Genomic DNA, 46,172 nt, shown 5'->3' with positions numbered 1-46,172 from the left:
TTCTAAAAATGTGTCTCTTCGTGCCTTGGTGTCTTCGTGGTTCAATTGAATTTATTTATCTCAGCAGCACATTCAGCACAAACGCCAGCACCATTAAAACCGCAATCCCGAGCCGGATCAGGCTGGCGGCAACAATCCCGATCCCCACCCCCGCGGCAACCTTTGTGGAAGCCTTGAGCCCGCGTCTGGAAAAGATCAGCTCTCCGAGCAGGGCGCCAATCAACGGCCCAACCAGTAATCCCGGCAGGCCGAAAAACAAGCCTATCAGACCGCCCAAAAACGCGCCGATCAATCCGTAACGCGTGGAACCCAGCCACCTTGCCGCCAACAATCCGCTCATCCAATCCACCAAGAACCCGGCAATCACACCCAGAAACAGCAGGCCCACGATCCACCAGGACAACACTTGCGGCAGCATCAGCTTGTGAAAAAGCGCCGCCAGCCAGATCAAACCGAGCCCGGGCAGCACGGGCAGGAACGTTCCCGCCACTCCACAGAGCATGAGCACTATTGTTATGGTCCAAACCAGCCATTCCATAGGGAACACTTCCATTTAGACGGGTTTCGCGGCTTTTTGGGCTTCTGTAAACCAGATTATCGAAAAACCTCGCGATTCCCGAATGACAGCTTCTGAAATATAGTGTATGTTTCCTATTCTGACTATGGGACAAAAAAGCAGATTATTGGGTTTCTTTTTGTGCTTTGCACTGTTGACGCCGGTGGCTTATGGCTTTGGCGCCCGCCCCGGGCAACAATCGCCGCCAGCCCCGCAGCAGGGGCAAGGCCAATCTCCCGCCACCAACACTTCCGGTCAAACCCCTGCCGTGGACAAGGCAGCCGAATATCAGGACGAGGTGTTCGGCCGGGCGGCCGCGCTTGTTTCCCGGTTTTTGCAGGAACAACATTTCGCGCGCCATCCCATTGATGCCGTGGTCAGCGCGGAGTGGATCAAGGCTTACATGAAAGCCCTGGATTACAACCGCCTCTTTTTCCTGAAAGGGGAACAGGACGATTTCGAGGCTAAATACGCGCCGGATGCAGGCTCGGAAATTCGCAGCGGCCAGCTCTCACCGGCGTTTGCGATTTTCAAAGTCTTCCAACAGCATGTGAACAGCCGCCTGGCCTGGGTCAACAAACGGCTCAGCCAACCGTTTGATTTTACAACCCAGGATTACTATGAGCCCGACCGTTCTAAAGCGGACTGGCCGCAGACAGCCGCGGAGGAAGACGCCCTCTGGGAGCGCCGGCTCAAATACGAGATTCTGCAGGATCGCTTGGCTGAAAAAAGAAAACCGCAGGACTCCATCCAGCACCTTCAAAAGCGCTACGGCGTGCTTCAGAAAAACCTGAACGAAACCGACCACGAAGACATTGTCACGACCTACCTTTCTGCCCTGACAACCCTTTATGATCCGCACAGCGTTTACCTCGGACCGAAGGAGGAGGAAGACTTCGACATCAGCATGAAGCTCCAACTGGTCGGCATCGGCGCCGTCCTGTCGTCGGAGGACGGATATTGCATCATCAAGGAAATCATCCCTGGCGGCCCGGCCGACCTTGACAAGCGGCTGACCCCCAACGACAAGATTGTCGGGGTCGCGCAGGGTGACAAGGAATATATCGATATCGTCGATATGAAGCTGCGCAATGCGGTGCATCTGATCCGCGGGGATAAAGGTACCGTTGTCCGGCTCAAGGTCATCCCCGGTGGCTCGGACCATTCCGCCGTGCGGGAAGAGGTCCGCCTTGTCCGCGACCAGGTCAAGATTGCGTCGCAAAAAGCCAAAGCCAAGGTGATCAGCCAGATCGGGCCTGACGGCCAGGAATACAAGATAGGCGTGATCGAGCTTCCTTCCTTTTACGGAAACATCGGGGATTACGCTGGAGAGGATCCCAGTGGCGGCAGCAGCACAACGGACGACGTGGCCCTGCTCATCAAAAAGCTGAAGGAAAAAAATATCGACGGCCTTGTTCTGGATCTTCGCAACAACGGGGGCGGGCTCCTGAGTGAAGCCGTGCGGCTGGTGGGGCTGTTTATCGGCAAGGGCCCCGTGGTGCAGGTGAAGGATTCCCAGGGAAAGAAACAAGTGCTCCAGAATTTCGATTCCAACATGGCCTATGACGGGCCGCTCATGGTGCTCACAAACAAATTGAGCGCTTCGGCCTCGGAAATTGCGGCCGGGGCGCTTCAAAATTACGGGCGCGCCTTGATCGTTGGCGACAAGAGCACCCATGGCAAAGGCACGGTGCAAACCGTGGCCGAGTTGAACCACTTTATTCCCCCGATCAATGGAATCACCCCCGTTGCCGGGGCCATGAAGATCACCATCCAGAAATTTTATCTTCCCAACGGACATTCCACACAGCAGCGTGGCGTTATTCCGGATATCATCCTGCCCTCGCCCAACGATTATCTGGAACTTGGGGAATCGAACCTCCCACATTCCCTGCCCTGGGATGAAATTGAACCGGCGCCTTTCACAAAACTGGACATCGACAATCCGACCGGCTTTATTCCCCAACTCAACGCCGATTCCCAGCAGCGGATTGCCAAAGACGGCGATTTCAAGCTGTTGCTGGATGACATCGCGCGCCTCCGCAAGCACATGGAAGACCGCCGGGTTTCGCTGAACATCACCCAGCGTGAGACCGAAGCCGCCGAGGACAAACAACGGAAGGACGAACGCGAAAAAATTCTCAAAGCCATGTCCGCCAAACTACCTGACATCCTGTCCATTTCCTTCGACAATAAAAAGGGCCTGGTGGAGCAACTCGCTTCCCAGGAAAAACCCAAGCCCAAGCCTGCCCCGGACACGTCAGGTGACGATGAAGGTACGGATATTCCAAAACTGACAACCTCGGAATCCTATGCGGCTGACTTGCATCTCCGCGAAAGCCTCAGGATTTTTGGCGACTGGCTTAAGTTATTGGATAAAAAAGGCACCATGACGGCCTTGGGTGACACCAAACCGAAATCGTAACTAGTGGTCTATGCGCCTGTACCGGTTGAATTCCCGCAACCTTCCATCCCCATGTCGTGCCTGATACTTGCCTCGCAGTCGCCACGGCGCCAGGAACTCCTAGAAGAAGCCGGGATTTCCTTTCGTGTGCAGGCGCCGGATGCGGACGAATGGGATTTTTCAACGCACCCCGAGTTGACCCCGGTTGAAATTGTACGCTCCAATGCCCGTCGCAAGGCGGAAAGCGTCGCGCATTCCCACCCGCAGGACATCATTCTCGCCGCCGATACCCTCGTCTATTGCGAGGGTCGTCTGCTGGGAAAACCCCTGGATGCCGGTGATGCGGTTGCCATGCTGAAATGGTTGAGTGCCAGGACGCACGAAGTGCTTACCGCAGTCGCCTGGAGAGATCCCGCGCAGTGCACCATCCGCGAGCATGTGGCCAGAACCCGTGTCACGTTTCGCTCCCTGGATGAAAACATCATTCATGGGTACATGGAGAAGGTGAATGTCATGGACAAGGCGGGGGCCTACGGCATCCAGGAACATGGCAGCGATTTGATCGAACGCATTGAGGGCTCAAAAACCAACGTGATCGGCCTGCCGATGGAAATTGTCTCTGTCTGGTGGGCGGAACGGGCCTGAACCCAAACGCCCGCTCGGCAACCAAACAAACCTTCGTTTCCACCGTCAATTTTGTTATTCTGGTTTTGTGATCGCTCCACTCATTCCACAGGGACGCCCGCTCCTGCTCCTGGCCCCGATGCAGGATGTGACCGATCTGTCGTTCTGGCGCGTGCTGCACCGCTATGGCGGCCCTGATGTGTATTTCACGGAATATTTCCGGGTTCACTCCGCTTCAACCCCCGAATCCTGGATTCTGGACGCCATCCGCAACAATCCCTCCGGCCGGCCCGTGATAGCGCAAATGATAGGGCAGGACATCGAACACCTGGTCCGTACCGCAGCCCTCCTGCAAAAGGAAAACATCGCCGCACTGGATCTGAACATCGGCTGCCCCGCCCCCATCGTTTGCAGGAAATCCTCGGGCGGAGGAATGCTCCGCAACCTTGCTCATCTCGACAAGGTCATTGCCGCCCTCCGCCCTGCCATCCATGTGAATTTTACATTAAAAACCCGGATCGGTTTTGATTCACCGGAAGAATTTGACGCTCTTCTGGATCTTTACGCCCAACACCCCATCGATGCCTTGACCGTGCATGGCAGGACGGTGAAGGAAATGTACCGGGTGAATGTGCATTACGACCGGATCGCACAGGCGGTGCAAAAAATGAAATGCCCGGTCTTTGCCAACGGCAATATTCTGAGCGCCGGCAATGCGCGGGCGGTTGTTGAACAAACCGGGGCGCAGGGCCTGATGATCGGCCGCGGAGCCATCCGCAACCCCTGGATCTTCAACCAAATCCGGGAATCCCATGCCGGTGAAATTAAAACCCGCCCGACATTGTCGGATGTCCGGGAATACGTGGAGATACTTTATCGCGGAACACGGCCCGAGGGTTTTTCCGAAACGCTCCAGGTCGCCCGGATGAAAAAATTCATGAACTTCATCGCGCAAAAAATCGATCCGGAAGACCAGTTCCTACACCAGATCCGCCGCGCCGCCAGCGAAATGGATTTTTTCAAGATATGCGATCAGTTTTTGTGCGGAGACGCCCTGTTTAATCCGGAAACGCCGGAAAAGGCGCTGGCAAATGCCGGGAATCCCCGAACAGACTGCTATCTCTAAATTTCAAGCCTGGCGGGCATATGCGGCTTCGGATAAGTAAAAGCGGCGACCTGATGTTCCGCATCTGAAGCCGCTTTGCGTTAGTGCTGTTCCAGCTTGTCCAGCTTGCCATATTTGAGGATGGAGGGTACTATCTACACATGACGCCGACCCTCCCCTTCAATCAGTTTGACGCCATCGAGATTCCCGCACCCGACATCGAATCCGCAAAGGTTTTTTACAGTACGGTTTTTGGGTGGAAGCTCGAACCCTATGGCAAACAATATTGCTGTTTCAACGACGGGCGCCTGACTGGCGGCCTGTCAGCGGAACGCCGCGTGTCCGAAGGGGGCCCGCTGCTCGTGATTTGCGTTGAAGACATCGACACCGCCATGGACCGGATTATCAAATTTGGCGGACGTTTGTCCGTCCCCAAATTTGCCTTCCCCGGTGGCAAGCGCGCGCACTTCATCGATCCCAACGGCAATGAGCTGGCCGTCTGGCAGGAACAGCCGAAAAAAGCATCTGTTTAGCCCCAATACCTTCAACCAATTCAAGCAACCGTTTGGCCACAAAAGAACACAAAAAACGCAAAGTACAGGGAAGTTTCGGCAGTTTTGAGTTCTTTGCGCTCTTTTGCGGCGATATCGCCGTGCTCGGATTGAGGGTTGCAACCAATTAGCACAAAGGAACTTATTCCCCAATTAGTTGAAGGCATTGAGGTTAGCAGCGTCCGGATGATTTTGGAGCGTATTTGCGCTTGGCCGGTTCGGGATGGATGGTGACTGAGGCGTTGGGAAACAAAGCCAGGATGCCCGACTCCACTTTTTCGCAGGTATCCTTGGCCCTTGCCAGGGTGATGCCGGGCCACAGCTCCAGATGCAGGTCAATGAAACGGTTGGGGCCCGATTTGCGGGTGCGCAGTTTGTGATAGCCAAGCACCGGCTCATGCCCCGCCTGGAACCGCGTGGCACGATCTCGTATGAGGCCATCCAAATAGGCATGAATTTTTTCGAGTTCATTAGCGGTTAAGCTGACATCCAAAAGGTCCCTGCCTGCCGAGAGTGTCAGGTCATATGAGGTCTTGAGAATCAGCAGGGCGACACCGATGGCGCAAACCGGATCCAGCCATTGAAGATTTGCCGAGGGAAATAATTTTCCGCCCAACCAGGCGAGCACGAGAGCGCCAAACACACCCAGGGAGGTGTACACATCGGTTTTTAAGTGCCAGGCGTCGGCGCGCAATGCTTCGGAGTCGTATTCGCGCGCCACTCGGAACAACCTGCGGCTGACCAGGATATTCACTCCGGCGGAAACCGCCATGACCATGATGCCGATCCTGGCATGCGCCAGTACTGCGGGATGCATGAGTTTGTGAAGCGATTCCCAGATGATCCAGACAGCGGCGACGAAGATCAGCAACGCCTCAATGACTCCGGAAAGATTCTCGAATTTCCCATGGCCATAGTGGTGGTCTTCATCACGGGGCTTGGTGGCAATCCGGATGGCACAGTAGGCAACGACGGCCGCAGCCAGATCAAGCCCGGAGTGTATGGCCTCGGCCAGGATGGAAACGGAACCGGTAAGGATTCCCGCAAGAATCTTAGCGCCGGTCAGGGCTGTATTGGAAAAAATGGACAGCCTTGCCGCAGAAACTCTGGGATCGCTCACTGTAAGCGTCATACTGCAAACATTCACAGGCCCTGCAAGCGCAAGTAAGTGCGAATGCACGACATGTTGCTTCAGTAGCGCGGGCCGTCCCGGCTGCGGGTTCAAGGGGCGTCTCGCCCCTTGCTTCAGGCGTTGAGGCTATTCAGCAACTCGCAGAAGTGGAATTTTAAATGCAATTGGCCTGATTTTTGAATCTATACAAGTTGAACGGTTCGTATAAACGTAAGCCATGCCCATAAAACCCACATTTCTCTTATTGAGTTTGCTGTTCCTCTCTTTTTTGCAGGTTGAAGCCCCGGCCCAGGACAGCCCGGCAGCCAAAATTACGCCTCTGTTGAAAACCACCACGAGTTGGGACGGGCAGCCCATCGTGTATCCAAAAGGCCAGGCCGAAATCACCGGCGTGATGATCGAGATCGCCCCGGGCGGCGAGACCGGCTGGCATCTGCATCCTGTTCCATGCTTCGGCTGTATCATGGAAGGGGAACTCGACGTCACCCTGAAAGACGGCCGCGTGAAGCACTTGAAGGCAGGCGAGGCGCTGGCGGAAGTTGTCAACACGCTGCACAACGGGCGGAATACCGGAAAAACACCTGTCAAGTTGCTTGTCTTCTATGCCGGATCGGTTGGAAGCAGCCTGACCGTCAGGAAATCCATCAAGAAATGACGCCTGAACCCCTTTCTAAAATGCGCGTGCTTCCCCTGCTGCTGTTTTTGATGGCCCATGCCCTGACAAGCGAAGGCAAGGACAAGGACGCGGTGGACTATGTCAACACTAACATTGGTGGCGTTGCCCGGCTCCTTCAGGCGATAGGGCCCGATGTTCAGATGCCTCACGGCATGATGAGCATTGTTCCGCGGACGAGGCCGAAGGTTGTGGACCGCTACCTGTCGGATAAAATATTCGGTTTTCCCGCCGGCGCCGCAGTGTTTATGCCCACAACCGGCGCCGTGGATACCGTCCTGGAAAACATTGCCTCAGATTTTGACCATGACCTTGAGACAGCGACACCCTATTTTTATTCCGTCCTTCTGGAAAAGTATGATATTCAGGTGGAATATACGGTCAGCGATCACGCCGTTTTCTATCGCTTCCATTTTCCCGAAAAGCAGCCCGCACACCTGCTTTGGTGGGAAGGGAAAGGCAGCAAAGGTTTCAATAGAACAGGCCCGGCTTCCCTGCAGGGTGAAGGTCCCAACCATCTGTACTGGGTGGCGGAGTGTTCCGCGCCCATTGCAGCAATGGACAGCAGCATCGTGATTTCGGGCAAAACGGCCGCAGCCATGACACTAACAACAAGTGGCGGGGAATGGGCCGGAGTGCGGATAGGCATTTCCCGCCTCAGCGCGGAGCAAGCCCGCATCAATCTCAAAAGCGAAATGCCCGACTGGGACTTTGCGACAGCGCGGAACAGGGCGCGGGATGTCTGGAATAAGGCGCTCACCCAGATCGTCATCAAAGGCGGTACTGAAAGGGAGCGCACTATTTTTTATACCGCGCTGTATCACTCCAAGCTGTGCATGGTTAACTTCACCGAAAACGGCCAGTATGTCGGCTTTGACGAAAAGGTACATGAGGCTGGTAACCATCCCTATTATACCATTGACTCACTGTGGGACACTTATCGCACCGCGCACCCGTTGCAGCTTCTGCTCGAGCCGCATCGTCAGGAAGATATGGTTCAGTCGTATGTGCGGATGTATGAACAGAGCGGTTGGATGCCCTCGGTTCCGGATATTACAAGCGAACATAGGGCAATGATCGGATACCATGCGGATGCACTTATCGCCGACACCTTCTTTAAGGGTTACCGCAATTTTGATGTGGAAAAGGCCTACGAAGGCATGAGGAAGAACGCCATGGAGGCCACGCTTTTGCCATATCGCAACGGCCCGGCCACGAAGCTCGACTCGATATATCGCGAGAAAGGCTTCTTTCCGGCCCTTGGCAAACCGAAAAGGGAAACAAATGAATTTATCCTGGATCCATCAGGACCGAAAATGCAAACCGTCTGGATGCGTGGTGAAAGAGAGACGGAAAAGAGTGTACACCCCTTTGAATCCCGCCAGGCGGTTTCGGTCACTCTGGAGGCCGCCTACGACGATTGGTGTTGCGCGCAGATGGCCAGGGCACTGAACAAACAGGACGATTACGAATACTTCATGAAGCGGGCGTACAATTACAAAAATGTTTTTGACAGCCGTATTGGCTTTATGGCGCCCAAGACAGCGGACGGAAATTGGGCACCCGATTTCGATCCTCTATGGAGCAGTGGTCCGGGAGGCAGGGACTATTTCACAGAGAGCAATTCCTGGACCTATACCTTCCACGTTCAGCATGACTTCGCCGGGCTTATCAACCTGATGGGTGGCCGTGACAAGTTTATTGCACGCCTCGATGCGCTTTATGTTGAACAGTACGGCAACAACATGGCCAAACACCACTTCTTGTATAATTTCCCGGACATGACCGGCCTGATAGGCCAGTATGCTCAAGGCAACGAGCCGGCGTTCCATATTCCGTATTTGTATTGTTACGCGGGCCAGCCTTGGAAAACCCAGCGCAGAATCAGGGAAACTCTGCGTCTTTGGTTTAACGACGGTCCGGAAGGCATACCTGGAGACGAAGACTATGGGGCAATGTCCTCGTATTATGTCCTAAGTGCCATGGGCTTTTATCCCGTGTGCCCCGGCTCACCGACCTATGTGATCGGAAGTCCGTCTTTTGAAGAAGTGAAAATCACACGTGACGATGGTGCGGTGTTTACGATTACTGCCAGGAATGTTTCGCCGGTGAATAAATATATTCAATCCGCCAAGCTGAACAAAGCACCGCTTGATAAGCCGTGGTTCAACCACAGTGACCTGATTCCCGGCGGTTCTCTCGTCTTTGAAATGGGTCCACGGCCAAACAAGTCGTGGGGCAGTGCGCCGGATGCTGTACCACCTTCCATGTCACATTGAATGGGTTGATGGCTGTAAAGAGGACCGGAAAAAAGCGGCATTAAGGCCCGGCCTGAATGGCTTACACGATGGATGTGATGGCATTGCTCGCACCAACACCCGTGCCTGTAAAAAATATCATATTGAATAAACCCATTTCTTGGGCACGATTTTCAATTTACGCCTTATGAACACCATTCGCTTTGACGCCGAACAGCGCCTGTTTCAGATCCAAATGCGCGCTTCTTATTATGCCTTTCGCATCCTGGATAACGGCCAGATTGTCCACACGGGTTCGGGTTCCCTCCCTGAAAATGAGAATGTGGAGCCGGTACTGGGCCGACTTGACGATTATGCGGAAACCAGTTACGGATTGGATTCCCAGGTGCGCCGCTACGAGCTGCCCACGTTTGGCGATATCAGCTATCACGACGTGGCCCTGAAAGCATCTTTCCCGCAGCCCGCCGCCAAGCCCGCAACCCATGAGTCTCCGAATCTGCCTGTGCGCGATGTGCGGTTGCGTTATGTGTCGCATGAAATTCGGACGGATGAAAACCCCGGCCTGGCGCCTGTCCACGGAGTTCCGACACGGAAAACCCAGCCGCGGGAAACCCTTTGCGTAAAGCTTAAAGACATTGCGTACGATTTCCGGGCCACCTTGTTTTACCGCATCACACCCGAGCACGATATCATTGAGCGCTGGATTGAATTGGAGAACGCCACATCCATGGAAGTTGCCATCGAATCCCTGGCGTTTGGAACGCTGAACCTGCCCAACGGTGAGTATGAAGTGACGCGGCCCACGGGCTGCTGGAACCGTGAATTCACCGCGGTGCGGCAGAATCTCGAACAGGGAAAACTGCTCATCGACCAGCAAGGGCTCAACACCGGACACGCCGGCAATCCCTTTTTCCTTTTGAACGAGCGCGGTGGCGTGACGGAGTCCGCCGGTGATGTCTGGTTTGGTGCGCTTGCCTACAGCGGAAATTGGTGCTTGCGATTTGAGGTGCTTCCGAGCAACACGGTGCGGGTGCATGGTGGCTATGAATTGTCCGACTTTTCAATTTCGCTGGCTCCAGGCGGAAAGCACCGTACGCCCGCGATGGTCCACGGTTGTGCCGGTGATGGCCGGGGAGGCGCGAGCCGCCGACTGCACCGGTTTATCCGCGAATATGTGTTGCCGGACAGTGCCGCACTGCGGCCCGTCCTCTACAACAGTTGGGATGCCACATATTTCGACATCAATCTCGAAAAACAAATGGAGTTGGTGCGACTCGCGGCTTCCATCGGAGTTGAGCTTTTCTGCATCGACGACGGTTGGTTCGGCAGCCGCAGAAACGACCGCGCAGGTCTTGGCGACTGGGTGGTGAGCGAGGAAATTTTTCCGGGCGGTTTGAAACCTTTGACCCAGGAGATCAGACGCCTGGGCATGAAGTTCGGACTATGGGTCGAACCCGAGATGGTTAATCCGGACTCGGATCTTTACCGCGCCCATCCCGACTGGATCCTGCATTTTCCAGGACGCCCACGCACGGAGGGCCGCCACCAGCTTATCCTTGATTTTGGCAGGTCCGAGGTGGTGGAGCACATGTTTGGCGTCCTTGACGCACTGGTTCGGGACCATGACGTTGATTTTTTCAAGTGGGACATGAATCGTTACGCCAGCGAGCCGGGTTCCGTCGTTGGCAAAGCCATCTGGCAAAAGCACGTCGCGGCCGTTTACTCCCTCTTCGACCGACTGCGCGGCGCGCATCCCAAACTCAGTATCCAAAGCTGTTCGGCAGGCGGTGGACGCGTGGACATCGGGATGTTTGGCCGCGCCGACCAGGTCTGGGCCAGCGATAACAGCGACGCGCATGATCGTGTGATCATCGAAGATGGTTTCAGCCTTGCCTATCCACCGCGCGCCATGGAGTGCTGGGTCACCAATGAAGAAAACCCGCTGACCAAACGCATTGCGTCGCTCGACCTGAGGTTTGATGTCGCCATGCGCGGAGCGTTGGGAATCGGATCTGCCCTCAACCGTCTTTCCGCGGAGGAACTGGATGCCTACAAACGTAAAATTGAGTTTTATAAAAAGATCCGGCCGGTTGTGCAAGAGGGCGACCTTTACCGCCTGAGTCTTGGACTGGAGGGCGGCGTGTCGATTTGGGAAATTGTGCTTCCAGATGCCAGCCGGGCCGTCTATTCGATTGCCGTCATCAATCTTGCGCAGGGACGGTTTCGGACACCTGCGCGCCTCCGGGCGTTGGATGCCGCGTCAGTTTATGCGGTCATCGATGAAAAAGGGACCGAACTTGGCCGTTACAGCGGTTATCAATTGATGACACTGGGCCTGCCCGGCGATACGGCATCGGGAGGACATGGCGGTGCGATTCGCAGCCGGACGTTGCTTCTGGAACGCATAAAATGATAAATCACCCATTGGGTTTGATGGACGATACCGGGCAGCCGGTGACGTCAATCTTTGACACCGGATGTCATTAGATACGCGGCCTGCCCATGTTGGGCACACTACAGTCAATCGGGACCGCGCCTCGACAATGGGTATTTTGTTCGATTGGACATCAAAAGCAGCTGCGAAATGAGCAAGATTTCCCAATCCCTGTCCTGGTGGTGTTTTCAAAATCGCGGTATCGAGCCGGATGCATTGCTGTCAGGCGCGGCCAAAATCGGCTATCAAGGGATCGATCTTATCGACGAAACCCTTTGGCCGGCAGTGAAGCGACATGGGTTGTCGGTTTCAGCCATAAATGGGCACGGGACCATTGAACAGGGCCTAAACCGGCGGGAAGACGCCGGCCGGATCGAGAAGGAGCTTCGGGCCAATATCGCCAAAGCGGGCCAATGGAAAATTCCCATTCTGATCTGTTTTTCCGGAAACCGGGCCGGACTAAGTGACGAGGCGGGGCTTGAGCAGTGTGCAGAAACAATCGCGAAAGTTGCTCCAGCCGCGGCCGACGCCGGAGTAACGCTGGCTATGGAGCTGCTCAACAGCAAAGTCGATCACAAGGATTATCAATGCGACCACACGGCATGGGGTGTGGAGCTTTGTCGGCGCGTCGCGTCGCCTGCGTTCAAGTTGCTCTACGACATCTATCACATGCAGATCATGGAGGGCGACATCATCCGCAGCATCCAGGCCAACCATGCCTTCTTTGCGCATTACCATACGGCTGGAAATCCGGGCAGGGGACAACCTGACAGTACACAAGAGCTGTTTTATCCCGCCATTTACAAGGCGATAGCAGCGACTGGCTACACCGGGTTTATCTCGCATGAGTTTATCCCCTCCGGCAACCCGCTTGAAGCGTTGGAAAAGGCTTTCAACGATTGTGATAAAGCCCTGCGTACTTCCGCCGCTGCTGTTTGAAAAGGGCATCCGGCGCGGGTAGCCCCCACCTGAGTGCGTACTTGTTCTGGCAAAATGGCGGATTTTGTGTTATTGCTTTGCCATGAAGAAGACACATTCAACCCGCCGTAAAAGTACCCGTAAAAAAATCTCCAAACCCAAGGTAAAAAGGGCAAAAAAGCGGACCCAGCACGACGAGCCGATTTCCAAGCCGGCGCTGGTGTTGATCGACAGGGCCGCTTCCCTGCTGAAAAAGGCAATCCTCAAAAGCGAGGAAGAAACAGAAGAGGGCCGGAAAGTTCTGAAAAAGAAAGCCCTTTCCTTTGTCGATCTTGCCAGCGATCGCATGACAGACGCCATTCATGAAGGCGCCCGACTGGCACGAAAAGGGATGAGCAAAATTTAGTGCGTGGCTAAAACCCGCCGTGGCGCCAGATGGCCAGGAACAGGCGCAGGGTCATGAACGCGCCCACTCCCAGGCCGATGATTCCCAGCAGCGGGATCCCGTGAATCAGCGGCGGGATCATCGACAGAATAATCACGCTGGAACAAATCAGCACCGCTGCGCTGAGAATCGCGTCGGCCATGCGGTTTGCAATTTGATCCAGCGTCTTGCGAAGAGGTTCAAACCCTTCCGGATTGATTTTATGCTCCACCGGCAGGCTGAAACGCCCGCTGCGCATGCGGAAATAAACCTCCTTCAGGTCGCCCGGCAGATGTTCAAGCAGGCGCATGGTTTCGAGGACAATTTTTCCGGCTCCTTTCCAGAGGCGCGGCAAGTCCAGCTTCTCCATCAGCAAGCGCGTCGCGTGGGGACGGCCCAACTCGATGAAATTCAGGTCGGGATTCAGGACCAGGCCGATGGCCTCGATTTGTGAGAGTGCCTTGATGCCCAGATAAAACGCGGGCTTCATGCGCAATTTATGGGTCATCAGCAAATCCAGCAGCCGGTTCAGCACATAGCCGACCTGGATTTCCTTCAGCGGCTTGTTTAAATGATTCTCGTTGAACGCCTCAATGTCCGCTTCCATCCGGATGGGATCTTCCACAAAGCTTTCTTCCGACATCCCGATGATGGCATACATGATCATGCGGGCATCCCGCTCGGTCAAACCCATCAACAGGTCGGCGATGTCCTCCCGAAAGGCCGGTGTGAGCTGGCCCATCATGCCGTAGTCGTACAGGGCCACCACTCCGTCCTTCATGACCGCCATGTTGCCCGGATGCGGGTCCGCATGGAAAAAGCCAAGCTCCAGGACCTGCTCGAATATGAGCCCCGAAATCGTTTCGGAAAGCGCCACCGGATCCACACCGGCATCGACAAGCGCTTCCGGCTGGTCGATGTGGAGCCCTTCCAGGTATTCCATGACCAGCACGCGCGATGTGGTGAATTCATCATAAACGCGCGGCACCCGGATGGATTCCTTGTCGCTGAATTGCTTTTGAAAGCGCCGCATGTTGGAGGCCTCATTCAAAAAATCCAGTTCGCGCAGCATGGTCTTTGAAAAATCGCGCACAATGCCCGTGGGATTCAATACAGCGATCACTTCCACATGCTTGTCCAGAAAGCGGGCGATCTCCATCAGGATGGCCAGGTCCATTTCGATGGTTTTCAGGATGTCCGGCCGCTGGATTTTAACCGCGACCAGTTCCCCCGTGTGCAGCGTTGCACGGTGTACCTGGGAGACCGAGGCGGAGGCAATGGGCCGGGTTTGGAATTTTTTAAACAGCTTCGAGGGTTCCTGTTTCAATTCCGCCTCAAGAATGGCCTTGGCTTGCTCGCCCGGGAAAGGGGCGACGTGCTCCTGCAATTTGTGGAGTTCATTGTGGAATTCCTCATCGATAAAATCGCGGCGGGAACTGAGGATTTGCCCCAGTTTGACAAAGGTGGGGCCCAGTTCTTCCAGGGCCATGCGCAGGCGCACGGGGGCCGGCTTGTGTTGCAGCGCCAGGTCGGCCTTGCTCAGGCGGCGGTTCAGGAGGTCGGAAAGCGCACGCAGGTGGACCAACTGCAAAAAATCGGCAAAGCCGTATTTGTACAGAACGCTGAAAATCTCGCGGTAGCGCGGGACCTGTGCCCAGGTTTCAACCGCTGATTTGATGGGATCAACCAGCATGGAAATAGTTTAACCCACTGCCTTGCAGTACGCGAGCCTGGAATCAAGCCGGTGGGCATAGAATGAAGTTTTACGTTTTGACAGGATGAGAGGCGGATACCTTGGGTCTGTCGCCTTGACACGGCACTCGCCGCTTGCAAGGTTTTCTGAATCTACAAACACAACCGAATTCCTTCCATGAAAGAACTGGTCGAACGCTTTCCTGAAAACCCGATTCTCAGCCCGGTTGATGTGCGGCCCTCCCGCGAGGACATGGTCGTGGAATGTCTGCTGAATCCCGGCGCCTTCCGTTTCAAGGGCCGCACTGGTCTGCTGCTGCGTGTCGCCGAACGCCCGAAACAGGAGGAGGGTTGGGTGAGCACGCCGTTGCTGGATCCGGAAAGCGAGGGTGGCATCCGAATTTTACGGATTCGCAAGGACGATCCGGATTTCAAAGCCGCCGATCCGCGCGTGTTCGAATACAAGGACCGCAGTTATCTCACCACGCTCTCGCATCTGCGGCTGGCATGGAGTGACGACGGGGTACACTTTGCTGTCGATGAGCGGCCCACCTTGCCGGGCATGGGCAGCCATGAATCATTCGGTATTGAGGATTGCCGTGTGGAGTTTATCGAGGGGACGTACTGGCTCACCTACACGGCGGTATCGGAATTTGGCATCTGCGTTGGGATGAGTTCGACGAAGGATTGGCGGAACTTTACGAAGCATGGAGTGATCTTCCCGCCGAATAACAAGGATTGCGCGCTTTTCCCGGAGAAGATCAAGGGTTTCTACCATGCGCTGCATCGCCCGAGCGGAGGCGGTCCCGGCGGGAACTTCATCTGGGTCAGCCGCTCGCCTGACATGCTGCATTGGGGCGACCACCGCTGTATTGCCATGACGCGCCCCGGCGAATGGGACAGCGCGCGCATCGGCGCGGGCGCCGCGCCAATCAAGACGCCGAAAGGCTGGCTTGAAATTTATCACGGCGCGACTGCCGTCCATCGCTACTGTCTTGCGGCGCTGCTCCTGGATTTGGACGATCCGTCGCGGGTGCTTGCGCGCAGCCGAGAGCCGTTCATGCAACCCGTCGCGGAATATGAGCAGAAGGGCTTTGTCGGCAATGTTGTTTTCACGAACGGCCATCTTGTCGATGGGGATCAAATCACGATTTACTACGGCGCGTCGGACACGGTTATCTGCGGAGCGCGCGCCTCGGTGACGGCGATTTTGGACAGTTTGTGATTTAAAAAAGGCCCGGGATTTTCAGGATTCATGGAGGTAAGGGGATTCGAACCCCTGACCTTCTCATTGCGAACGAGACGCTCTACCAACTGAGCTATACCCCCAAAATCACTTTAAATAATCAGGAGTGTATTACACCGTACTTAAAAAGGATGGCAAGACTAAGTGGCGCAACCTTGAAAGCAGTGATAAATCCACAGTCCAGGGCTTACCGCTGTCCCAAACCTTCCGAACGACCGATAACCTTTTTTGGATTTTTTAGCTTGGGTGGGTCGGAAATTCCTTTGAGCGGTTCTGTTGATTTCCATGCTCCCAGGGAATAAAGGCGCTTGTCCCGCAGGCCTGTAACACCCTCTTCCCAAGCCAGCAGCATGTGTTTGCCGAGGTTTCGGAATTCAGGGTGCTTCTCGATGGCTTGACGAACCAGTGGAACCGTGTCGGAAACCGCGTCGCTCACCGCCTCCACCATTTGATTTTGCTCACGCAGGGGAACGCCAAACTGCGCGGTGATAAAGTTTTTTAAATTCCTGCCCGGCTTCCAGGTCTTCTTCCCCAAGAAAGAAATGCCGGGAGGGGAATCCTGATGGCCGGGATAAACAACTGTGGTGAGCATGTCATAAACCGGGGACATCCGGACATCGGCCCGGGTGGTGTATAGCAACGCGATATTCTTGGCGTGGCAGTCTGCATTGCGTAACGCATACGTCAAAAACAAGGTCAACGCGAGATATCGAAAGGCGTCGATCCGGCCGACGCCCGGAACGTGGTCGCGTATGGCCTTCGCAATCCTTTCCCATGCGGTGCCGTATTTGGCCGATGAAGGCAGACCGAGTAGAACACAAAAATCCTCCATGCCATACTTCGGATGACCCAGGTCATCGATATCGAACCGATGTACCACCAATGCTTTCCCGTCTTCGGAGATTTGTGTTTTCGTTGCAGGCAAAATCTTCGCCGCGACTTGCATGCAGAGGTGTTCGTTCAGAGCTGCAAAAGGCAGATTCCGGGAGGAGCCCTTAATAATATACCGGCCCGTAAAGAGCGTGGTCTTGTTAAAAGCATCAATCCCGAAAGGTTCATCCTGGCCTTCGAGGAATTTTGGAATCACTCCGGATACACCGCTTGTGGCATGTTGTCGGACCAACTCCGCGAAAGCTCGCTCCGAATTGTCGCCCTGCAGCAAGTCGGCCACTTCCAACGCTTGTGGAGGTTCATCCAGTTTGGCTCCCGGCGCAGCCACCTGCAATCGCCCTATCATATGGCGTCCAATCACCGAAAGAAGCGCCGTGGGATCCGCGCCAATCTGGGGACCAAACTTTTCCTGCAGGACTTGCAGCAGATAACCTTCCGGCAGGTTCATCTGAAAGATTGGATGCAGAGGCGCATCCCAACGATACGACTCCGTCCGCACGGGCATGGTCAGCGAGAGGAAGTCATCGGGATTGGCATTGGCGTGATAGGTAAAAACACTCTTGAAACGGCCAACCGGTTCCAAAATGCCAACTTCCCGCCCCAGAACATGGACCGCAAGTTTCATATTCCGCCATGCTCCTTGCGCAGCTCGTCCAGATTGCCTGCCGTTCCACTTTCAGTTGCCTGGAGTTCCAGGCCTAACACAGCAAGAAGAGCCATCAACTTGCGGACGCCAAACTCAGGCAGATGACCGCGCTCCAAACGGGAGAGCAGACCGGGAGTCAGTCCGGCTCGATTCGCAACGTCCTTTTGCTTTAATTTGAGCTCGTGCCGTCGGCGGGCCACTAAATCCCCAAGCTCCTGGGTGGTTTGCATAATTGCTTTATACAGCAATATTTATCATAATCAAGGCTATTATTGCACTATACTACAAGAATGTAGAGACACCGCAAACAATCAAGAGGCGTGCTCAACCGGCGAATGCCAGAACAAGCGCGTTGTTGATTGCGTGTAGAAATACTGGAAGGCGCAGGGAGTTTGTTTTCAGTTTTACCCAACCCAGTACCAAGCCGAATCCGAACAGGGGCACGAAATAGAGCCATTGAAAATGCACCAAGGAAAAAGCGAGTGCGGTGATAAGCACAACGATGTTCCCCGAGAAATGTTTTCTCAAGACATCGAAGAGATAGCCGCGGAAGATAACCTCTTCGGCAACGGGTAGGGCCAATGCGATACTGGCATAGGTCAGCCAGGCGGATACCTGTTTCGCCTTGAGGAAAAGGGCTAGTGTGGCCTGGGATGGTAGTGACGAATGAGTGATCAAAGTATAGATTTTGTCATATCCAAGAGCAATGATAAGGGCTGCTAAACATGAACCTGTGCCATAAAGCAGAAGAGTTTTCCAAGGAGTCTGTGATGCCTTCCAAATGTGGCGTCGATTGAGTACGCAAGAAGAGGCAATTACAGGCAAAGCGCTGAAAATAGCCATCGCGGCAATCAGGGTGTCGGCAGTGAGCAATTTCCCATGAATAAAGACGGCAAATAAAGCGACCCCTTGGCTTTCCAGATAAAACACAACCCACCCAATTGCCAGAGGGAGCTTCAGTTCGGCGTCAGACACCCTGAGACTGAAATAGAATAGGACGATGCCGCCAACGATGTAAACTGCCACCAATAAAAATAAGGCACACAAGATCTCTCGCTGGAAAACCGACATGATGAGCGAAAGATCCAGAGTGGTGAAATCGCGTGTTCCTAAAAAGGCTTTCAAGCTTATACGGATTACATCCTTCTTGAGCTGTTTATCTTGAGGAAAGCCGATCTGTGCCTTATGATACCATTTTAGCGCTTCCTCAATATTTCGCGTCACGCCCCGCCCCTTTTCATACATATAAGCCAGGCACCATTCTGCGCTGAAATTATCCTGCTGCGCAGATCGGTAGTACCAAATGAAAGCTTCCCGATCATTTTTAGCCACGCTACGACCATCCCGGTAAAGAAGGCCCAGATAGTACTCAGCCGTTGAGTCCCCCTGTAGGGCGGCGCTATAAAACCAGTCGAATGCATCCTTATCACTCTGGTGGACGCCTTCGCCGCGGTAGTAGAGCAAGGCCAGATTTGTTTCAGCCACGGCATCTTCCTGCTTTGCGGCCTTGAGATACCAGGCTGCTGAGGCTTCGAGGTCTTTCGGGGCACCCAAACCATGCTTGTACATGTATGCAAGGTTGGTCTGAGCCCAGTCGTAGCCTTGATCTGCCGCTTTACGATACCATTCCACTGCCTTGGGAAGGTCGCGTGTCGTAGTTGGACTGAATTGGTAGAAGAGCCCCAGACTGAATTCTGCTCTTGGATCGCCTTCCGTTGCTGCTTGCAAATAGGTATCGGGAAAGGATTGTCGTACAATGGGAACCTGTTCATCTCTCGATGCACCGTGGCGAACTGTCAACTTCACCATTCCGCCGATGTTCCCATCAATAGAATGTCTGGCCTCCTTGAGAGACATCCCTCGTGTCGAGATGTCGTTAATAGCCGTAACGCAATCACCTTTTTTGATTCCAGCTTTAGCCGTAGGGCTGTTAACTGCCACGTATTCGACTGTTAAAAAGTCCGAATCCTTGGCGTAGGCTAATGCGCTTCCAATATCTCCTGCGTCGGGTTCCTTTACATTGGCATGGGCGGAAAATATGGCAGTCCAAAACCACAGACTGAGAAGCAGTAAGCTAAACTTGCGTTCCTGCTTGGCGGCAACCGTCAGATTTTTGGAGCACAACGCTTCCCCCTTTGTCGTAAGGCCCGCCGTATCGCTTTGAGGGTTCGGGCCTGCTGCTGCCCTGCCTCTCTCACAAATTGCCCGGTTGACGTTGGTGACAGACTCCCAACTACGGTCTTTGAGAAAGTGGGCTCGGGCTTGTATTTGTGCATCTGCTCCAAGGCGCATTCCAGTATATCCCCATCGGTTACGGCCCGGGTAGCAGCCTCATTAATAAACCCTTTCATGATTTTAACCTGCCATAACCCGGCTTCGCTTACAATAAAAAGGCCAGCCTTGCGGGCTGTCAAACCGAATGGAGCGGTCCTTTTGGGATATCACTTAACGGATCAAGCATGATATTGCGCGACTACAAAGCCCTGGTTGCTCTCAGCGATCTCTCCAGTGTCCCTCAACCCAAAAGTGGGAATGGTGGTAATACTCATAATGCGCGGGAACCCATTCGCAATCACGCCGGGGTGGGTACATGTAATAGCCGCGAAACCAGACCCATCTGCCATTGAGCCATTCGTAGTGGGGTTCCACCCAAACGGCATCGGGCGAAGGGCCTTCCCACCGCCGTTCGACAATGACGGGACAGGGCGGCGGTGGGCCGCCGATTTGGATGCTGAATCCGATATGATCGTGCGCCTGGGCGGGTTGCAGGACAAAAAGCCCGAGCAAACACGCGGACGCGGTGACAAGAGGTTTAAGGGATTTGATTTTCATAGTTTCATGGTATTTAACGCCCGAAGTTGGAATTTGATTCGGTCTATCTAATGAGGAATCGTTAAGTCGTTCAGGATGAGTAGAATACAAATTCAAAAAGAGGCTTAAAACTTAAGACTTAAAAATCTGCCACCGGACGGATTCGCCGGGTGCGAGCTTAAAACACAACGATTACACGCCGATGGCGGCGCAGCATTTCCGGAAATGGTGTCCATAAATGGCGAGCGTCACGGCCAATTGCATTTGCGCGGGCCGGTGAAACAGGGTCCAGGTGAGAAGGCGCCAGTATTGGAACCGTTCGCGGCCAATGACGCCCAACCTCAGGCTTGAGTAGGCGAGAGCAAGCAAATGCCGCCAACTAAACGAAACCGAAATCCTGGGTCGGCGGTACTCTTTCAGTAAGGTGCGGATGCGTTGATAGTAGGGGCGCGGGGCGTAGATGCCGCGCAGAATATTTTTATAGCCTTCCACCAACTGTTGCACCGGCATGCGTGAAATGAAGTTGAGCGTGCCGTCCGCGTTGTTGCCGGTCGTTTTGGAGACCAGCCTGTCCTCCCGCTGCATGCGCGCGTACAACTTGGTGCCGGGCAGGGCGTTGAGGAGGCCGACCATTGCGGTTACAATGCCGCTTTGTTGAATGAACGCCACCTGGCGTTGGAAAATGCTCGGCAGATCGCTATCGAACCCCACGATGAATCCGCCCTGGACCTGCAAGCCCGCCCGCTGGATGCGTTTCACGCTCTCAACGAGATCGCGCCCCTGGTTCTGGCGCTTGTTGCATTCCTTCAAGCTGGCGGAGTCGGGTGTTTCGATGCCAACGAACACCGTGTCGAATCCGGCTTCCGCCATCAATCGCATCAATTCCTCGTCATCCGCAAGATTGATTGAGGCTTCGGTGTAGAAGGGAAGGCCGTGGCGCCGTTTGTGTTGCCAAGCAATCAGCGCGGGCAAAAGCTCGGCCTTCAATGCATGCTTGTTGCCGATCAAGTTGTCATCCACGAAAAACACGGACCCGCGCCAGCCCGCAGCGTAAAGGCTGTCGAGTTCCGCAAGGATTTGTGCAGGCGGCTTGGTGCGGGGCCGATGGCCGAACTTTGCCGTCACGTCGCAAAATTCGCAGTCGAACGGGCAGCCGCGCGAATACTGGATGTTCATTGAGCCATAACGGCGCATGTCCGCCAATTCCCAGAGTGGAACCGGGGTTTGGCGCATATCGGCAAATTTGTCGGTGGCATAGACTCGACGGGCGCAGCCTCGTTCGAAATTGCTTAAAAATTCCGGCAGGGTTTCCTCCGCTTCATTGAGGACGAAATGATCCACGCCGGAAAACGCCGCATGGTCACTGGTGAACAAGGGCCCGCCGGCGATGATTTTTTTACCTGCGGCGCGGCAGCGTGCGATGATCGCTTGGGCTGATTCCCGCTGTGCGATCATCGCACTGATACACACAAGATCGGCCCAAGCCAGGTCTCTGTCCCGGAGTCTCTGTACATTGGCATCCACCAGGCGTTTTTTCCAAGCCTGCGGCAGCATGGCCGCCAGGGTGAGCAATCCCAGCGGGGGGAGGGCGGCCCGTTTACCGATGAACTTCAGGGCATGTTTGAAACTCCAAAAGGTGTCGGGGAACTCCGGATAGACGAGAAGCGTGTTCACGGCATGTTCCATCTTATCATGGAAGCGGGCTTGCGGCAAGATGTAACGGATCGATTGAATTGCCACGCACCACCACGCACAGAGGCGCCGGAAACTCAGAGAATAAAAATGCAGAATTCAGAATATTTTGCGTTTTTCGCGGCGAAACCTATTCCGGTTTTAAATCTCTGGCTTTTCATCTGCGCCAATCTGAACGATCTGCGGATGGAAATGTGTTCTCTGACTCCTTTTATACCGGTTGGACTGGAACTGCCGATACAGGCTGCATCAAGCCCTGGACGCAGAATCGGATCTGTTCCGAGACCTTTTCCATGCCGGTGGTGGCATCCACTGAAATCAACAGCCCTTTTCCCCGGTAATAGTCCAGCATGGGACCCGTGATTCCATGAAAGATCCTAAGGCGGGCGCTGATTGAGGCGGGATTATCGTCATTACGTTGGTAGAGCTCCCCGCCGCAGGCGTCGCAAATTCCGGCCTGCCTGGGTGGATAAAAAAGGGCATGGCAGGTTTTCCCGCAGGAGCGGCAGGTCAGGCGGCCCGACAGGCGCGTCATGATGTCTTCATCCGGCACATCGAGATAAATCGCCGCGTCCAGCTTGTGGCCGCGTTGTTTCAGGGCGCGCGCCAGCTCCAGCGCCTGCGGCAGCGAGCGCGGATAGCCATCCAGGACATAACCGTCCTGCGCGTCGGGGAGCGCCAAACGTTCCTCGGCCACCAGATCCGCGAGGTTGTCAGGCACCAACCGCCCCCGGTCGATGTAGATGGCGGCCTCTTTTCCCAGCGCGGTGCCCAGGGCTATCTGCTGACGGAAGATTTCGCCCGTGGATAGATGCGGCACGCCCAGCCATTGGCTGAGCCGTTCCGATTGTGTTCCCTTGCCGGCGCCCGGGCCGCCGATCAACAACAAATTTGGTTTCATCAATTTTCTCCCAATCTCACCACATCAACTTTGACTGACATATTGGAGGCCACATTCTGCGGCCCCAAAAACGTTCCGGAAACAGGAGGAATGTCCTCCGGCCGGCGGCTGACAGCGGTGGCGATGTGGTCCTGCCCGACCACCTGGCCGCTGGTGGAATCAAACCCCTTCCAGCCCGCTCCCGGCAGATAGACCTCCGACCACGCATGCGTTGAGCCATAGCCAGGCACCTGTGCGGGACAGTGAAGATATCCGCTGACAAAACGCGCCGGCAGCCCGAGATAACGGCAGGCCTCGATGAAGAGCGTGGAAAAATCGCGGCAGGAACCCGACCGCTTTTGGATGGTTTCGGCCGGGCTTTGCACGCCCGGTTCCTCCCGCATTTGATAGCGAAAATCCGAAACGATCTTTTTGTTCATCCGGTCCAGCAATGCGTACGTTTCCTGAAAGGTGCCCTGCTTCCAAAACTGTTGCACCCATTCCTGCATTAATCTTGTGTCGCTTGGAAAACAGGGAATCTCATACGGGATCAAATCGATCCGTTCCGATGGATCAAAGGCAAACGGAAAAATCGCCGCCTCGTCCGCCACCCGGAAATCCAGCGGGGCAGTTTCATAATGTTCCACCACCGCTTCGCTGAGAATGGAAAGCCGGCTTGTCTTTTCCGGAAAATCCACCAGTGCCATGCTATTGCTGTAGATATCGCGCTGCCACCGGATCCGTCCGGCAGGGGCAATTTCCAACAGTGAGGATTGAATGCGGATATCGTGGCCGCCGCGAGGCCGGACATACAGCTTGTGGGTCAAAAGCTGGACCGGAGTGGAGTATTCGTAAACTGTGCAGTGGGAAATTTTCAGCAAATACATGGCGGGATTCCGTGAACCTGCAATTCTGGAGGCCGGATGGCTTCAGTACGAGCAAAAAATCAAAGGAGAGAATTCTCATGACGCGTGTGAGATAAGCAGGCTAGGATTGATGTATGGAATTCGCGGCGATTACTCTTCTCGTTTTGGTCCTGGCCGGGCTGATTGCCCTGTTGATCCTGCAGTTCCGACTCGGCCCCGGCCTGCGGGAAAACCAGGGCCGCCAGGTCTCGGAACTCCGCGAACTTCTCCAAAAAAGCCTGGGCGACCAAAAAACCGACTTCCGCGACTTCAACACCGCCAACGCCGAGCTGCTGCGCAAGAGCATTGGCGACTCCCTGACAAATCAGTCGATTCTAATGGAAAAGCGTTTTGAGTCGCTCCAGGTCCAGACCGGCGAGCGGTTGCAGGAAATCCGTGCGAACGTCGAACGCCGCCTGCAGGAAAACCTGGAGCAGAACTTTTCCGCGTTCAAGGATATGTCGAAAAGCCTGGGCGACATGAAATCGAGCGCCGACCAAATGCTCAGGGTCAGCCAGCAGGTCAGCGAACTGAACCACATCCTGGCCTCGCCCAAGTTGCAGGGGAACTTTGGAGAGACGGCGCTGGAAAAACTGCTCCAGGACATTCTGCCGCAGGGCTCCTACGAGTGGCAGCCGCGCATTGCCGAGGGACTGCAACCCGACGCTTCCATCCACATCAAGGACTTGCGGCTTTGCATCGACGCCAAGTTCCCAAAGGACCGCATTGCCGCGTTGCTCAACGATGCGCGCGACGAGGCCGCGCAGGAAATTGCGCGGAAGGAACTGGGCGCCGTGCTCAAGGCCATGGCCTCGGACATTTCAAAAAAATATGTGCGGCCGGATCTCGGCACTGCCGACCAGGCCTTCCTTTTTGTACCCAGCGAAAGCCTGTATTACGAAATTTTGAAGCAGCCCGAGTTGATCGAACATTGCCGGAAGGTGAAAATCAGCGTGGTTTCGCCCAACACCCTGGCCGCAACGTTGTATGCCGTGGCCCTGGCGTTCCGGGGCTATGAAATGCAGGAAAACGCCAAGGCCCTGATCAAAGGCATCCAGGACATGGACCGCCATTTCCAGAATTTTAGGGAGGATTTCGGCAAGATCGGCCAGCGCCTCCAGCAGGCCCAGGACGACTACACAAAGGCCGGCCGCGACCTGGACCGTTTTGACAAAACCATCCTCAAACTACGGGATGGAGAGTCGAAACTGCAGTTGGAATCGCCGGAGAGTTAAATGAAGATATCACAAGAACGGATTTCAAAAAATGAGCCCCTTACCAACAGCATTTTACTTGCGTGACGACGTTATGCCGTCACAGCGTAATCCACCTTGCGTGGATTTTCAATCCTCTGTGAAGCATTGAGGACTTCGATTCCGATAATGTTGCCTTCCTTATCATAGTCGAGGATCACACCTGGCTTGTCCTCGTTACTCTCTTCTATTGGCGCATCACGAAAAAGGATGCGCAAAACATCCACTTCAGGATCGTAGGTCACTTTCATATTGCTGTGTTCCAGTACTTGCCGATTTTGCTTGTTCGATAAACTGTCACTACTTTGGGCGGGGCCACGGTTTCATTCACCATCACCCGCAACAAATACGGCTTCTGGTTAATGTCCACTTTGGATTGATAGCACATTATGCTTCCGTATTCAGGTACTTTTTGATTGGGTGAGGCCAAAACGGATTGCAGGGTGGCCATTGGAATGCCACGGCGTTCCATTTCCTTTTGAACATGTTTTGAAAGTTCATAGTTCATGGCGGTGTGCCGTGTCCCATGGTTTGGGACTCGTTGGACATGCGTGAGTCAGGTCGATAATAAAGCGGAGGGAATGGATGATTGGCGGCAAAACTTGGCTTAAGCATGAAACCTCAGGTTTTTATTCATGAGAATTCAAGGCTGTGTATTTAACGCAGGAATGGCATTTTTATCACAATTCTGTAAAAAATAAGGGATCGGTTTGGTGACTTAAGCGTCGTTTCCCTTTTGCCCCCCCCCGCAAGGTGCCATGCAGCTATGCCTGTGGGATAAGATACACATTGTCCATTCCCGGCTATTCCTGTTTCTTGCCAGATTTCAACGATTTTCTTTGCCTCTCTTGTGCCCTTCGCTGTTAAATCGTTGCCTCCATGAGCCAAGCCAAATCCAAAAAAGCCTACGCCGCCGCGGGCGTGGACATCGACCTCGGGAACAAAGTCAAATCCGGCATCGGCGCCCGGATTGCCTCCACCCATCGACCCGAGGTGCTCAGCAAAATCGGCGGCTTCGGCGGCTTGTTCCGCGCCGGATTCAATGGCTTCAAAGACCCGGTGCTGGTCAGCAGCATTGATGGCGTCGGCACCAAACTGAAGGTGGCCGCCATGCTGGGCCGACATGACACAATCGGCATCGACTTGGTCAACCATTGCGTCAACGACATCGCGGTGGTGGGGGCCGAGCCGCTGTTTTTTCTCGATTACATCGGGACAGGAAAACTTGACCCCAAGGTTTTTAACGAAGTCCTCGCCGGCCTGGCCAAGGCGTGCAAGGAAGCCGGCTGCGCGCTGATCGGCGGCGAAACCGCGCAGATGCCCGGTGTGTATCATGGCGAAGACTACGATCTCGTCGGCACGATCGTGGGCGTGGTCGAACGCAAAAAAGCGATAGATGGTTCCACCATCAAGTCAGGCGATGTGCTCGTCGGTTTTCCTTCGTCGGGCCTGCACACCAACGGGTTTTCGCTGGCGCGCGAAATCTTGTTTGGGAAGCTGCAGTTGACGGTCGGGGATCTTGTTCCGGGAACCAAGCGCACGCTGGGCCAAACCCTGCTGGCGCCGCACGTCAATTACCAGCCCCTGTTGAAAAAACTGGAAAAATCGGTGACATTCAAAGGCCTGTCCCACATTACAGGCGGCGGCTTCATCGATAACATTCCCCGGATTTTGCCCAGGAATGTCGATGCGGCAATCCGGGTCGGTACCTGGCCGCAATCCCCGCTTTTCGGACTTTTACAGGAAAAGGGTGAAGTGGATCGCGAGGAGCTGTATCAGGTTTTCAACATGGGCATCGGCATGGTGGCCATTGTCTCAGCGAAGGACGCGTCCCAAATCACCAGCAAAGCCGAGGCCTACGTCATCGGCGAAATTGTGCCCGGCAAAGGCAAAGTCAGGTTGAAATTTTAACAAAGAAAAATTAAACAGGAAGACCGCGAAGAATCGCAACGAACCAACTTGGCGCCCTTCCTGTAAAAATTGATTTCATGAAAAACGCCCTCATCTCGGTCTCCGACAAAACCGGCTTGCTGGAATTTGCAAAATTCCTGGCCTCGAAAAACATCCAAATCCTCTCCACGGGCGGGACGGCAAAGCTGCTGCAGCAAAATGGCATTGCGGCCCGGGAAATATCCGATTTCACCGGGTTCCCGGAAATGATGGATGGCCGGGTCAAGACCCTGCATCCCAAGGTGCATGGCGGACTGTTGCACTTGCGCGACAATCCGGAGCATGTCAAACAGGCGCAGGCGCACGGCATCGAGCCTATCGATCTTGTCATCGTCAATCTGTACCCCTTCGAGCAAACCCTGGCCAAGAGCGGGGTGAAGCACGAGGAGTTGATTGAGAACATCGACATCGGCGGTCCGAGCATGCTGCGCAGCGCGTCGAAGAACTATCGCAGTGTGACGGTTGTCGTGGACCCGGCCGACTACGCCAGTGTGCAGGAAGAGATTGCAAAGAACGGCAATACATTGCCCGAGACGCGCGAAAAGCTGGCCGCCAAGGTGTTCCGGCATACCGCCTACTATGATCATCTGATCGCGACCTATCTGACCCGCAGGACCGAGCCGGAGCATTCGGGCTTGCTGGAAACCTCGGGGTTGCTCCGGCGACTGGGGCAGCCGTTGCGTTACGGCGAAAATCCCCATCAAAAGGCCGGACTTTACGGGCACTTCCACGATTTCTTCCGCCAACTCCACGGCAAGGAGCTTTCTTATAACAACATCATCGACATCTCGGCGGCGGCCGGCCTTATCAACGAATTTGACGATCTGACCCTGGCGATCCTCAAACACACCAATCCCTGCGGAGTCGGTACCGGGAAATCGTTGCGCGAAGCCTGGGATCACGCCTACGCGACGGACAAACAGGCGCCTTACGGCGGCATTATTGTCATGAATCGCACATTGGATATGGCCGTGGCGGAGGCGATCTCGGAAATTTTCAGCGAGGTCATCATTGCCCCCGACTTTGCGCCGGACGCGCGCGAGCTGTTGATGAAAAAGAAAAACCTGCGGCTTATGGAAAACAAACTGCCGCATGGCGCGGGGCACATTTACGACTACCGTTCCGTTCCCGGCGGGCTGCTGGTGCAGGACAGTGACACCTTGCCCGATGACGAATCAACATGGAAAGTGGCCACGAAGCGGCAACCTACAACGGAGGAAATGAAGGCGCTGCGTTTTGGCTGGAAGGTGGTGCGGCACGTCAAGTCCAATGCCATCGTCTATGCGGATTCCAGTAAAACGTTAGGCATCGGCGCGGGGCAGATGTCGCGCGTGGATTCCTCGAAGATCGCCGTCTGGAAGGCCGGAGAGGCGGGGCTTTCGCTCAAGGGCAGTGCCATTGCGTCGGACGCATTTTTCCCGTTTGCGGACGGGATTGTTGCCGCAGCGGGAGCGGGGGCGACCGCGGCCATCCAACCGGGCGGCAGCGTGCGGGATAAGGAAGTCATGGAAGCGGCGGACAAGGCCGGCATGGCGATGATCTTCACCGGCCGCCGGCATTTCAGGCATTGACATCTTCCCGCTTGTATAATTCCATTTAATTGTTAGTTAGGGTTTATGAACTCCTACTATTATCTGGATGCGCAACAGCAGGTGCAGGGACCTGTAAATCTGGAAGAACTCAAAAAATTGCATGCCAGCGGAATTTTGCAGAATGACTCCCTGGTTGCGCAAGCTGGATCTCAAGAGTGGAAACGATACGCGGACTTGTTCACGCCGCCCGTGCCGCCGCAACCGTCACAGATGCCGGCCTCCTCATCGCAGCGGTCTCCTGAAACTTCCTCCGGGAAAACCAGCGGACTTGCCACCGCGTCGCTTATACTCGGATGCACCAGTTTTTGTCTCGGGCTTTTGTCAGGCATTCCTGCTGTCATTTTTGGAATTTTGGCCCTGAACAAAATAAATAAAAATCACGCATTGCAAGGCAAAGGCATGGCGATTGCAGGAATATGCCTCGGGGGTTGCTCCATGTTTATGACCGCTATCCTGGTGGGTTTGGCGATTCCCGCGGTCAATGGCGCCATGGAGAGCGCCAGGCAAGTGCGGGCCATGACGGAGATACGGCAAGTCGGAATTGTTTTGTCTTCTTATGCCAATGGTCATGGCGGTGTTTATCCGGACAATCTGGATATACTTCTAAGCTCCGGTGCGCTCACCAATTCCACGCTGCTCTACAAACCGGAGACGAAGGAGCCCAAGTGGATTCTGACCCCTGGCCTGACCACGCATTCCGCGCCTGAAACCATTCTCCTGCAATCCGTGGACGCCTATCGCAGGGGTGCTCGAATATCCAAGGTTGTTTACAGAGTGGATAACTCTGCCGCGATAGAGTACGAAAAATCTCCCTGAATCCGGGATTTAAGTGCGGGGATATGCGTTTGGAATCAGCGAAGGTTCCAGCCGCCGCTGAGGATGAGATTGCTGCCGGTCAGATAGCCGTTTTCGGATTTGAGGAGAAATTCCACCGCATTCCAGATGTCGTCAAAGGTGCCGGGGCGGCCTGCGGGTATGGTGGAAAGATTGGGCAACTTCTGGCTGTTTTCCAGGTAACCGGGTGAAACCATGTTCACGGTGACTTGATGCCGCGCTTCTTCCCGAGCGAAAGTGCGGGTCAGCATATAGACGCCGGTTTTGCCGATATGATAACCCATCGACAAATCCCGGGCTCCGGCCCTGTCGCAACTGGAATCGCCGATGTTAATGACCCGTCCGTTCCCGGACTTCCTCAGATAAGGCAACGCTGCGCGGGTCGTAAAAAAGGCCGCCGTGGCCGTGCTGTGTATGCCTTCGAACCATTCCTTTTCAGTCAGTTCCTGCAGGGACTTCGCATGATAGACCCCGGAGTTGTTGATAAGGACGTCGATCCGGCCAAAGCGCCCGGCGACTTCGTCTATCAGGCGGATGGCTTCGCTTTCCCGGGTGAGGTCGGCTTGAAATGTCGAGGTTTCGCTCCCGGCAGCACGGATTGCTTCAGCGAGCCTGATGGCTGTTTTTTCACTGCTGAAATAATGCAGGGCCACGGCAAATCCGCTTTGCGCCAGGCGTTTGGCCAGACCGCTTCCCAGGCCCCGTCCGGCCCCCGTAATAAGCGCCACCGGTTTCATAGGACATCCAGGGTGCGGACGACCCCGGCCACTTTGCCGATCTCATGCGTGCGCAGCAAATTGGTTTTGCCGAGCACAGCCAGGACGGCGAAGAACGCCTCGGCGCTGCGCACTTCGTCCTCAAAATATTCAAACGCATGCGGCAAGGCGTGGCAGGTGGGCCAGCCCAGCTTGCGCAGCCGGAACGTGTTGAGGAATGTTTGCATCTGGTAGCGCACCCGCGTGGCGCTGTCCTGCAGGTTTTTGTAATAGAACCCAAGGCCGGGATCGATCCAAATCCGTTTCACGCCCGATTTCACTGCCAGTTCAATCTGTCTGGAAAAATAGTCCAGCAGGGCTCGGGTATGATCCTCTGCCAGTTGAAAATCACCCACGTTGCGGACATTCTTTCCCTGCATATAACAAATAATGACTCCGGCATCGTAATCCGCAACCTGCCGATAGATGTCTTTGGAAGCTTCAATACCAGTCAGATTCAATACGGCCGCGCCCGCCTTCAGGCAGGCCTCCGCCACGGCCGGGTGATAGGTTTCCGCCGACACAAGAATGCCGGCCTCGCTGAGCTCTTGAATGACGGGCAGCAGGGCGTTTGTTTGCGCGGATTCATCGACGGTCTTTGCATTCAGAATCGTGGACTCGGCGCCGATGTCAATGATGTCGGCTCCTTCGGCGGCCAGGCGTTGTCCGCGGCGGATGGCCTGTGCGGTGGAAAGGCAAACGCTTTCCCGATACCAGGAATCGGGGGAAAGATTGACAACGCCCATGAGGTTGGGGACGCCGGAGTTGGGAAAGGATTTGCCGCGCAGTTGGAACCCGGCCACCGGAGCGTGGAGGGCGTCGGCGTATTGTTCCCGGAGACGATGCAGATAATCCAAATCCAGCATGGCGGTTCAGGTTGCAAGCTGCTTTTCGAGGTTCAACAGGTAACTCCAGGAATAAAGGCCCGTGCTGTGGCCGTCGGCCCAACGGGGTTGGATGGCGTAGCCGCCCACAAAATCCAGGGCGGTGACATCAAAACTCTTTTCGTTGTATTGGACGGATGGTTTGAAAACCTTTCCGGTGACATCCGGCTCTCCGGAGCAGGCGGCACAGGGACAAGCGCGGCGGAGTTTATCCAGGGGGAAAAACGACTCGTGACCGTCCGACCAGCGAATGGCCAATTCGCAACCGATGATCTGAATGTCGCGCGGTTGGGCTGTCATCCCATGAGTTAACCCGAATGGCGGGGGACATGCAAGAGCCCCCATCCACAAGGTTGGGCAGCTTCACCCGGCGGGGGAATTGATCGATATCTTAAATTCAGCTTGATATCCGCAAGCTCCGGCCTCTACGTTCATTTATTATGTCTTCAAGCAAAACCCCGTCCGCAGCTAATGCCATCCAGATTCAGAACGGCAAACTGACCGTCCCGGATCACCCCGTCATTCCCTTCATTGAAGGCGATGGCACCGGTCCCGACATCTGGGCCGCTTCGGTCCGCGTCTTTGATGCGGCTGTCGAAAAAGCGTACGGCGGCAAACGCAAACTCGAATGGCTGGAAGTTTTGGCGGGTGAAAAAGCGTTTAAGAAAACCGGCAACTGGCTGCCTGCGGAGACGCTCGATGCCTTCCGCAAATATCTGGTCGGCATCAAAGGCCCGCTGACCACGCCGGTTGGCGGCGGCATCCGCTCCCTCAACGTCGCCCTGCGTCAGGAACTCGATCTCTACGTCTGTCTGCGCCCGGTCCGTTACTTCAACGGCATCGAAAGCCCGGTCAAGCACCCGGAACATGTCAACATGGTGATTTTCCGTGAAAACACCGAGGACATCTATGCCGGCATCGAATTCAAAGCCGGCACGGACGAAACCAAGGCGATTCTCGCTTTCATCAAGGAAAAATTTCCGGACCGTTATAAGAAAGTGCGTTTCCCGGAAAGTTCCGGCATCGGCATCAAACCGGTTTCGCAGGAAGGCACGGAGCGGCTGGTGCGTTCCGCCATTCAATATGCCATCGCCCATAAGCGCAAGAGTCTCACGCTGGTGCACAAGGGCAACATCATGAAGTTCACCGAGGGGGGCTTCCGCGACTGGGGCTATGAACTGGCCAAGAAGGAATTCGGCGGCGTGGAGATCGACGGCGGGCCGTGGTGCAAGCTGCCCAACGGCTTGATAGTGAAGGATGTGATCGCCGACGCGTTCCTCCAGCAAATTCTCACACGGCCCTCGGAATATGAAGTGATCGCCACCTTGAATCTGAACGGCGATTATATTTCTGATGCGCTGGCCGCGCAAGTCGGCGGCATCGGCATCGCTCCCGGCGGAAACATCAATTACATCACCGGCCACGCGGTTTTCGAAGCCACGCACGGCACCGCCCCCAAATATGCGGGCCTGGACAAGGTCAACCCGGGCTCGGTCATTCTTTCGGGTGAAATGATGCTGCGCTATCTGGGTTGGAACGAAGCCGCCGATCTGATCATCAAGGGACTTGAAAAATCCATCGATGACAAGGTGGTGACCTATGATCTCGCGCGGCTGATCCCCGGCTCAAGCGAAGTCAAGTGCTCCAAGTTCGGCGATACCATCATCCAGCGGATGTAAGTCAGCGAAGCAGGATTCACCGCAGAGTCGCAGAGAACGCAGAGGATGGATTCGTCCGTGTGCGAACAAAATACGCAAAAATTGAGCAGTAGGCGGATTTGTTTTGGTGTTGAACGGGAGCGCAGGCGTCCCGCCTGCTCCTTCCGGCATCCTGCCGGAAGGTTCTTCGATTCTGCATTTAGTCGCCGCCTCTAATCACGCGTCCTGATATTTTCTGACCAGATCCCGGACTTCCGTGGCCCCTGAAATCGATGCGAAGACGATTTCGGCCTTGTCGGTTGCGGCGGAGGAAAACTCAATATCGCCAACGCCCAACAATCCCAATAAACCGTGTTTTATGACGTTGATGCTTCTGATATCCGCAATACGCACTTCGTTTGAGCTCTTGGCAAACAAGCCCCACTCCAGAATCACCTTCCGGGTTGTTACGATGTAGGTGCGCCTGGATCTGTCCAGGTAGATCCAGGCGATAATGAAAAGGCCGACCAGTACAACGGCCAGGACGAGACCCCAGAACCATGCCCAAAAATAGTGCCAGTGTGATGGATGCCCGGACCAGACGGTTTCTTCAGCGTTCATATTTTCTGCCGGTCATGATGCCTGATTGAAGAAGATAGGACGAGTTAAAACTGCGGGAGGCGGCTTGATATCAGCCTAAACACGGAAGAAAATCTTACTCTTAATCCTTCTCTTACTCCATCTCAAACTCTTGAAAGTTGAACAAGTTCTCGCGGCAAGTCCTGTGACCGCGCTTCGCGGAACGTGACCACGCGGGACGCTACGGGTTGATAGTCAAAGACCCTGACCCCGGTCGCTGAAAACTATGGAGGTCAAAAGCACTGAAGGTGCGGATTTATACCAGCCTGGGGCATAGCCCCAGGTACATCAACGTACACCACGCCTCAAGCCCTGAAAGGGCGCACTAACGCAGGATCGTACGCGAATCCACGGCGTTAAAAGCCGACCACGAAATACGCAAAAAAAAGCTTTGAACTTTAAACATAAGACTTAAAACTCTTTTTAAGATACACAGGATTTGTTCGATGAACCCCTTGTTTGGTATAAATATGAGAGGCGCCACATTAGTCGAGGTCGCCATGTCTTTTGCCATTACAAGCCTTATTTGTATATGGCTACTTCGTATTGGCGTTGCCGCTGGACTGAGTTCACGGCTAGACACCGGCATGGAGAAGTTGGGAATGCCACTTTGGCTTAGATGCTATATATATCCGGATTTTTGCTTATTTTTTGGCTAGTTTCCATATACACAAAACCTCGGAAGAGATGAAAAAACCGAACAAGGCATCTACTCAAAAGCCTGCAGCGTCTCGGCATCTACTTGCGCGCATGCTGAGCCGCCGCTCCCGGAGAACCGTGGGTGAGCTTGGCGTTAAGTGACAAAGCAATTTATGTACAATACAGCAAATTCAGAAATAGCGCGCGAGTTGAGCCAGAGCGAGAAGATCTTGTGGACAGGACAGCCAGGCCAAGGCTTTCGACTACGTTCATCCGATGGTTTTATGATCCCGTTCAGTTTGCTTTGGTGTGGATTTGCAATTTTTTGGGAGTCCAGTGTTTTTAGTACAGGTGCGCCATTCTTCTTCAAGCTTTGGGGAGTTCCCTTCGTTCTGGTTGGGTTATATATCGTTTTCGGACGATTCATTGTGGATGCAAAGATTCGTACTCGTACTTTTTATGGTGTTACCACGGATCGGGTCATTATCGTCAGCGGGCTATTCTCTCGACAAACAAAGTCCCTGCAATTGTCTGGATTGAACGAGATATCGTTGGCTGAGCGCCAAGATGGTAGCGGCACGATTACTTTTGGGCCACAGGCTCCATTTTCGCAACGGCTTCCTGCTGGGTGGCCTGGTTCTACTCAGTATATCGCTCCAGCTTTTGAAATGATTGAACGTGCCAAAGAAACCTATGATTTAATTAGGCAGACACAGAAGAAAACAGGAACAACAATCTAATCAAGCACTGTAGTTATGGGCGGGCGACGGTCGCCACAGATGAGCTTGCACGCTGGCACAAAACCATGAAACTTAACCTTATACTGCCACTGATTGTTATAACATTGGCCGGCCGGCAATTGATGGCTGAAATGCCGGGATCGAGCGCCCCATCGTCACCCGAAAGTGTGGTTTCCGATCTTTATAAACTGGATGCCAACAACCACAGCCCATTTTCCCAAACCAAGGATCATGAAGTGGTGAACAGGTATTTTGCGGAACCCCTGGCTCAACTTATCTGGAAGGACGCGGTGACGTCAAAAGGCGAAGTGGGCGCTCTCGACGGCGATCCCCTGTACGACGCGCAAGACATGGACATCAAAAAGTTTTCGCTTCGAAAATCCAAGTCCGAGAAAGACTCCGCAGAAGTGATTGCTTCGTTTGAAAACATGGGCCATAAAACCGAAATCACCTTTCTTCTTGTTCTCACAAAAGGGGGTTGGAAAATTTCCGACATCAAGTATGCGGGCGGCAGGCATTTGATCGGATTCTTGAGCGGGAAGTAATATTGCGCCCATCCTGTAAATCCTGCCTGCCCCGAAGTATTTCGGGGTTCATCCTGTCAAAATTTGAGTTCTTCTGTGTACTCGGCGACTCTGCGCAAGAGGTTGCCGGAACCGCTTTCAGGGTTCGGGATGATTTTTTGATTTTACCCAGGGTAGCTCCCGCCTTCGCTACGCTTCGGCGTGGCAACCCTGGGCTCAAAGACGAAACGGCGTTGCCGTTTTAACTAACATTTTGAATTTCAACAAGGTCCAGGTTTTTCCTCCGTGTTCTTTGTGGCTCTGTGAGAAAACAGTGCTTCCAATTTCGCGTGTTTTGCTCGCACTCCGGTCGAATCTCTCCGGTGGCGGACGTGATTGGCGCGAGACCTTGTGTTAGCTTCCAAGAGTTTGAGATAGAGATAGAGTAAGATTAGGATTAAGAGTAAGAGTATCGTTCATATACTCCGCGCCTTGGCGTCTTATGCCCTCTGTGTTAAACTTTTCTGTATCTAAACCCGTGCTGCCGGAAACCAATGCCTTGTCCGGTTGCAGACATGGCAGACGGAGAGCATCACCGGCACTTCCACCAGCACGCCCACGACCGTAGCCAGCGCGGCGCCCGAGCTGGGGCCGAAAAGCGTGATGGCCACCGCCACCGCCAGTTCGAAAAAGTTACTGGCGCCTATCAATGCGCCCGGTGCCGCCACGTTGTGTTCCACCTTGAACCAGCGCATGGCCAGATAGGCCAGGCTGCTGTTGAAATAAACCTGGATGATGATCGGGACGGCAATCAGCGCAACGGCCAGCCACTTCGTTCTCAGATTTTCAGACTGGAACGCAAAGATCAAAACCAGGGTCAGCAGAAGGGCCGTGATCGCCAGGGGATGGAATTTGGGCAGGAATTGTTTCTCAAACCATTCGGGCCCGTGCGTCCGGATCAGCAACACGCGAGTCAACCAACCGGCTGCCAAAGGGATGACAATAAACACCACCACCGAGGTGATGAGCACCTTCGATGGCACGATTACATTTGCGACGCCGCACAGAAACATGACGATGGGCGCAAAGGCCACGAGCATGATCAAGTCGTTTACCGCCACCTGCACCAGGGTATAGACGGGATCGCCATCGGTGAGATAAGACCAGACGAACACCATGGCCGTGCAAGGCGCTGCTGCTAATATAATCAACCCAGCCGTGTAGCTTTTGCCTGTTTCGGCGTCGATCCAGCCTTTGAACAGGTGCTGCATGAACAGCCAGGCGAGAAAGGCCATGCTGAACGGTTTCACCAGCCAGTTGACAATGAGGGTCACCATCAGGCCCTTGGGTTTGCGGGCCACGCCGCCGAGCGCGCCGAAATCGACTTTCAACATCATCGGATAGATCATCAGCCAGATCAGCACGGCGATGGGCGCGTTGACGTGCGAGCCCCGCACAAATTCCAGATTGCTGAGAGTGGTCGTTGCCTCCGGCAACAGCGCGCCCAGGACCACCCCGGCGATCATGCAGAGGAATACCCAGAGCGACAAATACCGCTCAAAAAATGGCAGCCGCTTTTTCTCGCTCATTCTTTTTCCCCGATCTCGCGCGTCATTTCGGCCAGTCGCAACCGGTCCAGCTTTTCAAGGGGCAGGCTGGTAAACAGCTCGATGCGGCGTTGGATTTGCAGGGCGACCTTGCGGAAAAGTTCATATTGTTCCTTTTCGCTGCCCTCGAATGCCGCCGGGTCCGGGGAACCCCAATGCGCCACTATCGGCTGGCCGGGCCAGATCGGGCAGGATTCGCGGGCGTTGTCGCAAACCGTAATGACAAAATCAAAGACGATGCCGGCCTCTTTGAATTCGTCCCACGACTTGCTGCGGGCTCCCGTCGTGTCGATTTTATAAATTTCCTTCAACACCCGTAAGGACATGGGATGCACATGGCCTTTGGGGCTGGCGCCCGCGCTGTAGGATTCGAAGCGGTCGCGGCCGATGCGTTTCATCAGGTATTCGGCCAGAATGCTGCGGGCCGTGTTGCCCGTGCAAAGGAACAGGATTTTGAATGGTTTGTGAGTCTTCATCATTTGCTCTTCTTTCTGAGCGGGCTGGCGCTGGGACAGCAGCCTTCGGCCAAGAGGGTGGTTACGTCCTTGGAATCCATCAGTTTGTCCAGCCTGGCCTTGTCCCTTTTGAAGGAGGGTTCGGTTTGAACGCAGTCCTGCAGGCATTTCAGGTTGGCGTCCAGTTCGACGGTTCGATGGGAGGGCAACTGGTAGATCATCCAGTTTTCATGGCGCCGGGCTTCGACCAGTCCGTGCTCGCGGAGGTAGGCCAGGTGCTTGGAGATTTTCACCTGCGGTTCGCGCAGGACGCTTTGGAAATGGCAGACGCAAAGGGGCGAGCGCAGGAGCAGGTGCAGGATGCGCAGGCGGGTTTGATCGCAAAAACATTGGTACACCCGGACGAGGTTCATGTCCTATGCATACTCAATTAGGTATATACGTCAAGGGGAATGTTCTCGAAGTTTCAAGTCTTAAGTTTAAAGTTTTAAGCGGGAAGGGAGTGCGAGCGCGCCCGGCGTTCGGCTTTGTGGCTGAATATCTTGCGGGTTAATTCAAGGTTCGCAAATACTCGCGCAGTGCCGCGATCCCGGCAGGCCCGTATTTTTTGGCGAAGGAGGGCATCCTGCCCTTGCTCCCGTTCCGGATCCTATGCTCGATCCGGGCGTTGCTTATTTTCAAGCCGTGCAAATTCGGCCCCTCATCGCCGCGGGCATCGTCGCCATGGCAATGCGCGCAGCTTTGGATGAAGTAGCCGCGTCCGAGCGCTGCCAGGGCCTGCTTGTCTGCGGCAGTCAATGTCGCAGCCGGCCCCGATGAAGCGGGTAACGGGCCGATTGGCGTCTGACTTTTCATGATTTCCGCCAAACCCAGAGCGGCGCCGAGGGCCAGCACCCCCGACAAGACGCCCAGCCCCGCGGCATTTTTTTCCACGAAAGCGGACATGACGGTCATCCGTTCAATAAAAGTTCGCCGCCCCAATAGCCTGCAGCCGCCACCAATCCCGCCGTGAGTATCATCAAGGCGAGATAAATGGCAAATACGCGGGAAGAAGCCTGGTTGCGCGCCAGCGCCCGCCACACGGCCAGCCCAACCATCAGTCCAAAGGCAGGCCAGACAAAGCAGTGGTGCCAAAGCAGGGGGCCGCTTCCCAGGGAATCCCAGCGGGTCATGACCAATCCGGAAATGACAGCCGGAAAAGCGCCCAGGACACCGAGGATCAGCGCGTAAAATCCGGCCGCGCGCAATCCCATCCGGCGTTCGGGGTTTGAGATCGCCATTGCCAGGCTGTCAAACAACACGGATGACAGCGCCAGCGCGACGGGAAAGTGCGTGCTGGCGCCGTGCAGTTTCGCCCAGAGGTTGGGGTCTGTTGTCATGGGATGTCAGGCCAGATTGGAATCGACGATGGCCAGCGCATGATTTTTTTCGACATACGACACTTTTGTCATGCCGAGGGTGCCGCGTAATTTTTCTCCGGGCACCGTCATCGGGCCGGGTTTGGGAGCGGTGCCGGGCGCGGGTTGCGGGAAGGCTGTGGAGCAGGCGGTGTGAAACGTGATGTTTCCTTCGACTTTCTGCAGGGTTTGATGGATGTGGCCGTTGAGTACGGTGACAGATCCAAACCGTTTCAAATACGACAAGGCTTGAGCGCCGTCATCCGTGCCCCAGCCCCATTGCGGATAAACCGTCCACAACGGTATGTGGGCAAAGACAACGATGGGAGTGCTGGTGGACAAGGGGGCGAGGTCGTTTTTCAACCAGTCCAGTTGCTCCTGGCCCAAAACACCCAGACCGCCTTCGCGGATGGTGGCGACATTCACCAGACCGACAAAATGAACGCCTTTCTGCTCGAAGCTGTACCAGCCGGTTCCGTGGGTTCCCTTCCCGAAGCGTTGCAAGTATTGCGCCCCATTATCGCTCAGGATGTCATGCTCGCCCGGAACATAAAACACCTGCTTGGTTTTGCATTCCTGCAAAATTTGATCCAGGGTATCGAACTCGGCCGCCTCGGACAAATGGCTCAGGTCACCCGTATGCAAAATAAAATCCGGGGCCTGCGGCAACGCATTAATGCGCCGGATTGCCTCGCGGCAGGTGGCGGCCACGTCTTTGTTGGCCGGTTTGTTGAATCCGATATGGCTGTCGCTGATCTGGACAAACGTGAAGTCCGCGCCCGCCGCCGCAGCGCCGTCCGGGGTTTCGCCCAGAACGGTCGAGCTGAGTATGCCGCCTTTCATGGCGCAAACGACGCCCGTGCCGGCCCATGCCATGCATTTTAAAAAACCGCGCCGGTCGATGCCGTCATGGTTGTGATCTTCCGTGATAGTGTCGTTCATCTGGTTTATCCTTTGTTGGGGGTTGATTGAAATTTCATGCCTTTGTTGGCTTTCATAGGTTTAAACTCCGGAGGACCCTGGTTTATTCCCGGGGACGGAAATAAATATTTCGCGCGGTTTGGGAATAAACTTGGAGCCTGGGGAGTTTAGGTTTAAAGAAAGGACGACTCGTGGAGGCGTCGTGGATCAACTGTCTGAATTTGAACACCTTATTTTGCCGCATATGGACGCCGCGTATAATCTGGCGCGCTGGATGTTGCGCAACGAACAGGATGCGGAAGATTCCGTACAGGAAGCGACCTTGCGCGCCTATCGCGCGTTCGGAGCCTTTCGCGGCGACAATGGGAAAGCATGGCTGCTCACGATTGTGCGCAATGTCTGCCTCAGCCTTCTTAAAAAACACCAAAAATCCGAGCTTGGTGAGCCGTTTGATGAGGCGTTTCACGGAGTGGTTGATGAGCCTCTTAACAATGGACATCTTGAACTGCAACAAATCCGCAGGGAATGGCTCGAGCACGGCTTGGAACAACTGCCGCTGGAGTTTCGCGAAGTGATCGTCCTGCACGAACTCGAAGGCATGGCCTACAAGGACATCTCGGCCACCGTTGGGATTCCCATCGGGACCGTGATGTCCCGGCTCGCCCGAGCGCGAAGAAAGCTGCACTTGGAACTAATGGAACTCTCGAAAAAGGAGGCTTCCCGTGGAATGTGATCAAGTCAGGCGCGTACTGGACGCCTTTGTGGACGGTGAGCTGGATGTGCTGCGCAGCATGGAAGTCGAGGAACATCTCCGCGCCTGCCCCGCCTGTGCCGGGATTGTTGAGTCGCAACGCGCGCTGGCGCAGTCGTTTCAGGAAAAATTGCCGCGGCACAGCGCGCCGGGCGCGCTCAAGACCCGCATCCAGGCGTTGTTGCGCGAGGAGGCCGGAAATAAAGTTCCGTGGTGGAAGGGCCCGTCTTTGATCCGGCCCTGGGCCGTTGCGTTTTTGATGCTTGTGGTGGCATCCGCATCGGCATTTTTTGTTGGCGGCAGTAATAGGAGTGGGAAACTGGCCGAGGAAGCGGTTTCCAATCACATTAGATCGCTGCAGGCAGGCCATTTGATGGACGTCGCATCCACCGACCAGCATACGGTCAAGCCCTGGTTCGCGGGGCGCCTGGATTTTTCGCCCATCGTCGTGGATCTGGCGGAGTCCGGTTTTCCGCTGCTGGGCGGGCGGCAGGACGTGTTGGATCACCAATCGGTGGCTGCGCTGGTGTATCAGCGCCGCAAACATTTCATCAATCTTTTTGTCTGGCCGGGCGGCAATGTGCCCGCCGCGTTTCGTTCGTTGCGGGGCTATCAAATCGAAGAGTGGTCCAGGTCCGGGATGAATTATCTGGCCGTGTCGGATCTGGCGGAAGCTGAATTCAGGGAATTTTCGGCCTTGATTCGGAAGCAAACAAATTAGCAAAAGCCGGGAAGAAGCTGCATCTGGTTCCGATTGGCGCCACGATTGAGGTTTGATTTTTACGTATCCGCCAAGAGTAAAAAATACATTTTGAACCACGGATGGACACGGATAAAAGCGGATAAAACCCAGCACAAGGTTTCGCGCCAAGCCACCAAGCCGCAAAGAAAAACTTTCAACCTGGGCGTTCTCGGCGCCTCTGCGGTGAATGATTAATTCGCCTTTCCTCCAGTGTCTGGCTTGATACGATGATCGAAATGAAGCGATTGCTTGTCGTCCTTATTCTTTGCGGAACGTTGTTGCCTGCGTCCGCGCAGGATGCAAAGCGAAAGCCTGAGAATCTGACAATGACGCTGGCATGGGTCGCCGATGCGGGACAGCCCAACCAATATGTGTTTGTCATCAATGGCGCTGTCGCCTACAAGAACCTGGATGGATTGAAGAACTACTTGAAGGATTTGCCGAAGGGCTCGACCGTTACCTGGAGTCCGGGATGTTGTCGCATTGGGAATGAGCCTCTTCTCGGCTCCCTGGCGGAGATGAAGAAGTTCAAGGAGTTTTGCGAATCCATAGGCATCAAATTTGTTCTGGTGCCATCGGGATAGCGTCTGTTACGCCCTCGTTCCGGGATTGCCTTTTGTGTCTATTTCGTCTATCATACCCACATATCGGAGGATGTCATGACCCTGGTGTGGATATGAAACCTTTGTCGTTTTATTTCGTTTTGTTCATGGTTCTCTCCCTGGCCCAAGCTAGGGCTATTGAGAAAGACGTGAGCGGCACGATTTCCTTTAATATAAGCCCTCCCACGAGCACCGACATTGCGAATTGGAACACAGGTTGGGGTTCGGGCGGAGTGACGGGCTGGGATTATGTGGGAACCGTTAATGGGGCCAGCGGCGTTTATTTGGGGAATAATTGGGTTCTCACGGCGGGGCATGTGGGCTCTGGAACTTTTGTGCTGGGTGGAACATCCTATTCGGTGCTGGCGGGTTCCACGCACGGAATTGTAAACCCGGACAGTACGATTGCGGACCTGACGTTGTTCGAACTCTCCTCAGCGCCAAGTCTGCCTTCCCTGACAATCGCGGGCTCCGCCCCCACTGCCTTTTCAGCAACACAATCGGGGAGCATGGTGGCCATGATCGGATATGGCGGCGGGCAGGGTGAAACCTGGGGTTTGAACACGGTCACAGACGTAAACCTGCCGATTGAGGTCACAGTCGGCAGTTCGACCTATTCCAGTACTGATTTTGCGACCGAGTACGGCACGATCACGGCCGGACTTGCCAGTGTTACAAATGATTACGTGTTGGTTACCGGCGATTCGGGCGGAGGGGATTTCATTTATAATTCCGCATCTTCGTCATGGATGTTGTCGGGCATTAATGAAGCGGTGGATACAAACCAGAATTCCTACATGGTGCAGCTCAACGCCTATGCGTCGCAGATCGACAGCATCACCGGCGTACCCGAGCCGTCATCACTTGGACTGCTTGGGCTTGGCCTTGGTTTTCTGGCATTGGTTTGGAGATTTCGCTTCGTTTCCTAGCCATGACGTTTTTGCCTCCCCATGCTCAATTTTCGCTCGCGATCCCTTTCACATGCGGCCATGATGTCGCATTCGTACAAGTATTTCTGTGCCCATGAGAACCCTCAAACATCTTTTCGAGAATAACAAGGCCTGGGCCGGACATATCCGCCAGGAAGACCCGGATTTCTTTCTCAAACTTTCCAGGCAACAGTTGCCCGGTTATCTTTGGATCGGCTGCTCTGACAGCCGGGTGCCCGCCAACGAAATTGTCGGATTGCCGCCCGGGGAATTGTTCGTACACCGGAACATTGCCAATCTGGTTGTACACACCGACCTCAACTGCCTCTCGGTCATGCAATTTGCCGTGGATATCCTGAAGATCCGACACATCATCGTTTGCGGGCACTATGGCTGCAGCGGCGTGCAGGCAGCGCTTCGGCGTGAGCGGTTGGGCCTGAGCGATAACTGGCTGCGGCATCTTCAAGACGTGCGGCAGAAACATGAGAAATGCCTGGCGGCCGCGGGTGATGGTTCCGGGGCATCCGATCGGCTTTGCGAATTGAATGTTATCGAGCAAGTGCTGAACGTTTGCCACACCTCAATTGCGCGCGACGCGTGGGAACGCGGCCAGGAGCTGGCGGTGCATGGCTGGATTTACGGATTGCAGAACGGGCTCCTGCGCGACCTGAACGCGACCGTTACCGGGTTTCAGGAAGCGCCGAAGGTTTACGACGCGGCGATTTCAGCTTTGGCCTGATTTATTGTTCTCTGCTGCATTGACCATTCCACATCAAATGGCTAGACTAATTTCATGAGAAGGTATACGGCCGTAATTGAGCGTTGTCCCGATACCAAGTTGTACGTGGGATATATTCCCGGCATGCCTGGTGCGCACTCCCAAGGCGAAACTCTTGATGAATTAAAAACAAATTTAGAGGAGGTCGTTTCGATGCTCCTTGAAGATGGTGATCCTCATCTCGAAGCAGAGTTTATTGGAACACAAGCAAAAGCCGAGTGCGCGACGATGAAAGCCTTTGTACGTACTCAGGTATAATCGTGCGCATGTCCCACGAGGAGTGAGACATGAGGGCTGAAGTTCCCGGCATCCCACAAGCCCAGAGAGGCTGAGTTATTCCCAAAGCCGTCTTCTTTATTTTGTAACATTCATCACTGGTATTTACGGCGTTCGAGGTCGGGTGAGAGAGTTACTGGAGACTTATTCACAAGGGGTAGGCGAGCTTATGCGCAATCTGTTCACCGGCATTTCACAGCCACTTCAACTGTACTCTTTCCACCCGGCTGCTATGAATTAGTACAACCCCTTCATGATCGCCGACCCCAGCCGCACCCTGCTTTCGAAAGGACATAAAAATGTCTCCTTTTCCATCGAAGGCCTTCCCGCCATCCACAGTCCCGAGGCGGAACGTTCCGTGCTTGGCGCGATGTTGTCGGACCCGGACCAGATTATTGATTTGGCGGAAAGTTCGGGCCTGACATTCAATGATTTTTTCCAGCCCGCCCACCAGGAGCTGTTCAAGGCCCTGACCGACATGCGCAGCAGGGGCATGGCCATCGACCCTGTCACGCTGCTGCAATATCTCGATGACCGGAAGCTGGGCGATACGGTGGGTGGCCCGGCATTGTTAGGGGAACTTTCCGCCGGCGTCGTTTCCGTGCTCACGGCGCCCAGCCACATTCAGACCGTCCGCCAAAAAAGCATCCTGCGCCACCTGCAACAGGCTTGCGCCAAGATCGTCTATGATTCGCAGGACAGGCAGCACGAGGTGGACGAGGTGCTTGACGAGGCCGAAAAGATCATTTTTGAGATTGCCGACCGCGGCGTCACCAATTCCACTGTCAAGCCGAAGGAGCTTGTTTTAAAGACCATCGAGATCATCGAGCGCACGATGAAGATGAAGGGGCGCTACGATGGCATGGCCACCGGGTTCAACGAACTTGACAAACTCACGACCGGATTCAAGGCCGGCGAAATGGTCGTCATCGCCGCGCGCCCGGGCGTCGGGAAAACCGCACTGGCCCTTTCCATGGCGAAAAATTTCATCTCGAAGCGTTACGACGAAAAGCTGGACCGTTTTGTGGAACCCGGTTATCCCGTCGGTTTCTTCAGCCTGGAAATGACAGCGGAGCAGCTCATGCTCCGCATGCTGGCCTCCTGCGCAAACGTCAAATTGCAAAGCATTCGTGACGGCAAAATGAGCCATCAGGATCTGGAAGGCATCACCATCATGGCCGAGCAGGTGGCCACGATGCCGCTGTATGTGGATGAATCCAGCATGCTGAGCATCAATCAATTGCGCGCCAAGGCGCGGCGCATGAAAAAAATGTTCGGCATCCAGGTTCTCATCATCGACTACCTGCAGCTCCTGACCTCCACCAGCGAGAAGGCGCGCGACAACCGGCAGGTTGAGGTGGCTGAAATTTCAAGAGGCATCAAGGCCCTGGCCAAGGAACTCGCCATTCCCATCATCGTGCTCGCGCAGCTCAACCGTAAGCCGGAGGAAGGCAACCAGGAGCCGGCGCTTCATCACCTCCGCGAATCCGGGTCCATTGAGCAGGACGCCGACGTGGTCATGCTGCTCAGCCGCGTTTTCGACAAGGATTCGGACGAATCCTCGCGGAGCGGCTACAAGGCCACGCTTAACATTGCGAAACAGCGCAACGGTCCGACCGATAAAATCCAGCTTCGCTTCCTCGGCGAATACACCCGCTACGAAGACGAGCCTCGGGAAGTAAGCTGAAACAGCCCCATTCAACGCAGAGGCACAGAGGACGCTGAGAGAAAGCAGTGTACGTGGTGCAAACCAATGACGGGCTGATTGATAAAATACCCGAAATCAGGCATGCTTCACTTATGAACCTGACGCTTTCGGTTTCACAAGAAATTGCCAATCAAGCCAGGAACCTGGCGGCTCGCAATGGCAAGAGTCTGTCCGCGTGGTTTCGCGAAAAGATTGAGGCGGAACCTGAAGCCATCCGGTTGGAAGAAATCCGCGCCATTGATCCGGAAACTGCCGACATGGTCGGAGCGGCATTGCCCTTGGAAGAGCACTGGGAAGATGCCCGGTGGCGTGCCCTTGCTGAAAAACACCTGCGATGAAAGTCTTGTCCGTCGGCGATTTACTCAAGCTCGTGTCCAAAAACTAAGGCTTATCTGAAAAGGATAATATTAAAAGGGCTGACGGCATTTGCAGCCTGCCTGGCGCTGCCACTCTTGTTTGTCGTAGGTAGTCTCTATTATGGGCCCTGGGCCGTTAAAAAGGAATTTTCTAACACGTTATCACGGAACCCGGAGTTGGTAGCGCACTACAATCAAATCAAAGAGCATGGCCTTCCTAAGGATAGCCCCGTGGCACGGATGATGTTGTATGGTCAGGGCGAAGTGTTGTTAAAAGATATTATTAAACACGATGAGAAACCAGGTGATTTGGCATTTCTTCTGATGCATCTGAAGTACAGGAAAACACAGGAAGAATATGATGTGTTGAAGAGTCTGCTGA

Annotated in this window: 47 protein-coding genes and 1 tRNA gene; 25 read left to right on the top strand and 23 right to left on the bottom strand. The window is 54.7% G+C overall.

The features are described 5' to 3' along the window. Positions 1–55: 55 nt before the first annotated feature. Positions 56–538 (bottom strand): DUF456 domain-containing protein, encoded by a 483-nt coding sequence (locus PHD76_09500; GenBank protein MDD5262068.1) that lies wholly within the window; start codon positions 536–538, stop codon positions 56–58. A 124-nt stretch (positions 539–662) separates the two neighbouring features. On the opposite strand from PHD76_09500, the gene PHD76_09495 reads away from it, so the two are divergent. From PHD76_09495 to PHD76_09480, 4 genes are all read left to right on the top strand, one after another. Next, positions 663–2,981 (top strand): carboxy terminal-processing peptidase, encoded by a 2,319-nt coding sequence (locus PHD76_09495; protein MDD5262067.1) that lies wholly within the window; start codon positions 663–665, stop codon positions 2,979–2,981. A 51-nt stretch (positions 2,982–3,032) separates the two neighbouring features. Beyond that, positions 3,033–3,605 carry a Maf family protein gene (locus PHD76_09490; protein MDD5262066.1) on the top strand — a complete coding sequence of 191 codons (573 nt, stop codon included), beginning with the start codon at positions 3,033–3,035 and terminating at the stop codon, positions 3,603–3,605. Between the two features lie 67 nt (positions 3,606–3,672). Next, positions 3,673–4,710: a tRNA-dihydrouridine synthase family protein gene (locus tag PHD76_09485; GenBank protein MDD5262065.1), complete on the top strand. Its 1,038-nt coding sequence runs from the start codon at positions 3,673–3,675 to the stop codon at positions 4,708–4,710. 140 nt (positions 4,711–4,850) lie between these two features. Next, positions 4,851–5,222 (top strand): VOC family protein, encoded by a 372-nt coding sequence (locus tag PHD76_09480; protein MDD5262064.1) that lies wholly within the window; start codon positions 4,851–4,853, stop codon positions 5,220–5,222. A gap of 190 nt (positions 5,223–5,412) precedes the next feature. On the opposite strand, the gene PHD76_09475 is transcribed toward PHD76_09480, so the two are convergent. Beyond that, a complete protein-coding gene (locus PHD76_09475; protein ID MDD5262063.1) occupies positions 5,413–6,372 on the bottom strand; it encodes a cation diffusion facilitator family transporter in 960 nt (319 codons plus the stop codon). A 217-nt stretch (positions 6,373–6,589) separates the two neighbouring features. On the opposite strand from PHD76_09475, the gene PHD76_09470 reads away from it, so the two are divergent. From PHD76_09470 to PHD76_09450, 5 genes are all read left to right on the top strand, one after another. Then, positions 6,590–7,027 carry a cupin domain-containing protein gene (locus PHD76_09470; GenBank protein ID MDD5262062.1) on the top strand — a complete coding sequence of 146 codons (438 nt, stop codon included), beginning with the start codon at positions 6,590–6,592 and terminating at the stop codon, positions 7,025–7,027. A gap of 92 nt (positions 7,028–7,119) precedes the next feature. Continuing rightward, positions 7,120–9,324: a GH92 family glycosyl hydrolase gene (locus tag PHD76_09465; protein ID MDD5262061.1), complete on the top strand. Its 2,205-nt coding sequence runs from the start codon at positions 7,120–7,122 to the stop codon at positions 9,322–9,324. Positions 9,325–9,490: 166 nt separating this feature from the next. Next, a complete protein-coding gene (locus tag PHD76_09460; GenBank protein MDD5262060.1) occupies positions 9,491–11,716 on the top strand; it encodes an alpha-galactosidase in 2,226 nt (741 codons plus the stop codon). Positions 11,717–11,887: 171 nt separating this feature from the next. Next, on the top strand, positions 11,888–12,676 hold the full coding sequence (locus tag PHD76_09455; protein ID MDD5262059.1) for a TIM barrel protein: 789 nt from the start codon (positions 11,888–11,890) through the stop codon (positions 12,674–12,676). Positions 12,677–12,758: 82 nt separating this feature from the next. Further along, positions 12,759–13,061, top strand: a complete 303-nt coding sequence (locus tag PHD76_09450; protein MDD5262058.1) for a hypothetical protein — start codon at positions 12,759–12,761, stop codon at positions 13,059–13,061. 7 nt (positions 13,062–13,068) lie between these two features. Here PHD76_09450 and PHD76_09445 read toward each other — a convergent pair whose 3' ends face one another. Then, complete coding sequence (locus PHD76_09445; protein MDD5262057.1) at positions 13,069–14,772, bottom strand: AarF/UbiB family protein; 1,704 nt, start codon at positions 14,770–14,772, stop codon at positions 13,069–13,071. Positions 14,773–14,949: 177 nt separating this feature from the next. Here PHD76_09445 and PHD76_09440 point away from each other — a divergent pair, with 177 nt between their 5' ends. After that, complete coding sequence (locus PHD76_09440) at positions 14,950–15,996, top strand: glycoside hydrolase family 130 protein (protein ID MDD5262056.1); 1,047 nt, start codon at positions 14,950–14,952, stop codon at positions 15,994–15,996. Positions 15,997–16,027: 31 nt separating this feature from the next. Here PHD76_09440 and PHD76_09435 read toward each other — a convergent pair. From PHD76_09435 to PHD76_09400, 8 genes are all read right to left on the bottom strand, one after another. Next, positions 16,028–16,100 (bottom strand) — tRNA-Ala (locus PHD76_09435). A 104-nt stretch (positions 16,101–16,204) separates the two neighbouring features. Further along, entirely contained in the window at positions 16,205–17,533 is a 1,329-nt protein-coding gene (locus PHD76_09430; GenBank protein ID MDD5262055.1) for a type II toxin-antitoxin system HipA family toxin, read from the bottom strand. After that, entirely contained in the window at positions 17,530–17,784 is a 255-nt protein-coding gene (locus tag PHD76_09425) for a helix-turn-helix domain-containing protein (GenBank protein MDD5262054.1), read from the bottom strand. The genes PHD76_09430 and PHD76_09425 overlap by 4 nt, the downstream gene beginning before the upstream one ends. A 94-nt stretch (positions 17,785–17,878) precedes the next feature. After that, positions 17,879–19,846 (bottom strand): CPBP family glutamic-type intramembrane protease, encoded by a 1,968-nt coding sequence (locus PHD76_09420; protein MDD5262053.1) that lies wholly within the window; start codon positions 19,844–19,846, stop codon positions 17,879–17,881. Positions 19,847–20,047: 201 nt separating this feature from the next. Next, the gene (locus tag PHD76_09415; protein MDD5262052.1) at positions 20,048–20,386 is read right to left on the bottom strand and encodes a hypothetical protein; all 339 of its coding nucleotides are present in this window, start codon (positions 20,384–20,386) and stop codon (positions 20,048–20,050) included. Between the two features lie 171 nt (positions 20,387–20,557). Next, entirely contained in the window at positions 20,558–22,039 is a 1,482-nt protein-coding gene (locus PHD76_09410) for a DUF4070 domain-containing protein (protein MDD5262051.1), read from the bottom strand. 229 nt (positions 22,040–22,268) lie between these two features. After that, on the bottom strand, positions 22,269–22,958 hold the full coding sequence (locus tag PHD76_09405; protein MDD5262050.1) for an adenylate kinase: 690 nt from the start codon (positions 22,956–22,958) through the stop codon (positions 22,269–22,271). After that, positions 22,958–23,824, bottom strand: coding sequence for a transglutaminase family protein (locus tag PHD76_09400; GenBank protein ID MDD5262049.1), 867 nt, complete (start codon positions 23,822–23,824; stop codon positions 22,958–22,960). Before PHD76_09400 ends, PHD76_09405 begins: the two co-directional genes overlap by 1 nt. A 113-nt stretch (positions 23,825–23,937) precedes the next feature. Between PHD76_09400 and PHD76_09395 the strand changes: the two genes are divergently transcribed. Continuing rightward, on the top strand, positions 23,938–25,077 hold the full coding sequence (locus tag PHD76_09395; protein ID MDD5262048.1) for a DNA recombination protein RmuC: 1,140 nt from the start codon (positions 23,938–23,940) through the stop codon (positions 25,075–25,077). Positions 25,078–25,148: 71 nt separating this feature from the next. Here PHD76_09395 and PHD76_09390 read toward each other — a convergent pair whose 3' ends face one another. Next, a complete protein-coding gene (locus PHD76_09390) occupies positions 25,149–25,346 on the bottom strand; it encodes a DUF2283 domain-containing protein (GenBank protein MDD5262047.1) in 198 nt (65 codons plus the stop codon). Next, positions 25,343–25,603 (bottom strand): DUF4258 domain-containing protein, encoded by a 261-nt coding sequence (locus PHD76_09385; GenBank protein MDD5262046.1) that lies wholly within the window; start codon positions 25,601–25,603, stop codon positions 25,343–25,345. Before PHD76_09385 ends, PHD76_09390 begins: the two co-directional genes overlap by 4 nt. Before the next feature lie 371 nt (positions 25,604–25,974). Here PHD76_09385 and purM point away from each other — a divergent pair, with 371 nt between their 5' ends. From purM to PHD76_09370, 3 genes are all read left to right on the top strand, one after another. Beyond that, positions 25,975–27,006, top strand: coding sequence for a phosphoribosylformylglycinamidine cyclo-ligase (gene purM / locus PHD76_09380; GenBank protein ID MDD5262045.1), 1,032 nt, complete (start codon positions 25,975–25,977; stop codon positions 27,004–27,006). 77 nt (positions 27,007–27,083) lie between these two features. Beyond that, on the top strand, positions 27,084–28,616 hold the full coding sequence (gene purH / locus PHD76_09375) for a bifunctional phosphoribosylaminoimidazolecarboxamide formyltransferase/IMP cyclohydrolase (protein ID MDD5262044.1): 1,533 nt from the start codon (positions 27,084–27,086) through the stop codon (positions 28,614–28,616). A gap of 45 nt (positions 28,617–28,661) precedes the next feature. Beyond that, a complete protein-coding gene (locus PHD76_09370; protein MDD5262043.1) occupies positions 28,662–29,453 on the top strand; it encodes a DUF4190 domain-containing protein in 792 nt (263 codons plus the stop codon). Positions 29,454–29,488: 35 nt separating this feature from the next. Here the strand turns inward: PHD76_09370 and PHD76_09365 are convergent, their stop codons facing one another. The 3 genes from PHD76_09365 to PHD76_09355 are packed head-to-tail and all read right to left on the bottom strand — an operon-like array spanning position 29,489 to position 31,410. After that, the gene (locus PHD76_09365; protein ID MDD5262042.1) at positions 29,489–30,208 is read right to left on the bottom strand and encodes an SDR family oxidoreductase; all 720 of its coding nucleotides are present in this window, start codon (positions 30,206–30,208) and stop codon (positions 29,489–29,491) included. After that, a complete protein-coding gene (locus PHD76_09360; protein ID MDD5262041.1) occupies positions 30,205–31,092 on the bottom strand; it encodes a dihydropteroate synthase in 888 nt (295 codons plus the stop codon). Before PHD76_09360 ends, PHD76_09365 begins: the two co-directional genes overlap by 4 nt. A gap of 6 nt (positions 31,093–31,098) precedes the next feature. Further along, the gene (locus PHD76_09355) at positions 31,099–31,410 is read right to left on the bottom strand and encodes a DUF971 domain-containing protein (GenBank protein ID MDD5262040.1); all 312 of its coding nucleotides are present in this window, start codon (positions 31,408–31,410) and stop codon (positions 31,099–31,101) included. A gap of 140 nt (positions 31,411–31,550) precedes the next feature. Between PHD76_09355 and icd the strand changes: the two genes are divergently transcribed. Continuing rightward, the gene (gene icd / locus PHD76_09350; GenBank protein ID MDD5262039.1) at positions 31,551–32,789 is read left to right on the top strand and encodes an NADP-dependent isocitrate dehydrogenase; all 1,239 of its coding nucleotides are present in this window, start codon (positions 31,551–31,553) and stop codon (positions 32,787–32,789) included. 195 nt (positions 32,790–32,984) lie between these two features. Here the strand turns inward: icd and PHD76_09345 are convergent, their stop codons facing one another. After that, positions 32,985–33,368 (bottom strand): PH domain-containing protein, encoded by a 384-nt coding sequence (locus PHD76_09345; GenBank protein MDD5262038.1) that lies wholly within the window; start codon positions 33,366–33,368, stop codon positions 32,985–32,987. An 830-nt stretch (positions 33,369–34,198) separates the two neighbouring features. Between PHD76_09345 and PHD76_09340 the strand changes: the two genes are divergently transcribed. Continuing rightward, the gene (locus PHD76_09340) at positions 34,199–34,765 is read left to right on the top strand and encodes a PH domain-containing protein (protein ID MDD5262037.1); all 567 of its coding nucleotides are present in this window, start codon (positions 34,199–34,201) and stop codon (positions 34,763–34,765) included. Between the two features lie 65 nt (positions 34,766–34,830). Further along, the gene (locus tag PHD76_09335; protein MDD5262036.1) at positions 34,831–35,310 is read left to right on the top strand and encodes a DUF3828 domain-containing protein; all 480 of its coding nucleotides are present in this window, start codon (positions 34,831–34,833) and stop codon (positions 35,308–35,310) included. Positions 35,311–35,798: 488 nt separating this feature from the next. Here the strand turns inward: PHD76_09335 and arsB are convergent, their stop codons facing one another. From arsB to PHD76_09305, 6 genes are all read right to left on the bottom strand, one after another. Then, on the bottom strand, positions 35,799–36,857 hold the full coding sequence (gene arsB / locus PHD76_09330; GenBank protein ID MDD5262035.1) for an ACR3 family arsenite efflux transporter: 1,059 nt from the start codon (positions 36,855–36,857) through the stop codon (positions 35,799–35,801). After that, complete coding sequence (locus tag PHD76_09325; GenBank protein ID MDD5262034.1) at positions 36,854–37,354, bottom strand: arsenate reductase ArsC; 501 nt, start codon at positions 37,352–37,354, stop codon at positions 36,854–36,856. The genes arsB and PHD76_09325 overlap by 4 nt, the downstream gene beginning before the upstream one ends. Next, a complete protein-coding gene (locus PHD76_09320; GenBank protein MDD5262033.1) occupies positions 37,351–37,743 on the bottom strand; it encodes a metalloregulator ArsR/SmtB family transcription factor in 393 nt (130 codons plus the stop codon). Before PHD76_09320 ends, PHD76_09325 begins: the two co-directional genes overlap by 4 nt. A gap of 136 nt (positions 37,744–37,879) precedes the next feature. Beyond that, a complete protein-coding gene (locus PHD76_09315; GenBank protein MDD5262032.1) occupies positions 37,880–38,275 on the bottom strand; it encodes a cytochrome c in 396 nt (131 codons plus the stop codon). A 5-nt stretch (positions 38,276–38,280) separates the two neighbouring features. Continuing rightward, complete coding sequence (locus PHD76_09310; GenBank protein MDD5262031.1) at positions 38,281–38,709, bottom strand: DUF2231 domain-containing protein; 429 nt, start codon at positions 38,707–38,709, stop codon at positions 38,281–38,283. A 6-nt stretch (positions 38,710–38,715) separates the two neighbouring features. Then, positions 38,716–39,669 carry a metallophosphoesterase gene (locus PHD76_09305; protein ID MDD5262030.1) on the bottom strand — a complete coding sequence of 318 codons (954 nt, stop codon included), beginning with the start codon at positions 39,667–39,669 and terminating at the stop codon, positions 38,716–38,718. Positions 39,670–39,850: 181 nt separating this feature from the next. On the opposite strand from PHD76_09305, the gene PHD76_09300 reads away from it, so the two are divergent. The 8 genes from PHD76_09300 to PHD76_09265 all read left to right on the top strand — a co-directional run bounded on the left by PHD76_09300 (position 39,851) and on the right by PHD76_09265 (position 45,772). After that, positions 39,851–40,381 (top strand): sigma-70 family RNA polymerase sigma factor, encoded by a 531-nt coding sequence (locus tag PHD76_09300; GenBank protein MDD5262029.1) that lies wholly within the window; start codon positions 39,851–39,853, stop codon positions 40,379–40,381. Next, entirely contained in the window at positions 40,371–41,120 is a 750-nt protein-coding gene (locus PHD76_09295) for an anti-sigma factor (GenBank protein MDD5262028.1), read from the top strand. Before PHD76_09300 ends, PHD76_09295 begins: the two co-directional genes overlap by 11 nt. Positions 41,121–41,377: 257 nt before the next feature. Then, complete coding sequence (locus PHD76_09290; protein ID MDD5262027.1) at positions 41,378–41,725, top strand: hypothetical protein; 348 nt, start codon at positions 41,378–41,380, stop codon at positions 41,723–41,725. Between the two features lie 92 nt (positions 41,726–41,817). Then, complete coding sequence (locus PHD76_09285) at positions 41,818–42,672, top strand: trypsin-like serine protease (protein MDD5262026.1); 855 nt, start codon at positions 41,818–41,820, stop codon at positions 42,670–42,672. 94 nt (positions 42,673–42,766) lie between these two features. Continuing rightward, positions 42,767–43,411, top strand: coding sequence for a carbonate dehydratase (can, locus tag PHD76_09280; protein MDD5262025.1), 645 nt, complete (start codon positions 42,767–42,769; stop codon positions 43,409–43,411). A 54-nt stretch (positions 43,412–43,465) separates the two neighbouring features. Then, positions 43,466–43,708: a type II toxin-antitoxin system HicB family antitoxin gene (locus PHD76_09275; protein ID MDD5262024.1), complete on the top strand. Its 243-nt coding sequence runs from the start codon at positions 43,466–43,468 to the stop codon at positions 43,706–43,708. A 271-nt stretch (positions 43,709–43,979) separates the two neighbouring features. Then, positions 43,980–45,413 (top strand): replicative DNA helicase, encoded by a 1,434-nt coding sequence (gene dnaB / locus PHD76_09270; protein ID MDD5262023.1) that lies wholly within the window; start codon positions 43,980–43,982, stop codon positions 45,411–45,413. A gap of 113 nt (positions 45,414–45,526) precedes the next feature. Next, the gene (locus tag PHD76_09265) at positions 45,527–45,772 is read left to right on the top strand and encodes a hypothetical protein (GenBank protein MDD5262022.1); all 246 of its coding nucleotides are present in this window, start codon (positions 45,527–45,529) and stop codon (positions 45,770–45,772) included. The last annotated feature ends 400 nt before the right edge of the window (positions 45,773–46,172 follow it).

This window comes from Candidatus Methylacidiphilales bacterium (genome assembly GCA_028713655.1).
Taxonomy (GTDB): domain Bacteria; phylum Verrucomicrobiota; class Verrucomicrobiia; order Methylacidiphilales; family JAAUTS01; genus JAQTNW01.
Note: the sequence above shows the minus strand (reverse complement) of the source record. Positions and strands in the feature narration are given on the sequence as shown.

What these genes read in the sequence shown, in the direction of transcription:
- PHD76_09500 (MDD5262068.1), bottom strand. Translation starts at nt 538, where the DNA reads ATGGAATGGCTGGTTTGGACCATAACAATAGTGCTCATGCTCTGTGGA.
- PHD76_09495 (MDD5262067.1), top strand. Translation starts at nt 663, where the DNA reads ATGGGACAAAAAAGCAGATTATTGGGTTTCTTTTTGTGCTTTGCACTG.
- PHD76_09490 (MDD5262066.1), top strand. Translation starts at nt 3,033, where the DNA reads ATGTCGTGCCTGATACTTGCCTCGCAGTCGCCACGGCGCCAGGAACTC.
- PHD76_09480 (MDD5262064.1), top strand. Translation starts at nt 4,851, where the DNA reads ATGACGCCGACCCTCCCCTTCAATCAGTTTGACGCCATCGAGATTCCC.
- PHD76_09475 (MDD5262063.1), bottom strand. Translation starts at nt 6,372, where the DNA reads ATGACGCTTACAGTGAGCGATCCCAGAGTTTCTGCGGCAAGGCTGTCC.
- PHD76_09470 (MDD5262062.1), top strand. Translation starts at nt 6,590, where the DNA reads ATGCCCATAAAACCCACATTTCTCTTATTGAGTTTGCTGTTCCTCTCT.
- PHD76_09460 (MDD5262060.1), top strand. Translation starts at nt 9,491, where the DNA reads ATGAACACCATTCGCTTTGACGCCGAACAGCGCCTGTTTCAGATCCAA.
- PHD76_09455 (MDD5262059.1), top strand. Translation starts at nt 11,888, where the DNA reads ATGAGCAAGATTTCCCAATCCCTGTCCTGGTGGTGTTTTCAAAATCGC.
- PHD76_09450 (MDD5262058.1), top strand. Translation starts at nt 12,759, where the DNA reads ATGAAGAAGACACATTCAACCCGCCGTAAAAGTACCCGTAAAAAAATC.
- PHD76_09445 (MDD5262057.1), bottom strand. Translation starts at nt 14,772, where the DNA reads ATGCTGGTTGATCCCATCAAATCAGCGGTTGAAACCTGGGCACAGGTC.
- PHD76_09440 (MDD5262056.1), top strand. Translation starts at nt 14,950, where the DNA reads ATGAAAGAACTGGTCGAACGCTTTCCTGAAAACCCGATTCTCAGCCCG.
- PHD76_09430 (MDD5262055.1), bottom strand. Translation starts at nt 17,533, where the DNA reads ATGAAACTTGCGGTCCATGTTCTGGGGCGGGAAGTTGGCATTTTGGAA.
- PHD76_09425 (MDD5262054.1), bottom strand. Translation starts at nt 17,784, where the DNA reads ATGCAAACCACCCAGGAGCTTGGGGATTTAGTGGCCCGCCGACGGCAC.
- PHD76_09420 (MDD5262053.1), bottom strand. Translation starts at nt 19,846, where the DNA reads ATGCGCCTTGGAGCAGATGCACAAATACAAGCCCGAGCCCACTTTCTC.
- PHD76_09415 (MDD5262052.1), bottom strand. Translation starts at nt 20,386, where the DNA reads ATGAAAATCAAATCCCTTAAACCTCTTGTCACCGCGTCCGCGTGTTTG.
- PHD76_09405 (MDD5262050.1), bottom strand. Translation starts at nt 22,958, where the DNA reads ATGAAACCAAATTTGTTGTTGATCGGCGGCCCGGGCGCCGGCAAGGGA.
- PHD76_09400 (MDD5262049.1), bottom strand. Translation starts at nt 23,824, where the DNA reads ATGTATTTGCTGAAAATTTCCCACTGCACAGTTTACGAATACTCCACT.
- PHD76_09395 (MDD5262048.1), top strand. Translation starts at nt 23,938, where the DNA reads ATGGAATTCGCGGCGATTACTCTTCTCGTTTTGGTCCTGGCCGGGCTG.
- PHD76_09390 (MDD5262047.1), bottom strand. Translation starts at nt 25,346, where the DNA reads ATGAAAGTGACCTACGATCCTGAAGTGGATGTTTTGCGCATCCTTTTT.
- PHD76_09385 (MDD5262046.1), bottom strand. Translation starts at nt 25,603, where the DNA reads ATGAACTATGAACTTTCAAAACATGTTCAAAAGGAAATGGAACGCCGT.
- purM (MDD5262045.1), top strand. Translation starts at nt 25,975, where the DNA reads ATGAGCCAAGCCAAATCCAAAAAAGCCTACGCCGCCGCGGGCGTGGAC.
- purH (MDD5262044.1), top strand. Translation starts at nt 27,084, where the DNA reads ATGAAAAACGCCCTCATCTCGGTCTCCGACAAAACCGGCTTGCTGGAA.
- PHD76_09370 (MDD5262043.1), top strand. Translation starts at nt 28,662, where the DNA reads ATGAACTCCTACTATTATCTGGATGCGCAACAGCAGGTGCAGGGACCT.
- PHD76_09365 (MDD5262042.1), bottom strand. Translation starts at nt 30,208, where the DNA reads ATGAAACCGGTGGCGCTTATTACGGGGGCCGGACGGGGCCTGGGAAGC.
- PHD76_09360 (MDD5262041.1), bottom strand. Translation starts at nt 31,092, where the DNA reads ATGCTGGATTTGGATTATCTGCATCGTCTCCGGGAACAATACGCCGAC.
- PHD76_09355 (MDD5262040.1), bottom strand. Translation starts at nt 31,410, where the DNA reads ATGACAGCCCAACCGCGCGACATTCAGATCATCGGTTGCGAATTGGCC.
- icd (MDD5262039.1), top strand. Translation starts at nt 31,551, where the DNA reads ATGTCTTCAAGCAAAACCCCGTCCGCAGCTAATGCCATCCAGATTCAG.
- PHD76_09345 (MDD5262038.1), bottom strand. Translation starts at nt 33,368, where the DNA reads ATGAACGCTGAAGAAACCGTCTGGTCCGGGCATCCATCACACTGGCAC.
- PHD76_09340 (MDD5262037.1), top strand. Translation starts at nt 34,199, where the DNA reads ATGTACAATACAGCAAATTCAGAAATAGCGCGCGAGTTGAGCCAGAGC.
- PHD76_09335 (MDD5262036.1), top strand. Translation starts at nt 34,831, where the DNA reads ATGAAACTTAACCTTATACTGCCACTGATTGTTATAACATTGGCCGGC.
- arsB (MDD5262035.1), bottom strand. Translation starts at nt 36,857, where the DNA reads ATGAGCGAGAAAAAGCGGCTGCCATTTTTTGAGCGGTATTTGTCGCTC.
- PHD76_09325 (MDD5262034.1), bottom strand. Translation starts at nt 37,354, where the DNA reads ATGATGAAGACTCACAAACCATTCAAAATCCTGTTCCTTTGCACGGGC.
- PHD76_09320 (MDD5262033.1), bottom strand. Translation starts at nt 37,743, where the DNA reads ATGAACCTCGTCCGGGTGTACCAATGTTTTTGCGATCAAACCCGCCTG.
- PHD76_09315 (MDD5262032.1), bottom strand. Translation starts at nt 38,275, where the DNA reads ATGTCCGCTTTCGTGGAAAAAAATGCCGCGGGGCTGGGCGTCTTGTCG.
- PHD76_09310 (MDD5262031.1), bottom strand. Translation starts at nt 38,709, where the DNA reads ATGACAACAGACCCCAACCTCTGGGCGAAACTGCACGGCGCCAGCACG.
- PHD76_09305 (MDD5262030.1), bottom strand. Translation starts at nt 39,669, where the DNA reads ATGAACGACACTATCACGGAAGATCACAACCATGACGGCATCGACCGG.
- PHD76_09290 (MDD5262027.1), top strand. Translation starts at nt 41,378, where the DNA reads ATGAAGCGATTGCTTGTCGTCCTTATTCTTTGCGGAACGTTGTTGCCT.
- PHD76_09285 (MDD5262026.1), top strand. Translation starts at nt 41,818, where the DNA reads ATGAAACCTTTGTCGTTTTATTTCGTTTTGTTCATGGTTCTCTCCCTG.
- can (MDD5262025.1), top strand. Translation starts at nt 42,767, where the DNA reads ATGAGAACCCTCAAACATCTTTTCGAGAATAACAAGGCCTGGGCCGGA.
- PHD76_09275 (MDD5262024.1), top strand. Translation starts at nt 43,466, where the DNA reads ATGAGAAGGTATACGGCCGTAATTGAGCGTTGTCCCGATACCAAGTTG.
- dnaB (MDD5262023.1), top strand. Translation starts at nt 43,980, where the DNA reads ATGATCGCCGACCCCAGCCGCACCCTGCTTTCGAAAGGACATAAAAAT.
- PHD76_09265 (MDD5262022.1), top strand. Translation starts at nt 45,527, where the DNA reads ATGAACCTGACGCTTTCGGTTTCACAAGAAATTGCCAATCAAGCCAGG.